We start from the raw sequence: 57,671 nt of genomic DNA, 5'->3' as shown, positions 1-57,671 counted from the left end.
TTCGTGAACGGGTGCCTCTGCGGCCACCTCGGCGATCCGCCGGTGGCCGAACGAGACCGGCAGCGCTTGGCCGTCCAGCACAAGCGCTTCCTCCCTGCGCACGTTGCGCAGCTCGTGCGGCCCGAGCAGTCCGCTCAGGCGGCCGGTTGGACGCCAGTAAGCGTCAATGCCTAGCGGGCCCGTGGCGAGCAGCACGGCCCCGGTCTCCTCGGCGATGCGGATCAGCTGATCCATCGCCGCATCGTCGAAGTTGTGCGCGCTCGGCAGCACAACCAGCTTCGCCGGGTTCTGCCGGAGATCATCCAGATGATACTCCGAGACTCCGCGGAATGGAATTTTCAGCCTATAGGCCAAGATTCGGGTCAGCTTGGTCGTCGCATCGAACGCCAGCTTCCGGTTGGAGAAATCATTGGAGTAAGGAAAGACCACTGCGGCTTCTTCCAACCTGCGGTCTTTGAACACATCCCGTATGCCTTCAATGAACTGACCGAAGTCATAGGACACATCTGCCTCCGGCTTCTCTGTCCCGTCTGCCCGGAGTGCTCCAATGTGAGACTCATTAGCGTTATCCATGTAGAAATTCGTGTTCCATATCCAATGAATGGCTCCTGCTCCCCCAGTAGACAGCGCGTACGTATATTTCCGCTCCAGCAGGCTCCGAAGCTCCTGTTCGCTTCGCTTCGCCCGTCCGTCTGGAGTCTCTACGTACATGATCCCGGTCTCCTGAACCAGGTTCGGCTTGTTTGCCGTTTTAGCGAAGATGCCATCCCACAGCAGATAATCATTCAGCCACCAGGAGTGGACCGTAGTGTAGTCCACCGCCTCCTCATAGAAGAATGGGGATGGGCGCTGGGCGCCCAGCGCCTCATCCTGCCCGACGGTCACCATATGGCCTGGGCACAGCTCCTTAATCGTACTGTACAGCTGTTTCGCCCAGCGGTTATGCATTTCCATGGAGAACAGACAGTAGTCAAGCCAGCGTGTGCCTTTCTTTGCCTTATGCATATCCTGCACATTAAAGTTAATCTCGGCACTCTCCGGAATTTGAGCTGACTGGAAGTCAGGCAGCTGCTCCGGTGTCATATTCCAGCGCTCCTGAAGCACCTCAATCCGGCCGTGCCGGTCTTGAAGCCAGTCCTGATAAGCCTTCTGCTCGAACCGGTCATGACAAGAGCTTGGCCCGTCCGAGAAGATCCGGACGGGATCGAACATCGAGGGTTCATTAATAAGATCCCAATCTACATTTGTTGTGTGCGTATGACGCGATACGATGGAGCGGATAAACCGCTTCTGCGCCTCTACGCTTTGAGGGTCAAGGTACGGATTGACCCCTTCCCAGGTTTCCGGGGTAAAGGAGAAAAAGGTGAAGGTCACCTGTAAATCATGTTTTTTCGCCGTCATAATGAACGCGTCAATCGCGCGCAGCACGTCCTCTGAGACATGCCCATCCACCTGCATCATGTTCCGGTAAGCGGTCCAGATCCCGGTCCGGATCCAATTGATGCCGGCTTTACGCATCTGCGCCATATCCTGATCCCACACCTGTGGATTCGGGAGGAAAAGGAACTTCCGCGCCACATCACTGGTCATGTAGGTCATGCCCACAACCGGCAGGGGGCGTCCGTCTTTGATGAAATAGTCCCGGCCGCTGGTTACAGGCTCACCTTCGGCAAGCAGCTCAGGTGCATGGCCCCAGAAGCCCTGCCGAAGAATCCGCACCTCTCCAGATGTGGATTCAGCCCGGCATTCCACCCGGTAGAATCCGCTCTCAATATCCATTGGGATGGGAAGCCGCACCTGGCGGAATTCCTCATCCGCGGTAAGCTGAGTATGCCCCGACCAGGTTAGAGCCGGGCTGCTCTCGTGCTGCACGGTGATGTCGAACTTCCATACTTCCGGCCCTGCTCCAGCTGAAGCCGCATCCGAATTGACCTGGATGTCATTGGCAGTTCCGGCCTCCTGGGCAAGAGATTCTTGATCCGAATTATTCGTTCTCTGATGTGCTCTGTAAGTCTCTGCCCCCCTCACTTCTTCAACAGCCTGTAGACTCCGGACAGCCTGAATCTGAAGGGCAAGCACGGCCCGTTCCCCCGGCTCGTAGGAGGCATAGTTTGGCTTAATCCACATTTCGGTGACGCCCTTGGCCGTGAAGGAAATCCATTTGGCTAACGCCTTCACGCCTCCCTGGGCCCAGAACGCATCCTCCAAAGGAACGTTGACAAACAGCCAGCGCGAACCGGCGAATCCGCCAAGTGTGTTCTCCCACAGTACGGCAGGAGCAGCGGTCTCCCGTTTGTCCTTCGTCAGACCCTTAAGCAGCGGATAAATCCGTGTGCTCATGGGTCCGGACGAGCCCATCTGATGCGGCAGATCGCTGGTCTTGGTCGTATGCGGCACCAAATTCCAAGTATTCGCTGTTGGACGGAACAGCGGCTCCAGCCCCTCAAACAAAGGAATTGTATCCAGTGACTTAAGGGATTGAACCCGTGCACTGTCAACCTGAAGTGCTTCGTGGATGTACAGCTCTTGATGGTAGGCTGTCTGTTCCGGTTCAACAACCCAAGCCCCCTGCTCTCTTCTAACCGGATGCTTGAACGGGGCACCCCCGATGCTGATCAGATTGCCGCCTCTTCTTAAATATTGGATAATTCCCGGCCAAGCCGACTTCGGGAAATACGGGGCATGCAGGTTCACCAGGCATCCGCCTTCAAGCCCGTGAAGAGCTTCAGCCAGCCCCTCCGCATGAACCAACGTGCCCAAATTCTTTAACTCCTGGATAGCTGAGTCATCTCCTTGGACAGCCTCCCCACTTCCGCTTAGGCCAGCCGGCAGACTGGCTCCGGGGAATCCCGGGTCGCAAAGAATGATGATATCTTGTCTCATAGAATCTCTTCCTTCATCGCGGTATAGACGAGCTGGGAGAACAGACTGTTGGACCAGGCGAACCATTTGCGTGTGAAAATCGTTGGATCATCCGCGTGGAAGCCCTCATGCATAAAGCCGGTATCCGCATCCGTTGCCTCCAGAGTCGCAATCATCTCCAGCTTCTCTTCCTTGCTGCTCGCCGTCAGGCCCTGCATCGACAACGCCATGTGCCAGATGTAGTCCTTAGGGGTATGCGGGCTTCCGATTCCCTTAGCCACCTTGCCCTCGAAATAGAACGGGTTCTCTTTGCTAAGCGCAAAACGTCTTGTATTCTGATAAATTTCATCCTCAGCGCCTACATATCCTAAATAAGGGATAGACATCAATCCTGGTGTGCCTGCGTCATCCATCAGGCAGTAATTCCCGAAGCCGTCAGTCTCATAAGCATAGATCGGTCCGAACTTCGGATGACGGTAAATACCGTACAGCTTGATGCCATGATCCACATCCGCTTCGAGCGCTTTAAGCTCTGCCAGGAAGCCAAGATCACGGTATACCCATTCCGCGAACTCCTGCATCTGACGCAGAGTCACCACAGCAAACATGTTCGCCGGAACATTGTAATGGAAGTCGCAGGCGTCGTCACTGGATCTAAAGCCGGACCAGATCATTCCGGTGTAGTTCACCGGCATACCCATCCCGTTGTTGCGGATGGAATCCTCTGGAATGCCGTTGTTGCGTGTAAACCGGTAAGGAGACAGCTCGAAATGGCGCTGCTCGGTTTTGAACAGATCATAGATGGTCTGCATCGCCTGTCTGAATTCCAGATCAAAGATATCGGTAATTCCAGTTTCCTTCCAGTATTTATAAGCCAGGCGCATAGAGAAGCACAGGGAGTCCAGTTCGAACTTCCGCTCCCATACCCATGGCGACATTTCCGTAATATCCACTTTGCTCCAGTGCCAGTCATTCGCCAGCTCGTTAAAAGCATTCGCGTACGGATCAATCAGGATATACTTGACGTGACGCTTGATCAGTCCGCCAATAATACGCTGGAGGTCTTTATCTTCTTTGGCAAAAGGAATATAGTGAATCACCTGCTCCACCGAATCTCTGAGCCAGGACGCCGGGATGTCCCCGGTAATGACAAAGGTCGTTCCGTCATCGAGCAGTTTAGTAGTAGTCTCCAATGTATTTGGGAAGCAGTTCTTGAACAGCTGCAGCAGCTTCGGCCGGTGCTTCAGCTTCTCTTCCGCTTCGGCCAGCACATCCTGAATAGCCTTGGGCAGAGTAAGCTCCGGCATTGCGATCTTCGGTAATCTGAATTGTTCCATATGATCTTCACTCCTTGGGGGACTGTTGTTTGACATAAATAGACTTATCCTTACTCTAATGGATGAAAGCATTTTCAAACAGACAAAAAAACTAATATGACATGGACAAATCAAAGAACCTTATGAAGCAAAAGCATGGCACATACGCAAGAGTATAATTGTAAGCTGGTCTTAAGGCGGGGTTCTGTCAATAATCGGGTTCTATTAATAATTTGGAAGGAAAGGGAAAAGTGCTATAATTTAAAATGGAACACGGTCACAGATTAGCCCTGTAATAACCATTTGAATTCATATGGAGGATGATCCTAAGAATGCAGACAAGAACTTTAGGCAAAACAGGCTTGCAAGTTTCCGCTTTAGGTTTGGGTTGTATGGGCATGTCGGACTTCTATAGTGGACGGGATGATGAAGAGTCCATTCACACGATCCACCACGCACTTGAGCAGGGGCTAACCTTTCTGGACACAGCTGATATGTACGGGGTCGGCCGAAATGAGGAGCTGGTCGGACGGGCTGTTAAAGGCCGCCGGGATCAAGTTGTTCTAGCTACCAAGTTTGGCAATGTCCGGGCGGCTGACGGGACTATGCTCGGGATTAACGGGCGGCCTGAGTATGTCAGACAAGCCTGTGAAGCCAGTCTGAAGCGGCTCGGTGTGGACCATATCGATTTATATTACCAGCACCGCGTGGACCCGAATACGCCGATTGAGGAAACTGTGGGTGCAATGGCCGATCTGGTGAAGGAAGGGAAAGTTCGCTATTTAGGATTATCCGAGGCCTCCGTGAAAACAATCCGCAAAGCGAATGCAGTTCATCCCATTACCGCGCTTCAAACCGAATATTCACTATGGAGCCGTGATGTCGAGGATGAGATCTTGCCGGTATGCCGTGAACTTGGTATTGGATTCGTGCCTTACAGCCCGCTTGGGAGAGGATTTCTTACGGGTCAAATCAAGCGTTTTGAAGATTTGTCGGAGGATGATTATCGTAGAAATTCACCTCGCTTCCAAGGCGAGAACTTTAAGAAAAATTTAGAGCTGGTGGAGCGAATCCGGGAGATTGCCACGGAGAAAGGCTGCCAGCCATCCCAGCTCGCGCTTGCCTGGCTGCTGGCCCAGGGAGACGATATTGTTCCCATCCCCGGCACCAAGCGCAGAACAAATTTGGATGAAAATATCGGTGCGCTCCGAATTGTGTTGACCGATGAGGATAAAGCAAGAATCGAAGACGTGGCCCCACGGGGAGCTGCAGCAGGCCAGCGGTATCCTGAAGCATCGATGAAAAGCTTGGATCGCTGAACCCAAGGCGAGTTAACCGTCCGAGGGGGAAAATGAGGTCGAGAAGTTCCGCCCTACTAGATACTAGCTCCAGTGTGTGCTGTCAGCTTAGAATTACCGGAGTGTTTTGGCGATTGGGATATGATTGAGCTGAATTTCAATTGGATTGTATTTACTTATAACAAGTGCCCCAGCCAGGGATAACAGCTATCCCGGGCCGGGGCACTTTAGGTGAATTCAAGAAATTAACTATCGGGCTATCGCAGTCCTTGATCCATTTAAACATTAGAGCATCTAAGCAAACCACGTCGAAAGTTCAGTCCGCACTGCCCTTCTTCCGTATGCGGTGACCCAAATGACCTTAACAGATTTGAATTAAAGGGTACTAACCGAAGGACGAATTAATACCGCTGAAGCAGGACTTCCGCTTCATCCTCATTCACCGGCTTGCTCAGAAAATAACCTTGAATCAAATCGCAGCCGCTATCTTTTAAATACGAGAGCTGCTTGTAGGATTCCACGCCTTCAGCAACGACTTCAAGACCCATCTTATGCCCGATCGCAATGATCGCTTCGGTTAAAGAACGGTTCTTGTTCTCCTCCGGCAGGTTATCGATGAATGCCTTGTCAATCTTGAGTGTGGAGATGGGTAACTGCTTCAAATAGCTGAGTGAAGAATAGCCGGTTCCGAAATCGTCCAAGGCAATCCGCACCCCAAGGGACCTGAGAATCTCCAGCTTATCGATAATCGGCTCATACGACTCCATAAAGATGGACTCCGTAATCTCCAGCTCTAAAAACTGCGGAGCAAGCCCCGTATCCTCCAGGATATCCAGTACCGTAGTGACGAACTCTTCTTGAACCAGCTGGATTACCGAAATATTCACGGATATCCGGCATTCCGGGTAGCCTTTATCATGCATCGCCTTCATGAAAGCACACGCCGTAATCAAGGCCCACTCCCCGATCGGGATGATTACCCTGCTGTCCTCAGCCACCGGAATAAACAGCCCCGGCGGCACCTTGCCCAGCTCCCGATTATGCCAGCGGAGCAGAGCCTCGAAGCCGTCAATCTGGCCGGTGACCATGTTCATCTGCGGCTGATACTGGAGGATGAATTCATCATGGTCCAGAGCATTCCGTAGATGTTTGTCAATGTTCATCCGCTCCAAAAGCGCCGATTGCATGGTTTTGTCATACATGGTACACAGGCCTTTGCCGGCTTTCTTCGACCTATACATGGCCACATCCGCATTTTTCAGCAGCTCCTCCGTATCCTGCCCATCTTCAGGGTAACAGGCTACGCCAATGCTGACCGACGCATACAGGTTGCTGGAGTTAATCCGGATCGGCTGTTTGAATTTGCGGATCACATTCTCGGCGATTCCGAGCACAGCGCTCCGGCTCTCGAGCCCCTTAAGAAAATATACAAATTCGTCCCCGCCCAGCCGGAACAAGATTCCCTCGGCTGGCAGCAGTGAGGCCAGTCTTTGACTGACCTTCCGGATCAGCTTGTCTCCGGATTTGTGCCCCAGCGTGTCATTGATGAATTTGAAGTTATCCATATCAATGAAGAATACAGCCGCTTCCCCCTCCGGGCTTCTGAAGAAACGGTCCAGCTCTTCCAGCATAAACAGCCTGTTCGGCAGACCACTTAAGGAATCATAATAGGCCAGGGTGTGAAGCTCCTCATGAACCTGCTTCATCCGGTGAATATCCGTATTTGAACCCGCCAGACGATAGACTTGGCCCTGTTCATTGAACAACGCCTTGCCCCGCCCAAGATACCAATTATAAATACCATTATCCTGCCTTAAGCGGTATTCAACTTGAAAATGCTCTGTGCGCTGTCTGATATGCCTGAGTGCGGCAGACCTTACCCTGCCCCGGTCCTCCGGATGAATCTTCTGAAACAGCAGCTGCATATTCATTTCAGGCCGGTCGGCAAATCCAAGCATTTCCTTAAGACGTTGGGATAGATACAGATGCCCTTTCTCGTAGTCCATCTCCCATATTCCGTCATTCACGGCGTCGACAATCAGCCGATAGTTTTCTTCACTAGATTTCAGCTCATTGTAGCTCTGCGTGAGCCGAAGCTCGTAATTCTTCTTCTCCGTGATATCGACCATGGAGCCTGCGAACCTCAGAATACGGCCGTCCGATTGTCTAATGGCTTTGCCCCGCACTTCAAACCAAATGTAATCCCCATTTTTCTTACGCATGCGGTACTCAGTCTTATAGAACGGGGTCAACCCCTTCAAGTGCTCATCCCTGGCCTTCACCACCTTGGGGGCATCCTCCGGATGGATCAGATCCCACCATTTGTCCTGATGTCCGCTAACCTCCCCGGGAGCATAACCCATCCGTTCATACCAGCTCTCCGAGACATAATAATGCCCAAACGGGTCGACGGTATCCCAAATCACGGCATCCGATCCCAGCGCGGCCGCTTCAAAGCGCTTCTCATTAAAGTGCAGACGGCGCAAATAATATCGCAGCACGAGGAAACCAATAGCCAAGAGCAGGACAAACGCGGCTCCGGATAATGCGGCAGGGCCAGCCCAGTCCATAATTGCCCCTCCTTTAAGCCAGTATGCTGTCTACGGAAAACCTGAGTAGATTAGCTTAGGTATTGTCCATCTTACTTACTAAAAAGTTCTAAATATAAGTATAACAAATAAACCCTAGCGGGTTTGATTTCTAAATCAGAAATGTGAAAATAAAAGAGTCACTACTCCTTGTGAAAAGAGGTTGATAAGAACCACCGGCCCCGGCTTCAGGAACGGCAGACTTCGAACAGCAAAAGACGGGCTTGTAACCCGCCCGCCTCAGTCTCATTTATTTAAGTTAAACCTGCTCAGGGAGAACAATCCGATATCATGCCGGGTTGTTCCCGTCTCGGCCAGATCGGCCAGGATCTCTCCCACCACACTCGAAAATTTGAAGCCATGTCCAGAGAAGCCTCCGGCAATCCAGACATGGGAATATCCATCATAGCGGTCGATAATGAAGTCCTCGTCCGGAGTCCGTTCGTACTTACAGACCACGCCCCGCTTTAAGGCACCTGCCGCACCGGGGATGTAAGCCTCCAGGGCTTTTCTCAAATCGCCCTCATCTTCTGGATCACTGCCGAACGGCAGATAAGGCTCTCCCGGGCTCCAGACCTTTCCCCCGTCATGGCGTCCGATTTTGAGACCAGCCCCGGCAATATTCGGGAACCCATAATAGCCTCCCTCCGGGGTGTTCAGGGTGAAGCCGGGAAATCTTCCCACGTCAAACTGTGCTCCAGCGGTCCCGAACCAGCCCACCGTCTTGCGGACAGGTGTAATTGGCAGGGTTACATAGGGCTCCAGCGTCTGAAACCATGCTCCTGCACTAAGAATAACCTTGGCTGCATGAAATATACCCATCTTATCGGTATGTACGGATACGCCTTCGCCCCGCTCTTCCAGCCTTACCACCCGGGTATTGGCCAAGAGCTCAGCCCCTGCTTCCCCGGCCGCCATGCGGTACGCCGACACACAGCGCTCGCTAAGCAGATAGCCCGCGTCCGGCTCATACAGCCCCATATAATCCTCGGGTACCGTAAAACCCGGCCAGCGCTTGTGGATTTCTACCGCATCCAGATGCTCGATCCGCAGACCGAGCCGCAGAGAATCCTCAAGCCGTTCCCTGTACGAGATCACCTGTGGGGAGCTTAGATTTATCACCCCGGAAGTGACCAGCAGGGTATCTCCGCTCTCCTCCTCCAGCTCATTCCACAGCTCGTGAGCCCGGATCGCCAGAGCTATGTAAGACGGCCCGCCGTGATAGGCATGCCGGATGAGACGAGTATCACCGTGGTGGCTCCCTTCCTTATGAGGAGGGTCAAAGGCGTCAATCAGCAGGGTGCGTATCCCCCGCCTGGCCAGATGAGCCCCGGCACTCATACCCATGGAGCCCGCGCCGACCACAATGACATCAAAGGTTGTTTTGATTCTCTTCCCCTCCCCGGCTTCCCACCTGAAGCGTGCTGAAGCGGTCTACCCCAAGCTTCGCCCACTCCGCCAGAAATTCAGCACTAAGCGGCAAGGCCCTTTCGTCCAAGTCAAAGGCCGGATGGTGCCATTCCCTGCTGCCGGATGTCCCCATAAACACAAAAAAGCCAGGTATCCGCTTCTGATAATACGCGAAATCCTCGCCCGCCGGCGAAGGCTCCACCTCCACCACAGCCAGCCCCGCATTCTCGGCGGCAGAGGTGGTCAGCTTGGCAAGCGCAGGATCGTTGTGAACGGCCGGCGGCCCCTTCACCCACCTAAGCTCTGCCGTGGTTCCGAGCGCCGCGCTAACGCCGCGCACCACTTCTTCGAACCGGGCCAGCACCCGGGTCCGCACCTCCGGGTCAAATGTCCGGATCGTCCCATCCAGAACAGCCTTATCTGGAACAACGTTCCACGCTGTACCGCTGTGGAAGCGGGTCACACTGACCACCGCGCTCTCCAGTGAGCCTACATTCCGGCTGGAGATGGTCTGAAGCGCCGTGACAATGTGCGAAGCGGCCACGATCGGGTCACGGCCATTCTCCGGCACGGCGGCATGCGTGCCCTGGCCCAGCACCTCGATCACGAAGCCATCCGCCGCAGCCATCAAAGGCCCCGGACGGATGCCCACCGTGCCGACCGGGAGGTCCGGCTTGTTATGCATGCCGAAGATGGCGCTGACTCCATCCAGCGCACCGCTTGCCAGCACCAACTCCGCCCCTTCGGCCCGCTCCTCCGCAGGCTGGAAGACAAGGCGCACGGTGCCAGCCAGTTCATCCTCCCGCTACTTAAGCAGGTAGGCGGCTCCCAGCACCGAGGCGGTATGAAAGTCATGTCCGCAGGCATGCATGCGGCCCGGGATTTTGGAGGCGTATTCCAGCCCCGTCTCCTCTTGAATCGGCAGGGCGTCTATATCTGCCCGCAGCGCAATCACAGGGCCGCCCCGCAGGCCTCCCACTTCGGCGATAACGCCGGTCTTGAGACCGTAGTCCAGGATACGGATTCCGGCCTCTTTCAGCCAGCTCCGGATAGATTCCGTTGTCTTATACTCTTCATGCGAAACTTCCGGATATTCGTGAAGCTGGCGGCGCATGGCAATAAGCTGATCTTCAAGCAGCATGGTTAGACCTCCTTGATCGTTCCTTCCGAATGTACGGCAGCTGCTTCCGTAAAAGCCTCCTTAAGCAGCTCATAGGAGCGGACCCGCTTGCTGAAGTCCTGCAGTGCCGTAATAATGATATATTCGGCCACACCGTACCGTTCTCCTACCTCAAGCAGCTTGTGCCTGACGGTTGCTTTGGAACCCTTCGTAACTTCCGCCAGCCGCTCCTCTATAGTGAAGGGCTCCCCGGCCTGCCTGCCGAATTCTTCGGCTTGCTCGAGACTGCCCACGGTCGCCTTCCCGCCGCTCTCCAGCGTCACCCGGTACAGCTTCTGTTCGCTGGCCAGACTCTCGGCCTCAGCATCTGTATCCGCCACAATGACAGGCAGCGCAATAATCGGCTGAGGCTTGCTTCCGCCTGCATAATTGAAGGACCGATGATACGCGGCAAAGGCGTCCTCAGCCACAACAGGGTCACTGTTGATGAACAAAGCGAACACATAAGGCAGCCCGAGCTCTGCGGCCAGCTCCGCGCTCTGCACACTTGCGCCAAGCAGGTGAATCCGTGCGGGCTGTCCCGGCAGAGGAGTCGCCCTCAGTCCGAAGAGCGGATGCTCCTCACTCAGCCGGTTGTACACATACCCACTGAGCTCCTTAAGCTTATCTGTGAGTGAATCCCCAGCTGCCGGATTCCCCTGCTGGAGCGCCCGCGTCGAACGCGGCAGCCCTCCGGGGGCGCGGCCGATCCCTAAATCCACCCGGCCCGGTGCCAGGGATGCCAGCACATTAAAGTTCTCGGCTACTTTATACGGGCTGTAATGCTGAAGCATAACGCCGCCTGAACCGATACGGATTCGACTCGTCTTGGCAAGCAAGTAGGCGATGAGCACCTCTGGCGAGGAACCCGCTACCTTGTCCCCATCATGGTGCTCAGACACCCAGAACCTCTCATAACCCAGCCGTTCGGCGGCTTGGGCAAGTTCCACAGTATGCGAGAACGCCTCCTCCGGTGTCTCGCCTTCAAACACCGGGCTTTGATCCAATATACTCAGCCTGATCCCCAATGCTTCTCCCCCGCTTTCCTTCAAGTTAGATGTCATAAGTAAGCTCCGGCGTAATCCGACTGAGAAATTGCCGGGTCCGCTCCTCCTTGGGAGACCGGAAAATTTCATTTGGCTTCCCTTCCTCCACAACGACCCCGCCGTCCATAAAGACCACGTGACTGGATACGTCCCTGGCGAAGCCCATCTCATGAGTCACCACAATCATGGTGATCCCCTCAGCAGCGATCCTGCGGATCACCGACAACACCTCCCCAACGAGTTCCGGGTCCAGTGCCGATGTCGGCTCATCGAACAGGATCACCTCAGGTTCAAGCGCAAGCGCCCTGGCTATGCCAACCCGCTGCTGCTGGCCGCCCGACAGCTGGCTTGGATACATATCCAGCTTATCGCCAAGCCCTACCTTTTCCAGCACCTGTACGCTCTTCTCCCTCGCCTCCACCTTTCCAAATCCCTGTACAATGACAAGCCCTTCCATGACATTCTCAAGGACGGTCTTGTGCTTGAACAGGTTGTAATGCTGGAACACCATGGCGGTCTTCCTGCGGAGTGTCTGGATATCCTGCTTGCCGGGGCGCTTGCAGTCCACCTGATAACCGGAGATTTCGACTTCTCCGCTGTCCGGTTTCTCCAGAAAATTCAGACAGCGAAGCAGGGTCGTTTTGCCGGAGCCGCTTGGCCCCAGAATAACAACTACCTCCCCTTGCTCCACGGATAAATCAATTCCTTTCAGCACTTCCTGCTTGCCGAATTTCTTCGTAATATTACGGACTCTTATCATGCGACACCGCCTCGGTTGAACGTATTGATCTTCCTTTCAATTCGGGCCGTTACCCGTTCAATAATTACGGTTAATCCCCAGAACATTAGAGCCGCCGCAATATAAGCCTCGAAAAACTTCCAATTCGTCGAAGCGATAATATTCGCCCTAGCATTAATCTCCGTAATGGAGACGGTAAAAGCGAGGGTAGTACCATGCAGCATGCCGATCACCTCGCTGGACAGATTAAGCAGACTGACCGCCAGCGCCTGCGGCAGAATAATCCGGCGGAACGTCTGAATCGGCGTCATGCCGACCGAATAAGCCGCCTCCACCTGCCCGCGGTCCACCGCCTGGATTCCAGAGCGGATCACCTCGGACATATAAGCTCCGGCTGTGAGCGAGAAGGCAATAAAGACAAAATATACAATTGGAATGGATGCCGCTGTGAAATCAAAGCCGAACTTTCTGGCCAAGGCATCAATCAGAATCGGCAGCCCGTAATATATCAAAAACAGATGCATCAGCATCGGTGTGCCTCGGATGACCGTCACATAGGCCGAAGCCAGCTGCCGGAGCACGGGCACCCGGTGAATCCGAACCAGCGCTACGGGCAGCGCAATGATGAAGCCGCCAATCAGCGAGACGGCTGTAATAAGCAGCGTCAAGGGCAGTGCCTTGAACAGGTCCAGAAATGCCGTCAGGATAAACTGCGGGTCGAGTTGAATAAGCCCTCACCTTCCTTTCCTGTCTGCCTAATGCTCCGAAAGAGCTTGAAGCTGGTTCTGGCCCTATAATGGTTCTCATGTCTGTGAAGCCGCCGCTCCGCCAAGAGGAACAGTTGCTCCAGGATCATGGCGATCACAAAATAGATCAGCGACAGGGCGATATAGGTTTCAAAAAAATGCATCGTTGTACTTCCCAGCGTCTGCGCCTTGCCGCTGATATCCATGGTCCCCAGCGTATAAGCCAGCGAGGTCTCCTTCAGATTCGCCAGTACCTTATTGGCGAAATTAGGTACAGAGACAGCCAGAGCCTGCGGCAGCAGAATCCGCCGGAAGGCCTGAACCTTGGTCATGCCTACGGAATAAGCGGCCTCCATCTGTCCGCGATCCACCGCAGCTACCGCGCCCCGGATAATCTCGCAGATGTATGCTCCGCTGTTCAGCGCATACGTCAATATAACAAAGGCAAGAACCGGCACTCTTGTCACGTCAATAGAGACCAGCTTTAGAATCTCAGGAACTCCGTAATAGATCAGGAACAGCAGAATTAGCACCGGAGTTCCCCGGAAGAAGGAGACGCAGAGTGCGGCCAGGTGCTTAAGCACCGGAACATTATACATGCGGGGCAGAGCCCACAGAAATCCCACAATCAGTCCGAACCCCACCGACCCTGCGACAATTAACAAGGTGATTTGCACATAGGCAAGCAGCTTGGGAATAAAATCAAATACATACGCGATATCAAACGTGTTATCCACGCGACTGATGGCCCCCTTCTTGTCCCCCCTTGCGTTCAGGTAGACTTAGTCAGCTTTCAGCTCCTACTTGCTTTTCGTAAAATCCTCACCCAGCCACTGCACACTCAGCTTGGAGAGAGTTCCGTCCGCTTTAACCTCCTTAATCGCCTGATCCAGCTTATCCGAGAGCTCCTGCTCATCTTTACGCAGAACAAACAGCACATCAGACTGAGTCAGCGCTTCTCCGACAGTCTTGAGCTTGTCGCCATTTGGCATGTACTTGAGCGCAAAGTCGGTGCTGACCGTGCCCGCCACCCGGCCGGTCAGAATCTGGTTGGTTCTGTCATTGGACGGTGCATTTGTATAGACAATATCAATCGCATTATCATGCTCCTTGTTGTACTCCTGAAGAATATAGGCTTCGTTGCTCGTCGCGGATGTCAGAATCTTCTTGCCTTTGAGGTCATCAATGGACTTGATGTCCGTATTGGTCTTCGGTACAACCACCTTGTTGAGGAAGATGCTGTACGGCTCTTTGTTGAACAAATATTTAGCTTCACGCTCCGGATTCTTCTCCATTTGGTGTGCAACGAAGTCAATCTTTCCGGTCTCCAGACTCAGCAGCAGGCTGGAAAACTCCATCGTCTTGAATTCAAACTCATACTCCGGAAGCCGCTTATCCAATTCTTTGACCAACTCCACATCGTATCCGGTCAGCTTTCCGTTCGCATCGATGAAGCACACATTGGGGAACTGGGTTCCTGTTCCTACAATGATCTTCTTGACGTTGCCGCCCTGCGCATTCGCCGTTGCCCCTTTGGAGGCTTCCTTCGTGTCCCCACGGCTGCAGGCTGCCAGCATCCCCGCCAACAATCCAACCACTAGTAACAAACCAACTTTTCTTCTCATAACCTCACCCTCCTAATGTAAGCTCATCTTTAATCTGATAATTCCTATTAAGTTAATAAGATTTATGTTGAGGATTACTTTACACACGTCTTTTACGATCGTCAATCCTTGGAGTAATAGGGTTTTTCTATATGGATATAGAAGAAATAAAACCGCTGAGTGCAGCGGTTTGTTGCCCATCAAAAAATCCCCTCCGGATTAGACCGGAAGGGATCTTGATTAGCAGCCAGCACGAATTCTTAATAAGCCGCTTGATTAAATTTTACGCTTGGGCTGACAACGGGCCAGGCAGACCTGTTACTTGTGCAGATCCGCGACCGTCTCTTGCCAGCGGGCAATGACCGCAGCAGGGTCATGCAGAGCGATCTGAACCCCGCCCAGAATATCCGCATACTGGGCGGTATCCGCGCGGCTGGAGACAACGCGGGCCTCGAAGCGCTGCCGCGGATGCTTGGCGTCCGCCAGCGCTTCAAGTGGACTTAGCGCAAGCCTGCTGTACATGGCCGTTCCGGCATAGAAGACGCACAGCGTGGCCTTGCCGGAACGCAGGATGTTGCCGGTTGTGACCGTACCGGACCACAATCCAAGCCTTAGCGTGTCTGGCGAGAGGGCCACAATCTCGCCAACGCTGATCATGGCCACATGCGGCCAGCCATCCTCTGTAACCGTCAGCAGCATCATGGCCTCCTGCTGCTTCGCAGCCAGATTGCTGCCATCCAGCAGCTCGTAGAGCTGGGGTGGAATTCTGTTTTTGATATTCATCGCATCTCCCCCTTAGCCTTAAGATATGCCTTAATTGTTCTCATCCATGAAAGGCTTATTCACAAAATAATACATGAAGCCCATCAGCAGTACGCCCCCCACCAGATTGCCCAGCGTGACCGGAATCAGGTTGTTCACCACACCCGCAAACGATATGGTCCCCGGATGGTTCAGAACCAGCGCAATGGCAAACGTACACATGTTGGCGATGCTATGCTCATAACCGGAAATGAAAAAGCAGAACACAAACAGCACCATCGCAAACATTTTCGCCCCGTCACTGTTCAAGGACATCGGTATGAAAAAAGCCAGGCAGACCAGCCAGTTACACAAAATGGCCCGGAAGAACAGCTCCATCGTAGGAGCATGCATTTTATGGTCAACCACGCTTAGAAGAAAACCATTCACCGAAGAACTGTCGAACAAGCCGGTCAGGTAGATGAGTAGCGCGAAGGCGCAAGCTCCAAGAATGTTGCCCAGGTAGCTCGAACCCCAAAGTTTAAGCACCTGAGACCACCTTAACCTTTTGCGCAGAGCCCCGTATGTATAATAAAAGGTGTTGCCGGTGAACAAATCACCGCCCCCGTAGGCAATCAGAATAATCGCCGCCGGGAATGTAATGGCCGCCATCGGATAAGTAAGCGGGGATTTCTCCATGTAAAAGAAATTGCCTGTCTTGAAAGCGACGATGACTCCGAAGCCGATAAACATGCTGGCGAGCATCGCTCTTGCAATATACCTGATCCAGCTTTGCTTAAATATTTTGTACTTCTTAAGTGCCAATTCCTCCACTTTTAATAGTGATTCCGTCTCCACGATTCGTCCCCTTCCTAATGCTGAATGGATAATTTTAGCCCATTTACCCGTTTCCCGTACTATAACACAAGTATTTCATTTTGAAACCGGGTCCATTCGGGAAAAAATTCACGTTTAGATATTGATTTTTGAGAATGATCATGCATAATATTAATTAAAGGATCTCATGATAATGATTCTCATTATTAAAGAGAACGCCGAGCATCTCATTCTCGAATTATTTTCACACAAAGGGGTTAAGTCCATGAGAACAGCCGCAGCGCAGAACAGTCAACGTATTGATGAGTACCTGGACCTTCTTAATCTCGCAACCAGCCTGGGAGATCAGAAGTGGCAGAAGGAAATCATCCGCAAGCTCTCTTACATGTACGAAGCCAAGAAAGAACAATAGAACTGTTGTTATCTCCTTGAAGGCGTCATGCTTAATAGGAATAAAATAAGCGGGGGCCGTCTTTTGGACGGCCTCCGATTTTTTAAGTAAAGTCATTCTCTACTCTATACATAGTAAATTAATAGGCCCATAAAAAAGTCGTGCAGGAACCGCTTAGTCATCATTCCCTTCATGCCGTTCCCGGAGCCTCCGGAACATGTCCTCAATCCGCCGCAGCTCATCTTCCGAGGTAATCGGCCGAAGAATGGAGAACCCCATATTCGGATCGAGGGTTGTAACGTTCTCCAGACTGTACAGCTTGTATTTCCTCCTCTTTGGAGGAATCACCATATAGGCGGTATGCGCCGCTACCGGAATAAGGCCGCTCTTCCGCAATTGGCTCTTCGTACGCAGATCCGCAGGCACTCTGTCTGCAGGATAAGTTCTCATGGCAACCCACCCCCGCTTAAATTTTTTAAAATCCCCCTTAAGGCAGATCATCCAGGCCTAGTACGAGGCCCAGCGTCACTTTATGAGTTAATTACTTTTGAATACGCATCTACGATTAGGAGTAACCATAATACCCCAAATTCAGTGGCTGCATAATCATCCTTAGTCTAGTCCTCTAAATATAAAAACTGCAAGAAAGTCCTCTCTCTGAGATAGGCCCTTCTTGCAGGTCTGTATCGTATTGTACTTAACTCAGTTTACTTCTGACTTATAAGTCTTCTGCAAGCCTCCTCAGCTGCTCAACCATTTGTCAAAAAAGTCCGCGTAACCCGCCTTCATCACACGGCTTGAAAACTTCTCAAACGCATAGCTGCGGTTCTCGTTCGAAACCTTGTAAGGGACGGCTGAGGCCATGTTCACCAGTTCAAACCAGTTCATCTCATTGCCGGCAAACGCATGGGTCGAGCTGATATGCCCATAACAAGGATGCTCCGGCTTAACCACAATTTTGCCCATGGCCATAGCTTCTGTCAGCGGCATGGCAAACGTATCGAACTTGGAGCTGCTCCAATATACCTTGCTTGTATTCATCAATTGAAATACCTCATCCTGAGATAAGGCAAACCTGAGCTTAATATTGGAGGGAATATCATATTTCTTCATGCTTTCCCGGTAGCGCTCCCCGCCAAATACCATAAACACTTCCTTGTCGGGATTCCGGCGCGCATATTCCAGCACAAGATCCGGGCGGCGGTTCTCCTCATCCCGGCCGATCCACATAATCCGGTTGTCCACGACCTGGGCGGGATCAAAGTGCTTATTAGCAATTTCCTCGTTGAATCCAATCGGAATTACCGTTACATCCGTAATACCGAAGTTCCGGTCCATCTCACGCTTTAGAAATTCCGTCTGCACAATAGCCTTGTCCACAATAGAGTAGAAAGGCTTCATCATTTCATAGCCGGTGAGAGCCGGGTCCGGGAAGCTGTGCGGAAACAATACACTGTTCTTCAAGAACATGTTCAGAAAAGTAAAACCCGACACCGTGTAGATCACATGCTCAATCCCCTGCCCGTAGATCTGGTCCAGTACTACGTCATAGTTGACCAGGTCCCCCTTCTCATGCTCATATCCAGGGAGCCAGTCATGACCGCTTACGTGCCGCTCAGGAGAGATAAACACAATCTCCACCCCGAGCTCATGGCCAATACTCCGCAATCGTTCGGCAAATACCCGCGGCCCCTGTGCCTCCGAAAATTGGATTTTGCGCATCACCAATCCTACCTTTTTCATTCACCCACCACCTTATCTGTATAGTTGCTAGGGTATCCAATTGTCTCTGCCTCCCGCCGGTACAGACACTCCACGCACTTGGCTAAGCTCTTCACAGTCTCATGCCACTGCGCTTTGAGCAGGGGGACTGGCCAAATCGCCTTTCCCCGCTTCAGATCTGAACGGATCAGAAGCAGCATCCAGACCGAGAAGACCGCCGCGAACAAGCAGTATTCCTTCCTCAGCTTTCCTCTATCCCACGCTTTACCATGGCGGGACGACTCAGACGCGTAAGCGTTCAGCGCCTGCTCCCGAAGTATTGGGGTCATTTGCTTCGGAAATAGCGGATGCGACATATCCAGCACGTGATACAGGTCCCAATATGGCGTATTCAAATGCGCATGCTCCCAATCCAGAATGAACAGCTTGTCCCCTGCCAAAGCATAATTGCCCAGATGAAGGTCCCCGTGGCACAGCACCTGTGAGGCTTGGAAACCAGGGGTGGCAGCTGTCTGTAACAGCTCTGTCATCTCCTCTGTCAGACAAATGCCCGCAAGGCCAAGCTCAGTAAGCAGTTCGCTTACTTCTTCCTGTCTCTCCCGAAGCTCCTCCACAATCGATTCAATCCTTGGCTTCTGTCCCGCAAACGGCAGGTCGGCAGGCCAAGCCGTCTGTGGAAAAGCGTGCCATAAGGCCATCTCCTTAACAACCTTGAGCATCGTATCCGCATCAAACTCATGACTAAGTGGTCCCAGATCCTCGAATATAGACCACCCCTGCCCTTCCTGCCGCGGTCCTGATCTGGCCAGCAATCTCGGATAAATAGCCGGAAGCCTAGGCAGAATATGTTTGTAGACCCAGCTCTCCCTGCCATCTTGGCCTGGATGCGTTAGCGGTTTAAAGATATAGCTCCGGTCAGGAGCTGTGTAGAAGCGTTCCACCAAATTGCCGTTCATCCCTTGATAAAGCGTCTCGCGCTTATGAATATAACGGCTGTCCAAACGACCGTCCGATGTTATGAAATCCCTCAGATTATCCATGGCTCCCTCATTCAATTGAAATTAATGATTCGAATGTCAGCTGTGTGTAAAAAATCCGTTAACTTGCTGTTAATTCACTATTATCTCAAAGCCTTCCGCGCTTGTACACCAGGGCCGGTTCAAGATTCTTCAGGATGAGCTTCGGGTATATGAACTCATAAGTAATCCTTAAATCTGCGGGGTTCGCCAAAGCTTAGGAAGCCTGGACAAATTACATATCTTAGAGGAGGTTGCAGCTATGAATTTGAAAGGGAAAGGCTGTCTAATACCGCTCATTGGGATCGCTGCGATTGTGGTGATTATCGTGATCTTTATGATCAGTAACTACAATAAATATGTGAGCGCAGAGGAGAATGTGGATCAGAAATGGAGCCGGATTGAGACAGATCTGCAGCGGCGCTATGACCTGATTCCCAACCTTGTGAACACGGTCAAGGGTTTTGCCCAGCATGAGAAGGAGGTCATCAAGCAGGTGACCGATGCAAGGGCCGAGCTTGGAGGCGCCCGGACGGCGGACGAAAAGGCCGCAGCTAATGACCAGCTGCAGGGCGCTCTGGGACGGCTGCTGGTCGTGGTCGAGAACTACCCGAACCTGAAGTCGGACGTCCACTTCACGCAGTTGATGGACGAGCTGGCAGGCACTGAGAACCGGATTGCCGTAGCTCGCGGAGATTATAATGACGCTGTCGCGGAATATAACAAGATGATCAAGCGATTCCCGGGTCGTCTGGTTGCCGGAATAATGGGCTTTGACGCCAAGCAGTATTTCCAGACCACCACGGAATCCCGCACCAATCCGCAGGTCGATTTCGGGACCGATGGGTCCACCTCGCTGCGCTTCGGCAATCCTCGCCATGCAGATGACCTGGCTACCGCGGCGGGTATGCGGGCATGAACGGGCCAGTGAAGCGGCCGGGGGCACGGCAGGGTAGCCTGCCGGGAGAAACGCCATGGCGGGCGGGTCCGTGGTTAGCGAGCTGGAGGTGGACGCGGCGGAATAGTCCCGTCCCGGCTGGCTTGAACCAGCCGGAGGTGCGCCAGACGCGAGCCGTCTCACAGCAGACCAGCCTAAGCCAGGTTGGGCTGCAGCAAGCAGGCCTGGGGCAGGCGAACTCGGAGCTGGTCGGACTACGAACGGCAGAGTCGTGGCAGGTCGACAAGGGCCAGCCCCACCAGGCACGCATCAGCCGGAAGCAGGCTGCACTGGCGGTCTTGCGGCAGGCGGGGCTGCGGGCGGCAGAGTCGCGGCAGGTCGACAAGGACCGGCCCAGCGTCAGCTCTGGCGGCGGCTCTGGAAGCCGCCACCTCTCAAAGCCGCGCCGCTTGCTCCGCTGGCCTGCCGCGCTGACAACTGCTCTGCTCGTCCTCCTGCTGCTCGGAAGCGCGGCGGCCGCTGCTGCGAACCTGGACATTCCTGAGCCGTCAGGCGATATCTATGTCCAGGACTTCGAGGGTTTGCTCGCCGCCGATCAGAAGGCGGAGCTCAGCAGACTGGGCCGGGCGCTCGAAGGCGCCACCAAGGCCCAGGTCGCCGTACTCACCGTACCTGACTTCGGCGGAGCCGATATTGAGCAGTACGGGAATCAGGCTTTCCGGAAGTATGCTCTCGGGAACAAAGAGCTGAACAACGGGGTTATGCTGCTGCTCTCGATGGGAGAGAGACAGGCCCGGATCGAGGTCGGTTACGGCCTGGAAGGCGCGATTCCCGATGGTAAAGCGGGGCGGATTCTGGACAGCACGACCATCCCTTACCTGAAAGAGAACAAACCCGATCAGGCCATCATCCAGACTTATAAGGCCCTCTACAATGAGGTGGCCGCCGAATACGGAGTCCAGGATAAACTGAACCCGGAAGCCGTGGTGCTGCCCGAATCTGGAGCAGCGGCGGGGCAAGACGGCGAAGGCGGATTCTCGATTCTCTGGATGATCGGAATTGCCGTGCTGATTGCGCTGGACTTTATCTTTTTCCGGGGGGCGATTACGCTGACCCTCCTCTCCATGCTGGGCCGGGGAGGCGGCGGCTGGGGACGCGGCGGCGGAGATGGAGGCGGCTTCCGGGGCGGAGGTGGTGGTTCATCCGGTGGGGGCGGAACGAGCCGGAGATTCTGACTCCACCCATTGTATAAGCAGCGCCAACCTCATGGATAACACAAAAAGAAACAGCCTGTGTCAGATACTCAGATCAGGCTGTTTCTTTTTATGCTTCTGAAGAGCTCTTGAACACTCTTAATCAACACTTCCAACAACCCTAGGCGCTCATTACAAACACATTATTATACCGGGCTAGCCTCTGGGAGCCCACAAGATGATCGAAGCCCCGATCATACATATTGCCGCACCAAGCCAGTCGTAGATATCCGGACTTCTGCGGTCAACGACCCACCCCCACAGGAGGGCCAAAACAATAAATAACCCTCCATATGCGGCATACACGCGGCCGAAGGAAGGAAACCGTTGAAAGGTCGGAATGATCCCATACACAACTAGAATTAAGGCGCCGACCAGCCCGTACCAGCCGGGCTTCGATTCGCGAATCCACAGCCAAATCAGGTAGCCCCCGCCTATTTCGGCCAGGCCTGCAAGAATGAAAACAACCAGAGATATCAGCATGCCAAGACGATTGCTCCCTCCTCTATCGCAGTTAGTTGACTCAACTATACTCCCATTTCTATCTTATGAAAATAACCAGCCCGCCTGGTCGGTGCAAAGCCGGGCATACCACCTACCAGCTTGTTCAATTCTTGGCGAATCTGCTCCCTCCCGCCGGCTTGCGATACTCCCTGTTTCGACAGAAGCGCCAATCTTACCTGAAAGAAACAGCTGCGGGCACAGGGGGAAAAGCTATCCATCTGACTTAATAAGACCGTTTTATTAAGAAAGAAATCCTCTTTCCACAAGCAAATCCTCCGTGACCTTCCACAGCTTGCGCTGCATTGAGGCGTCTCCCCCGGGCGGCACGGGTTCAATTGATTTTCCGGTTCCAACGTTAAAGTACCCGCCTGTCATGTTCTGATATTCGGGCTCCATAATCAAGCGGATGATAATATCGGCTCCTCTTCGCGGATCTCCAAGACGAAGAACCTTAAGCAGTCGTTCTAATAAAGGGGCGAACCAGAGCTCTCGTCCAAGTCCGGTAACGTTAAATCCCGGATTAAGCGCATTTGCGCTGATTCCCGTACCCTTCCATCGTCGTGACAGCTCAGCAGTGAACATAATATTCAACAATTTGGTTTTTCCATAAATGGAGGACGAGCCGCGAGCAGAAAAAGGGGTTGTATCCGTTAAATCCCCAGGGAGCTGTAAAACTCCGTGACGGCGTGAAGCTTCGGAGGCAACATTGACAACTCTGGCCTTGCCTGCATTCTGTAGAGACGGTTTTAGCATATGGGATAACAGCCATGGTGCTAAATAATTGACAGCCATCATTTCAGGAAACCCCTCGGGTGTTGTACGGGGCTCAAAAGCATGGATTCCGGCATTGTTCAGCAGCACATCAATTTTAGGGTAAGCGGCGGTTATTTCACTCCCAACCCGTTTAACATCCTTCAGCAGAGATAAATCCCCATAGAAGAAATCAACTTTTGCAGATGGAGATCTCATCTCAATCTGTTTTCTTGTGGCTTCAGCGCGCGCTTTCTTCCTGGCCGTCAAGACAAGGTCAAACCCACGGCCTGCCAATTCAAGCGCGACAAGCTGTCCAAGACCACTAGTGGCCCCTGTTATGACAACCGTTGCTTTATTAGGCATCGTCATTTCTCCTTCATGTGATACAATTTTTTTGAAGCAGCTAATCCAAACAACAGAAGAGCTTGAGTATTTAATTGATATATGTCCACTATATTAATTTAATTGATATATGTCAATTAAATTTGAGCTGTTTTTTTTGATCTAGAGAAAGGTGATTGAGGGTGAACTATAAAGAGTTGAAGGATATACCACGGGGAGATCTGGAGTTGGAGTTGGGCGAGCAGCTTAACGCGCTCATTAGTGCCTTACATGCCTTGAATGTCAGAGCCGCAGCGAACTTTGACTCCTCCTTACAACCTGCTGCCTTCCATATTGTTCGATGGCTGTATTCTTATGGCCCAACGAATGCGGCAGCCTTAGCGGAATCAACGGCAATGGACCGAAGCTCGGTCAGCCGCCTTGTCAAACAGCTCCAGTCTTTGGGTTATGTGAACAGAGAGGCCTCTCCAAATGATGGACGTGGAATTGTGATATCCCTTACCGAGCTTGGACAACAAAAAATAACAGATGCGCTTAAGGAGAAAGAATCTGTTTTCTATGAGCGGATTTCGGAATGGAAGAATGCGGAGCTTTATGATTTCATCCAAATGCTCAAACAATTTAATGGACTCAATCGTCATTAAGGATGGAATCGTATGTGCCTGCGGGAGGCAGCTGATCACAAGAATCGGCTGTCTCTTTGCTAAGCTAACGGGCAGGTTTCTTCTGTTCATTCGATACTATTAGCCTGAGCGGCTAGTTTTTTTGAGAACATATGTTCCACAAGGCATTCTAAATAAGTTATACTAGTTAACGGAGTTTAAGAAAACATGGTTATCTGCCATGCTGCACGAAATTCACAGAATGGGGTGAAAGTTATGTCAAAATCAACAAACCCTCCACAGATTAAGCTTGAACCTTGGTCAGATGCCGACCTTGGCTTACTGCGGCTGCTCAATGCTCCCGAGATGACGGAACACCTCGGGGGGCCGGAGACCGAAGAAAAGATTTTAGCCCGTCATAAGCGTTATCTTGAGATTGAAGGTCGGGGGACTGGTCGCATGTATGCCATTGTCATGCTTCCGGAGCGTAAACCGGTTGGCAGTATCGGCTATTGGAACAGAGTATGGCAGGATGAGCATGTGTACGAAATCGGCTGGGGTGTGCTGCCGCCATATCAGGGCAAAGGCATAGCAACCATGGCTGTTGCGGCTGCAGTTGCTCTTGCAAGGAAGGAGCAAAAGGTCAGATATGTTCATGCCTTCCCTTCGATTGACAACCCGGCGTCCAACGCGGTATGTAACAAGCTTGGCTTCTCGTTCCTCGCGGAATGTGACTTCGAATACCCGCCAGGAAGCCTGATGCGATGCAATGACTGGAGGCTGGACCTTCATTCTGCAACGTAGCTGATCCGAAGACAATGTAATACAGAACTATCGAGAATGCCGAAACTTCTGCTTCCCGATCTCCTTCCAGGAATAGCAGAATAGTCAGGCTTTCTTTCTCAGGCCCCCCCGGTATTAATACTTAGATGAAGACTATTGGATATTCAATATGTCCATCATGAATGTCCGTCATGAACGGAGATAAAAAGAGAGGGTCTTGGCTTAAACCCAAGGCCCTCCTTACGTGTACTTACTTCCGTATTGCTTCATAAACAAATGGCTGATCTCCATTGGTCGGCGCTTGACCGTATTGGAAATCGGCTGATACCACCACGTCTGAGAATCCAATACTCTCCAGAACAAGTTTAAACTCTTCCACACCGTACCAGCGTAATGCAAAACGTTGTAATTCAGTTTGAATAAGTCTGCAGAACTTGCCGTTAAAAAAGTACGGACCTTAGCACAAGCTCCCGTACTTCCGATGTTTCATTTGACAATACGGCAATTAGAACTGTATAGTACTAATATGAAATCAACAACCAAACTATCCAACCGCGACGTTGCCCTGCGCACAGCTGGCGAGCTGTTCCTTAGTAAAGGCTACCTGCTTACCAGTATGGATGATATTGTGAGTGTCAGCGGGGTATCCAAGACCAACATTTATTATTATTTCAAAAGCAAAGAGGAGCTTCTGTCCGCGATTCTCAGCGGTATGATTCAGGAGTACGGCGACCTCATTGAGAAGGCAGCCGCAGACACAAGCTTAACCGTACTTGAACGTCTGCAATTGATGCTGGAAGCGCTGATGGCGCAAAACGGCAATTGTCTGGCCGGATGCCCGTTTCTGACGCTCTACGCACAGACACCGCCGGATGCCCGGGACATTCGGGCACAGATTAGCGGCTTCTTTAGGGGGCTGCGCGGTCTGTTGGAGCAGCTGTTAACCAAAGGCGTCTCAAACGGGGAATTTAGAAGAAATTTGAATATCAAGGCTACCGCAGCCATGGTGCTGTCCTTGATCGAGGGAGGGTTGTTCCTCACCCATGCCGGTGACGACCATACCATCCTGGATGAGGCTGTCTCTACTTTAGCAGATTTGCTAAAGTAATTTTTTTAATCATTTTTAGTACTATATAGTACTAAAAATGAAATTTGTATTGGGGGAATTAGATTGGCTTCGATATTTATTACTGGTGGTACAGGATTCATCGGCAGGCATATCCTACGAAATCTGGCTCAGCAGGGTCACGAGCTGCGATTGCTTGTAAGGTCGCAAGAGCGGTTTAAGGAGGTGCTCAGGCAGTTGGGAATTGCGCCCTCCCCGGCAGAGCGCATTCATCCCGTCGTGGGTGATCTGGCTCTGCCTGATCTCGGACTTGAAGCCGCCAGATGGCAAGAGCTGGTCCGGGAGACCGAGGTCCTTATTCACGCTGGAGGGCCTATGGATATCCAGCTTGGTGAACAGGCGGCACGCGACGTATTTCTGCAGGGCACCCGGGAGGTGCTGAACCTGGCTCGTGAGGCCCACACCCACCATGGGCTGCACCAGTTCATCCACATCGTCGGTTTCAAGAGCCCGATTCGCGGGAATTCCTTGGACAATCCGGATGAGGCCCGAAGGGAGCTTGCGAAGGAGCCTCCCTATGAGCAGATGAAGATGCTCGCAGACCTTGAGGTGCGGCTGGAAGCCAGGGAGGCTTGTTTTCCACTGTCCGTGGTACACCCCAGCGTTGTCATCGGGGATTCGGTAACCGGCAGCACGGAACAGACCGGTGGGCTTGGAATTCTTGTGCATTCTGTGAGCCGTGGACTTTTGCGCCTTGTTCCAGGCAATGCACGGCATTGGCTTCCCCTAGTCCATGTGGACCATCTTGGTGCCTTCGTCGCCGCGCTCGCCGCTGAGAAGGATATATCTGCCGCAGAAAAAACTTACTACCTGCTCGATAATCGTAAGTCAAGCCCTTCCATCAAGGGTTTGGTGGGACAGATCTCCAAGGAACTGCTAGCTCCTCGGCCCATCGGCTCGCTTCCTCTTCCCCTGCTGCATAAGCTGCTTGGAGGAAGAGGAGGCCTCGGGAAGAAGCTCGGCATTCCACCCGAGTCGCTCTCCTTCATTGTGGACCTTGACTATCCAGCAGATCCCGTAAACGTGATCTGTGAGCGCCATGATTTAACGACTTCCGTTAATTTTTCGATACTGCCTCACACCATTGCCGATCTGGATTTCCGCCTCGCCCACATTACCGAAGGCCAGTATACAAACAAGGCTGCTGGCTATCGCCGCGGACGGCGGGGTTCCTTGGCCACGCTGGAGAAATCCGGCAGCGGTGACCCCGTGCTTTTTCTGCACGGAACGTTCAGCACAGCCGACTGCTTGATTCCACTGGCTGAACATTGGGACGGCGTTCCGGTATGGCTGGCCGACCTGCCGGGCTTCGGACGGTCCCCCTATCATCACCAAGATGACGTGATCAACGGCTATGTGGATGCAGTAACCCAAACCATTATGTCCCAGGCGGCTCCTGTAACGCTGGTAGGCCACTCCTTGGGAGGACTAATCGCAGCCAAGATGTTGGAGCGGATTCCCGAGCGCCTGAATGCCGTATACCTGCTTCAGCCCGCACTCCATCCTGCTGGACGCTTGCTTCAGTATCCGGCGCTTACGCGGGCAATGCTGAGAACACTGACGGGCGAACGTCTGAGCCGCCAACTAATCAGCCGGACCTGCTTCGAATCCGAGGATCAAATTCCGGAAGGATATATCTCTCATACCCTGGATGAGCTGCGTTCCACAAGGGTCCGGGCAGTTACAGCCAAGGTTATAGCCAGCCTTACAGAAGCCAAGACTTTTGATCTGCACCCGGAAGCTTGGCCCAAAGATAAAGTATCTATTATCTGGGGAGATAAGGACCGGATCTACCACCTGCCTGACCGCTTCCGCCAGTTGAAAGCACATACGCTTCCCCTTGGGCATCATTTCCCATTGTCACACCCCGGTGAGACGGCCGCATTAATGCAGGCCCCTTGTCCGGAAAATGAAGAACCCGCTCTAAGGGGCTAGAGAGCTGAAAAAAGAAGCTGTGTGTTGTGGGTGTGTGTACGATCATCCTCCATCCAACGCCCCTGTCAATTTGGTCTGCCGTCCGGCAGCCCTGAAGCAGGGGTTTCCTTTGTATTTTTGGGTCCCCGGCTGCCCTTGGTTGTTCTTGGTTGTTCTTGGTTGTTCTTGGTTGTTCTTGGTTGTTCTTGGTTGTCCTTGGTTGTTCTTGGTTGTCCTTGGTTGTTCTTTGTTGTTCTTGGTTGTCCTTGGTTGTTCTTACTTAACCTTACTTGTCCTTACCTGTCTTACCCGTCCTTACCTTTCCTTACTTATCCCTGTCTGTGTCCTCGTTTGGCCCTGTCTGTGTCCCCGTTTGGCCTTCTCTTCCCCTCTCTTCTCCTCTATTCCCCTGCTATCGGCGGCTCGTAATTCCACCCAATCCATCCTATACTGTTAAAGAGCACATTTTGCGGGATATACCGGCAAAAGCCCGCATGAAAGGAAGTGCATTATGTCACTTCAGGAAGTTACAGAACAAGAATTGCTTGAATCACTTCAAGACAACAGCAGCGCTAAAGCGGTCTACTTTTATACAGGATTATGCGGCACCTGCCAATTGGGCGAACGGATGCTTGAGATTGCCTTGGTGGCAGCTCCCTCGATCCGGGTGTATAAAATAAACATCAACTATGCCCCGCTCCTTAGAGATAAGTGGAAAATATCCAGTGTTCCCGCGCTTGTGCTGCTTGAGCACGGCGCCCCTGTACAAACTGAATATGCGATGCGTTCCGTCGATCATTTATATACCTTGCTGACTAAGCATTTCAGCAGCCCGAAGTAACAAAGAATTACGGAAAGGAAATAAACATGAATTTTCAGTTGACCCAGCGGATTATCAAATTGTTGTGCGGCCCACTCTCCTATGAGCAGGGTGAAGCTTACTATCTGGACAACCGGGTTACCTTCCGCAAGTATGATGATGACCTCGGCAGCTTCGAGGCAGTCGTCCGTGGACATGAGAACTACGACGTTCACATCGAGATTGACAGCAACAGTGATGTGGAAGCCAAGTGCACCTGCCCCGCATACTACTCCAGCTTCCAGTACTGCAAGCATATCGCAGCCGCCCTGCTGCACATCCGTCAAATTGAGAGCGGCGGAGAGTCTCAGATCCGCTCAAGCAATTCAGAGACAAGTGTGCAGCACCAATTTGGGGCCGCAAGACAGCGCGTGTTCCACTTCGAGGGCATGGAGAGAAGCTGGAGTACCCGGGCAAGTTCCGAGCCGGACACCCAATTGGCCGGCGAGCTGCTCGGGCTGTTCCGAGACAAGCCCCGGCGGCCTAGCGGGACACGAAATCTGTTCGATACAAGAGAGCAGCTTCAGGTGGAGTTCATCTGCAGACCTTTTTCGTACAGCTACAATAAAATGATGCTTGGTCTTGAGATCAAGGTTGGCACCGGCAAAAGGCTCTATATCGTCCAGAAAATCCGCGATTTCCTTGGCCGGATTGAACGCAGAGAGTCGATGATGTTCACCAAGCATTTCAGTTATGTGCCCGAGCTCCACAGCTTTAAGCCAGAGGACGATGCAGTGATCCGTCAGCTGATCCAGATTCACCAGCATGAGCAAATCTACCGGGATACTCTAAACAGCAGCGGCACTTATGGAGGTAAATCCGGAGGAGAACGTCTCCTTCCTGTTCCCCCCTCCTTCTGGGAACCACTGCTTCCACATCTTGCCTTGGTCCCTACAATTAAATTCATGCAAAATGACCGGACATATGATGGACTGAGCCTGTCGGCTGAAGCAGTGCCTATCCGGTTCGAATTCGATAAATCACCGGATGATGGCTATCAATTGGACATACAGGGCCTGGATGAACTAACTATATTGGACGCTTATGAACTTGTCCTGACGGAAGGCAGGCTGCTGAAGCTGCCGGCGGCCCAGTGCAAGCGGCTAATTGAGCTGAAGAACATGCTGGATAGTTCACGTGATCCACAAATTCGGATCTCGCCCCAGCAGATGGAGCCTTTTATGGAGAGGGTCGTTCCGGGGCTGATGAAGCTGGGTGAGGTCCACATTGCTGAGGCGGTGTCCGGCCAGATCCTGAGGACTCCGCTTAAAGCCAAGCTGTTCCTTGACCGGGTCAGGGACAAGCTGTTGGCAAGTCTGGAATTCCATTATGGGAACATTATGATTAATCCCGTGGATGACGGCAGCACCCAAAGGGCAGAGGGCCGGATTCTAATGCGCGATGGCGAACAGGAGAGGCGAATTCTTGAGCTGATGGAGATGAGCGCTTTTGCAAGGAGTGAGAGCGGTTATTTCATGGAGGATGAGGACGGGGAGTATGAATTTCTTCAGCATATTATGCCCCAGCTTGAGAAGCTTGCGGAAATCTATGCCACTTCAGCAGTCAAGGTTAGAATTATTCAGCCGAGTGCTCCGCCCAGAATCCGTGCCGATCTTGATGAACGGACGGACTGGCTGGAGTTCTCCTTCGACATGGGTGGAATTCCTGAATCGGAAATCCGCAACCTGTTGAAATCGCTTGGAGAAAAGCGCCGATATTACAAAATGCCAAATGGGTCCCTGCTGCCCTTAGAGTCAGAGGAATTCCAGGAAATCGTCCGGCTGATCAATGAGGTCGGCATCCGGCTTGGTGATCTTGAAGGGACTCAGGTTCGCGTCCCTGTGGCCCGGGGACTGTATCTTCTCGATGCGCAGGAGCAGAATCGCTCACTCGTCCTCGGCAGATCCTTCCGGAAACTGCTGGACAACATGAGAAATCCGGACAATCTGGAGTTCGACCTACCGGAACGCCTGGAATCCGTACTACGGGATTATCAGAAATACGGTTACCAGTGGATGAAGACATTAGCCCACTACCGGTTTGGCGGAGTTCTGGCCGATGATATGGGCCTCGGGAAGACGCTTCAGGCCATCGCCTTCATTGTTTCCATTCTTCACGAAGCTGAGCATTTAGATCTGCCGGTTCTGGTCGTGGCTCCCGCTGCCCTAGTGTACAACTGGCGCAATGAGCTTAAGAAATTCGCTCCAGAAGTGCATGCCCTTATCGCGGACGGTACCCGAACCGAGCGCGGCAGGCTGCTCCGGAGCGCCTCTGGGGCCGACGTGGTCATCACCTCCTATCCCCTGCTTCGCCAGGACAAAGACCTGTATGCCTCAAGGCCGTTTCACACCTTGATCATGGATGAGGCCCAAGCCTTCAAGAATCACGGCACCTTAACGGCGCAAGCGGTAAGAATGCTGCAGGCCAAATACCGTTTTGCCCTGACAGGAACCCCGATTGAAAATGGTCTGGAAGAACTGTGGTCGATCTTCAGCTCCGTATTCCCGGGACTGTTCCCGAACCGTCAGGACTTCAGGGAACTGCCCCGCGAGACGATTGCTAGAAGGGTACGTCCATTCCTGCTCCGGCGCCTGAAGACCGATGTTCTTCGGGAGCTTCCAGAGAAGATCGAGACCGTTCAGGCCTCAGAGCTTCTGCCGGAACAGAAGAAGCTGTATGCCGCTTATCTGGCCGAGCTTCAGCAGGAGACCTTGAAGCACTTGAAGGACAAGGATCTGCAGAAGCACCGGATCAAAATTCTGGCCGGCCTGACCCGGCTCCGCCAGCTCTGCTGCCATCCGGCCCTGTTCGTGGAGGGTTATACCGGAAGCTCGGCCAAATTCGAGCAGCTGCTGGAGATTATCGAGGAGTGCCGGAGCGCCGGCAAGCGGATGCTGATCTTCTCGCAATTTACTCAGATGCTGGGCATGATCCGCAAGGAGCTTGGATATCAGGGTGTGCCCCACTTTTATCTGGATGGCCAGACTCCCGGCAAGGAACGGGTGGAGCTGTGCGCCCGCTTTAATGAGGGCGAAGGCGATCTGTTCCTCATCTCCCTCAAAGCCGGGGGAACCGGCCTTAATCTGACCGGAGCTGACACCGTGATCCTATATGATCTATGGTGGAATCCCGCTGTGGAGCAGCAGGCGGCCGACCGGGCGCACCGGATCGGGCAGAAGAATGTCGTGCAGGTTGTCCGGCTGGTGACCGAAGGAACGGTCGAGACAAAGATGTTCGAGCTTCAGCAAAAGAAAAAAGACCTCATCGATGAGGTCATCCAGCCTGGGCAGGAATCCCTGTCCTCCCTGACGGAGCAGGACATTCGGGAGATTTTGGACATTTAGCTGTTCGCTCTCCGTGATGCCAGGCGCATATTTAGTTAGATAGCAGCAGCCCATAACTGAGTCAGCTCCTCCTCCCGATTAATTCAGAGGGGGAGCTGTTTGCTATGTCTGTGCTTTTGTGGAGACAGCTCTCCCAGCTTAGCATTCTCTGCCACAAAGCCCCCTGCCTTTGATTACATTGTTTGCATTGTTTGCATTGTTTGGTTGTTTACTTGTTTGCATTGTTTGCTTGTTTTGCATTGATTGCATTGTTTACTCTGTTCGCTTTGTTTGCTCTGTTTGCTACCACGTTCTGCATATAGCCCCGTCCGCCTCTAGGCAGTGCAGTCTAACATGCGAAGGATTAGCCAACTTTTGATACACAACAATGGCTGGCCAAAGGCCGAACCATTGAGCGCACCCGAAGGTATAGTATTTTACTTTTTTAGCAGCCGCTGCAGCTTGGCATCCAGAATAGCCTGATTATCGAGAATATCAGTGAGCATCTCATAGATAACCTGGTTGGACACCTCTTCGGCTCTAAGGCCCTGCACCCGCTTGGCTTGGCGGAGCTGAATCTCCGCTGCTTTGACCCTGATCGGGTCTGCAGGAATATGGAAATGGTTCTTCTGGCTCGGCTTCTTGCCAGGGATGGATGGCTTGGCAGCAGACTCTGAGCTTCCGGTATGCTCACTTGAAATCGATGCAGCCGTCTGCTCCGTCCGTTCAGTCTGTTCAGGCTTGAGCTGCTGCTCCTTTTTACTTGACATCAAGTATCACCACCTTCAGTTCAGCATCACGGTCAAGCCCAAGTGTCCTTACCTTGAACTCCCCAGGCTCTTCACTGCTGATCGTAATTTCGGCTGTTCCCTTAACAGACTGTACCTGCTGCCGGATTCCAGCCACCTCAATCGAAATGGGCTCTTGGTAATCCCGGTGAACTTCCCCATTCCAGTCATGGATTGTAATATGAACAGTCAGATCTTCTGTGCCGTCCGCCGGGATGGACTCCTTATCCGCCTTCAGTTCAGCCAAATAACCCGTGAATTCTCCCTTCACATAACGGGTGAACAGCAGATTCTCATTCCCGTAAAGCTTCTCGTCAATCGGAACCAGGAATTCGGACTGAACTTCGCCGGACAGTGCGCTGAGCCCCTCTACCCTTCCCTTCGAATCAATCTGGGCATAATAATTAGGCAAATTCAATCACCTCCCACGAGTAGAAGTTGTAGGCATACTCGAAGCTTAAGCTGGAATGCACACCAATCTTGTTCGAGTCGATAATTCGTGCATTAAGATCCGTCACCGTGTATTCTAACCGGTTGCTTCCCAGCTCAGTCCGGGACTGGAATCCAGTAAAATGCACATTAATAAAAGCTTTACTGACATCAACAGGATCTATAATAATTTCCCTGTAATTAGTATCATCAGGTATGCTTCGGTCCCTGCGTAAAAATCCAGTACCTCGCTGTACTTTTTTGATTCCCACACCTCTCCACCCCGATCCATCGTTAAATTGAAGGTTTCCCTTATCTGATCTTAAGGAGATGCCGTTCACCTTCTCCGCCTGTGGACTATCCCCGGATAGTCTGGACTGCACTGAGGCGTTCAAGTAAATGGTCTTGTTCCCGTTACGCTGGGCCAGCACCAGCCGGTCCTTGCTATCGTAGCTGCGCAGCCCTTCCTTCCACTGTCCTACCGATGGCTGGACGGTAATGGCATGCTCATAAGGAATATCCACATAGAGGTACCCCCAATCCGGAATCGCATAGGTGCCCGCCTTGACGCGGAAATAAGTCCCCGCCGGCCCGTTCATGACGATAATCTCCTTCTCCAGCGTGAGCACTCCGCTTCCGTTGTCGATTACGTTTCCCTCCGCTATAATGCTCAGTCCCTGCAGGCGGGCATTCACGCCCCAAGGCCGAATATCTTCGAGCGCGTCTTCTCCAGCGCTGCCATGAAATCTGCTGTAGACGGACAGGCAGGACAGCACCGTCCTCGCCGAGCTTCCATGCGCGGTGACCGTCAGCTTCACATAGGTTGCGTCCATCGCTTTAGTGAACGGGATGAAGCTGAACGGCTCATACATTCCTCCGCTGAATGTATAGACCTGTGTCCATGTATTCCCGTCCGCGCTGACTTCGATATTAAAGCCCTTAGGCAGGGTGCTTATATCCGAGCCGACCCAAGAGCCGAAGGACATGCCCTCCACCTGGTTGTGCAGCTTCCCCAGTGAGATGGTAATAGACTGGGGCAGAGCGGCCTCTTTGGGGATCGACCACAGGTGATTGTCCCCCTTGCTCCCCCACTGAAAGGTATAAGGCGTCGTGGGCACCCCACTAAGCTCCCCTCCGGTGATCGTCACGGATTTGTACTTGGCTATATTAGAGCTCAGTCCTCCCGAACGCAGATGCTGGCGTTCAATGGAGTTCTTCGCGATTTTGTCACTTAGGATTGCACCCGCAGCTACCTTGTCACTGGTAACCGCCCCGGCGGCCAGCCCCTCCTTGCCGATCTGGGGCGCGTCGCCCGGCTTACCGGTATGGCGATGGCCCTTGGTATCGCTGAACAGGGCATCCGTGGCTTCAATATTCTCATTTTGTGCAATGCGTCTAACTGTATCTGTTGCCTCAAACGTCTTAAGTCCACTTGGCAGTTTACCCATCATTTCACACTCCCTTCTTAGGCTTCCAGACCTCCAATTGGTTCCAGTTCTTGTTCATCGCCTCAAGCTGCTCCCAAGTCAGCTTGGCTTCATCCAGCTCTTCCCACCGGAGATAGGTGAATTGATAATTAATTCCCAAATGAGCGGGTACGATCTCCCGGACCGCCGCTTTCACATCGTCCAGATTGGCCGGAATTCCTCTTGTGCCGATGAACGTAATGACAACTTCATATTTTTCAAAATTCTCCTGCACATCAATCTGCCCGTTCTCAAATGAATCGACCACAGACTTGATTACAGGCACGGTAACCGTACCGGAACCGCGCAGCTTCGACTTAATTAATGAACGCCGCTGATCCTCAGGCTTGCTCTCCAACACAGGAATTCCACAGATGGCCTCCCATCTGGACAATCCCCATGTCGCGGTCTCCACAAAGAACTGGTTAAGCAGATCCCGTACCTTCTTGTGGTACTCCATGATCTCATCCGACTCCTGCACAAGCAGATGCTGGACGATCTTGGAATCGGCATAATACTTGGGCAGGTAATCCTGCATATCCTGCTTAATCTCCCTCGGCATCTCACGTAACAATGAATTTCACCGCCCCGGGCACAGCCACATGGTCATCCTCAATTTGCAGATTGCCTTCCACTCCGTTTAGGGTCAGACTATCAAAGTCAATCACAGACTCGATATTCAAAAGCAGTCCCAGCACACGCTTGTGGCGTATGATAGACTCCCGGAAGGCCAAGTCCGCCAAGTATTCGGTCAGCTCCTTCGCAAACCTTATCTTGACCTCCTCAAGCGACGCGCCGCTCAGCAAGGTAAGACTGGCGGCAACCTCAATTTTGACTTCTTCCGCCGGACTTACGGTAACCTTGGCCCCTACCGGCCTGCGTTCCTCAACCGCAACCCGAACCTTCTCCACAATATCAGGAATCGGTGCCCGCTTATCATCCGACAGCAGGGCAAGCTTTACGGTCCCATTGCCTTTCCACACCGGAAACACCCTTACATCGCCAACTCCTGGCACCTCAAGTGCCCACTGTCTGTAGTGCCAGACATTTCCACTGGTAGCGGGTCTCCGCACCCGATCCAGATACCGGCCCAGCAGCGACTCATCGGACTCCAGATCTGCCCCGTTCACAAAGGCTTCCTTATTCGTCACCTCAACAATTCCGCTCAGATTACCAAGTACAAGCTTAATCTGACGGGCAGCCACATTGCCCCGGCTTCCGCCGAGAACCGCCTCCGCAGGGACCTGCAGCTTGCCAGACTTCATTGTACCGGCCTTTGTCGTCACGAACAGAACCGCTTGCTCTTCATCTGTAGAAACGGCCGTTCCCGCAGGAATCACAATATTATCATCCCCGCTGAACTCCAGAGTCCCTTGTGCTTTGACACTTGGTCTCCGGGTAAGCCCAAGCTCCGCAGCCCTTCGTTCAAGATACTCTGAAGGCTGCTGCGGACTGGCGAAGCCGAAACGGAGAACATTATCCAATTCTATGTAAGCGTGAGCCATCTCGATGGCTGCCGGTGAGAGCAGATCATAGGTGATTGCTCCCTGGCGCTTATCAATATCGTCCGGAATCTGGGCGAGCATCCGATCCAGAATTACATCCTTGGTTTCTTTCTCATACACGGCTAGATTGTCACCTCCTGTTCAATGATTCCATCACGGGTCTGCACCTGAAAGGATACATACAGCTCATCCGCCTTGCGGACGATCTGGAAGCGGCTTACCGCCTCAATCCGCTCATCATAAATCAAGGCTTCTGTAATCACCCTGGTAATTTCGCTCTTCAGCAGTTCTTGGGATATGTCCTGTCCCAGCAGACTATCGAGCTCGCAGCCGTATTGGCCGTTATAGATGAGATAGCGGTAACGGGCCGTGATAATCGCCTTGCGGATGAATTGTCTTAATGCTTCCATGCCGTCAATCATATGCCCGGTGAATTCTCCGGAATCGAAATCCAGGGCATAGGTCCGTGAAGACCGCGGCTCCGGTTGAACAAGAACAAACCGCTCCTCTTGCTTTCTTAGCGGAGACAATGCCATCAGTACATCACCACCCGGTCCAAAATAATATAGGTCTGCCCCTGCTGAATTCCTGCAACCACCACCCGGTCGTCCTTCTTGAGTTCGTCTATGAATTCAAGCTCCGCTCCCTCCACCGTCTGATCCGCATCCTTCAATTCGAGACTGGTGAAGGACAAGAGATGATCATGCGGACCCGGCGGCATCTGAGCCATCGTAACGCCCACCTTCAGACCTGTAGGCGGAGCTGGCAGGGGCGGACTGCTTGCGGAGAGCTTCATGCCTCCACTGCTCTTCAAATTGACCGTCCGCTTGTGCTTCGTCAGTGACTGTGCAACGATCAGGTCATCCTTTTCCAATTCCACGTTCATATGATCCACTTTAATCCTGAGTTCAGGAGGAGCATTTGTGACTGTTGCCAGCTCAATGGAGACGTCCGAGTTATATCCGATCGCCCGGATTAACTGAACAAGCTGACTTGCTCCTGAACCTTCAATTCTCTCCATGGGCTAGACCTCCTTAGACTCCTTGTATTCCATCTTCGGCAGCTCGTCGGTGGCCGACAGCGTCAGCGACATTTTGTGGACCCCGCCCTCAAAAGAGTGGTCGTCGGAGGACACATAGTACCCACCCAGAATCCCTGTCATCGACTCCTTAACGTACACCGCAGAGCCGGATACCACCTCATCAATGCCCAGGCATTCAACATGGGCCTCATCGTCAATGGTGCCCATATCCTCCAGAAGCTGCTTGGCCCGCTGCTCCATCTGGGATTTCGTCATGCTCTGGTCCGGCTTCTCCAGATGCTGCATGATGCCGAAGCGCTGAATCAGCCCGGCATCCATCGCACTTGCTGTCAGCTCCTTCTTCTTGCTGTCGCCACCAACCACCTTGATCTGGGTCTTCATTTCCTCAATCGATTGGGAGTAGCTGACACCCAGAATGTTAACCCCGTTCTCAAGCACCCACTTTACCTCCTGCTCCTTGCGGGGGAGAAGATGAAGCTTGCCTTTGCGGGAAGTCAGATAGAACTGCTCCCCTGTCTGTTTGCGGGTCTCGTTAATTGCCATGATCATCATTTCGAACAAGGTTTTGTCCCGAAACACCAGCTTTGGAATGACAAATCCGGTATCCTTAATCTCCCCTGTGTCTATCGAGAAATCACCACACAGCTTATTCACCACGGCAGACGCTGTCATCCCGCGAAAAATCCGGGTGTCCTTGTTCTTCGTCAAATAAATGTTCTCGTCATACGCCGTCAGTGACATCTGCCCCTGCGCATCAATCTGGTCGGAGAAAATAACACCCCGGAACAGCTCCTTCTTCTCATTCAAAATCAGCCTCAGCTCGTTTCCCTTCTGGGGCCTTTGAAGACGGCTGCGCATATCCGCGGTATTGGACATCTCCACCACCAGCTTCCGGGAAGCCTGCTTATTGTCCCCAGACCACTTAACCGACTTCACAATCGGATCGAGAAACGTCTGTACCCCGCCTTCGATATAAGCGACACTCCAGCTCATGAAGGAATCACCAGCTTCTGTCCGGGATAGATCGAATTCGGATTCTTCCCAATGGTCTGCCGGTTCAGATTGTAGATCTCATTCCAGCGGTCACCCTTTCCAAGTGTACGCTGAGAGATTTTCCACAGCGTATCCCCCGGTATAACCACATAAGCCTTCGGCGGGACGCGCGAGTCAGGTCTCACGTCCCGATCAACAACAACCGCTGCACCATGATCCGTATTCTCAATCTGGCGGAACTGAACCTCCTCATACTGCTTCAGCTCCAGATCGTAATACACATCCCCCGGGCTCCCCGCCCGCTCACTATACTGGAACGACCGGATCGTCACCTGCTTCTTGATCTCCGCTCCCGTGATGCTCAGCCGGATGGGACGGCGTGCCGCTATCCAGCCTTCGATCAGCTCTACCGTTTTCCAGGGGGCTTGTAAATCTTCGTATTCGCAGTAGCCGGGATGATAATCGCGTGGGAAGAAAGAGGAGAAGGAGTACACCTTCAATTCCGGGTCTCCGATGACCGTATATTCACCTAACTGGGTCACCTTCACATCCTCGTATCCATGCGAGCTCTTCACCGAGATCTGCTCCGGATTCACAGGCAGCCATAGCCGCTCCTCCATATCCAGCGTGGACAGCCAAAATTCTAGAGACGCCATCAGGCCATCAGCCCTCCTGCACTTTTAATTTCACGGGCAAGGGCTCTGGCAATGGCATCAATATCCGAGTCCTGCCGGACGTTAAATGTGTTGCCCGTGATGGAGATGGCCCCACCACCTGCCCCGGAGGCAGCCGAGTACTCCCGGTTCTCACTAGCCGTCATAATGCGCTCACCTTTATGAAGCCGAGCTTGCATACCGTCATAAGGGACATAGTCGAGACCGTGGTAATTGCTCTGGAGCGGCGCGCTGCCTGAGGTCGCTTGCCCTGCGACACCCTGCTTGACATTCATGGTGGCCGTCACGCTTTTGTCTTCCCCAAAGAATTTGCCAAAGAACGAGGATACTGCTGTAGATACGGACTCCACCAGATTCAGAATTCCCTGCATGTGATATTTGAACAGATACGCCAGACCCGCAATCGCTACGCCGACCAGTGCTATTACAGCGATAATTGGCAGGAACGGGGCAACCGCAGCCCAGCCCGCCACCGCCGACGCCCATAAGGCTGGTGCCAACAGGCCGAGGATCACAGCAGCCATGCCAGTAATAGCCGGCACCAAGATATCCGCCTGATTCGTAATGAACTCAATCACGCTGACCATCGCTTCCCCGAATGGCATCAGCGCCTCGCCAAGCGGGGCCAGCGCCAGGGTAATCCGGTTCTGCAGCGTGGCGAACCGGTCGCCGAAGCTCTCCACCGAGCTGGCGTGCTTCTGAATGCCGCCGTCTGACGCGTTCATGGCATCCATGATGCCCTTGAACTCCACCTGGCCTCCGCGCAATGCAGTCACCAAGTCTCCGCTAACCGAGGCGCCAAAGGTTTCCGTGGCAATCCGGGCGGCTTCCGTCTCTGTAGCTGCGGTGCGTATTTTATCCGCTACTGCCGAGATGCCGCCTGCAGGCAGCCCCTTCTTCAGGGCATCCTCGATCGGGGTAAGCCCCTGGCTTTGCCATTTGGCCATAAGTACCATGGATTGGTCGAAGCCCACCCCCATCTGCTTCAGCGGCTCACTGGACTTACCCATTTTCTTCATCAGATCCCCCATGGAGGTGTCACCGGCCCGGCTCGCCGCAAAAAACTTCTCCATCATCATCTTGCTGTCATCCGTCGCAATGCCCCATACACTCATCGCTTTGGCCGCCGACTCTGCAGCGGCTGCGCTGTCTGTTCCGGTAAGCCGCGACGCATCCAGAAGCGTCTTGGTCATGCCCTCCAGCTTCTTGCCGGTCAATCCGGCATCCCGGTTCAGAATGCCCATCGCCTTGCCTACCTCGGTCAGGCTCTGCGGAACCTGGCCGCCTACCGTTTTAAATGAGCCCACCAGAGCATCCATATCCATCGACGCAGCACCTGAAGATGAACGCAGCACACCAAAGGCCTCGCTGTACTTCTTGGCAGCTTCAATTGATTGGTCCTTGACCAGTGTGAACAGGCTGCTTGCCGTTCCGGTTACGGCGGAGAAGGCACCTTTATTCTTCTCTGCCATAACATGGAACGGATCATTACCAAGAGGCTTGCGCAGTTTCTGATATCCACGCTTCAGGGCACCCGGCGGATTATCGAACTTCGTCTTAATCCGGTCGCGAATGCTCAGCGGCTCCTTCTTGCTAAACCGGCCCTTGATCCGCTCCATCAGCCCCTTCTTCTCCGGGGCTACCGCCGGAGCCGCAGACTGGGCCGCAGCTGCAGCTTGCGCTGCCTTGGCCGCGGCGCTGGCTTTCTCCCGCGCCTCCTGCATGGCCTGCAGCCGCTCCAGCTTGCGCTTAGCCTTGCGGCCCTTCCCCGATGCAGCCGCGGCGATCGCCGCCTTCATCGAAGCCGCTTCAATCGCTTCGGCCTGTTCCGCTGCCGCCCTGGCTGCCTTCGCCGCCTCTTGCTTCGCGGCTTCGGCCCGGATGGCATAGGCCTTCTTAACGGCCTGCTTCCCGCCGCGGACCATCTCTATTTGCATGGCGGCGGCCAGAGCGGGGCCTTTCGCTGCCTTCTGCCAGCCCTCACTGATCTTGCTGTACACGCCCGGCTTTGAAAGATTGTTTGTCATTTCCGTGATCTTCGCAAGCAGCGTTCTCAGCTTCTCCGCACTAGATAAATTATTGCTCAAGCATCTTCACCTCCCGCCAATCCGGCTTATCCGCCTCTTCTGCGGGCGGCCAGCCGCTCTTCCCTCTTCTGCGCTTTCTCTTCCTCCTCCAGCTGAAGCAGCATCGACGCGTACATGAAGCGTTTGACCCCTTCTTCCTTGTTGTACACTTCATCCGGCGGAATATGATGCCGCTGGAAGATCAAATGCAAGAGGAAGGCTTCGCCGCCCGCCTTGATCAGTTTTTTATTTCATCGTCGTCGCTGTCGAAGCCGCTGATCTCCAGAATCTCTGTGGACAGCTTCGCAACTTCGCCCGCCAGCAGAAGGCCCAAAATCGCCTCAGTCGGAGTGCCGTACTTGTCGATGAGCTCCTTGGCCGACCAGTCTGGAATCAGACAGGCTTTCTGGATCACCAGCGCGCCGAACTGCTCTTCATCCAGCACCTTCTCCCGCTTCTGTCCTTTGCCTGTATAATGGGTGCACTGCTCCTGAATCCGGTTGATCGTCTTTCCATCAAGCGCCTGAATTTGAAAATCCACACCAAGCCGCTTCATGTGAACATCCTTTTGCGGCTTGCTATCAATACTTAGCAGGGCATGAAGCACGCTGCTCTGTCTGTTTTCTGCAAGAGCCATAATTACATCTCCTCTATATAGATTATTTGTTCCTAGGCGGGGCCAGATCAGGTGAGGTGCCTCAACACACCAAGAAGGCGGATCGGCACCTCTCCTGTAGAGCCGCACCCGGGGTGTCTGCTAAGCCCGGCTGCCGGTTAAGCCAGCCTATTCCGGATGAATAACATCCAACAGTTCATAACCGGTGAAGTTGAACGGAAGCTCCTCTTCCACCAGCGAGCCCACTTCGAAGTGAACGAGCGGGATTTTGTCGAACATAACCCCTTTAAGACGGACACGATAAGCCCCATAAGACTCCGGGTCCTCCAGCTTCAGAATCAATTCAGTAATAAACGTTCCCTTAGAGTCATCGGCAACCTGGCCGATCAGCTCCACAAACTCTGACGTCACCTTGTAACCGGAGATCGTTCCGGTTCCGTTTAGACCCGTAACCTTGTGTGCGGTCCAGCGGGTACCCGAACGTTTAATTTCCTCCTTTGTGATTTCCACATTCGCCTCGGCTGTTTTGATATTGGTCAGCCACTGCCCGTTGTGATACACGTATCCATAAGTTCCATTAATTACACGGGTTGCATCCAGCAAAATAAATCCCTCCTAAATAGTGTTCTGAATATGATCAAATCCTGATTTCCGGCTATATAAAATGAACTTATGAAGGTTGCCCTTATGCGGCGCTGCGATGCCGAGTGTTCTTACGACCGCTGTTGTCTCCGAAATGCTTGAACTAGATATCCACTAGGGCATTTCGGAGACAAAGGCGGACGCTCCGCTTCTTCAGAATCACTCGGCCTCTCCGCTGAGATCGGTTAATTCTAAAGTTCATTTATATAGACTGCTCCTGGTCCTATTCCTGTCTCCTGCTCCTCTTCCTGCTCCTAAACCTTCACCGTCAGGAAAATCCGTTCCATGCTGTCAATCTCTGTAAAGCTGATTAGCAGGAATACGCTATCCCCTTCCGATTTGCGGTCCGGGTCAAGTCCCACCACGATATCGGTAAGCACATTGTTCAGCTCAAGACGCTCCAGATAAGCCTTGACGGCAGCAATTAGGGCAGCCTGACCGTCCGCATTGTTATCCAGCTTGCCTATGTAGGAGTCCGCAGCCGTCTTAGGAATATCAGTTGCTACCGCCTGCCGTGCGCGGATGGCGCGAATTTTCTTCTTGCTGGTAACGAGCCCCTGCTCTACCTTTACCTTTTCCCCGTCATGAACAAGCACCAGTGAGCCTTTCTTAAGAGCTGTGGTCACTTCACTGTTCTTCAGCCGCTTGACCACATCCGTGGCGCGTACTGGAGTATACGTGATCGACTTATTAATTCCTGTACCGGCAATTAAGCCCGCAATATACGGTGCATATTGGGAAGAGCTGTACAGCTCGCCGTTGATGCTGGCGCCAGTAATCAAATTCACCACATAATCATCAGCAAGCCGGTCTGTCCGGGCGTTCCCAAGCTCTGGATTCAGATCATCTGCTGCGGTTCCACCAAAGATGGTGAGGAAGTGTTTACCTTCCCCCCGATTGCGGATGCACCAGTTGCGAGTGTTGTCCTGCTCCTCCGCCGAGAGCTCTCCCGGGAATACAAATACATTAAAGTTGCGGGATTCAAACGCATCTCTCAGCGCAAGATACACCTCTGCATCGCTCTTGGCCTTGGCTGGTGCGGCGGGCACTGTGTAGACCAGCACCTCTTTGGCTCCACCTTGCAGAATAAGACGAATAGGAGCCACATTGGCGATCCCAAACTTCTCTACCGCCTCAACCTCTTTCTCAATCGTATAAAACTTGCCTGCTTCAGCCGTGCCATATTGGAACAGCGGCAGCGCAACGGTGCCTCTGGCCCCTCCCTTGATCTGGGCCGCAGCGGCCTCCACGAAATTAATATAAAGACCCGGCCGGACTGGCAGAGTAATCGGATCCCATGTTCCACCCATATTAATGACCACCTTTCAAATTGTTGTGCATTCTGACTTCCACACGCTTCAACTTCGTAAATGTCTCCACAGCCACCGGCTCCCGGTACTGGATTTGAAGCACCGCGCTGCAGCGGACAAGGCCGTTCTCCTGCTCTTCCGCGCTGTCATAAGTGAAAGATTCCGCCTTAATTGCTTTCCCTGCTGAACCAGCAGCGGGAATAGACACCTGCTCGTTCATCACGTACCGGCTTAACGTGTCCATGCCAACTACCGCTTGCCGTGCGTTCTCCCCATAATGAACGACCGTATACTGTCGCTGTACCCAGGTCTGGGACAAGCTCTCGCCCCGGCGGATATCCTGCTTCAGCATGATGACGAACTGGCCTTTTTTCCGCTCGGCAGGCACAGGCTCCTGATAGGAGTGAACCACCGCATCCGGGAATTTGGCTTTAATAACCTCCGCAATACCGGTAATCTCTTCGGCAAGTGACATGATCTTTCATCCCCTTCGTTTACTTATCCCTGTTAGCCACCCTGATTAACTCAGGCGGCCTAGGCTTAGGCTCCCCCCCTTTCAACCTTCATGCCACCGCGGCTGCCGCAGCTGCAATACGAATTATAGAGCCGGCTCAAGCGATCCGGGGAGGATGAACTTTTTTCACCAAGGGTGAAAACATTTCACCCTATCGCAAGACCCAGAGGATTGATATACTGAATGTACTTGTAAGTATCTGGTAGAGAACGGCTGGGAGGATTGTGGAGTGAGTGTAATCCGGATTATGCTTGTGGATGACGACCCATTCTGGAGGGAGAATATCAGTGCCGACTTGGCAGACGAGCCCGACATTGAGGTTGCGGCGATAGCCGCAACAAAAAAAGAAGCCATCGAAATGGCTTCCAGGCTGGATATTGACATTATCCTGATGGATATTAATTTGAGCGAGAATAATCTGGATGGCCTCGAGGCCGTGGAGCAAATTCTGCGGATGCCTGGCAAGGACCAGGTGAAGATCATCATGCTTACGTCAATTACCGATGCCGAGGTTGTCATGAAGTCCTTCAGACTCGGCGCACTGAACTATATTAACAAATCCAGTCTGCAGGATATGCTGCACGCTATACGTGAAGCCCACCTCGGACGCGCGGCGATCCATTCGGATGCTGCCCGCATTATGCGCAGTGAGGTTCAGCTCATGGAGCTGACGTCCTCGGAACGCGAGGTGTTCGACCTCCGCCGGAGCGGGCTGAGCAAGCGCCAGATCTCGGAACAGCTGCACAAATCAACGAATACGATCAAATCGCAATTGCGCAGCATCAAGAATAAGCTGACTCACTTTAAGATGGATGCGGATGATCCAGATGGCTAGCATCCCGGGAGTGTCTTACTTCTCTGGCCAAAGGTCTGTATTTGAATCCGGGGAAGTGCAGCGATAGTGTAACTCCAGGTCCGTATTCATTAACGCTCGCGAGCATTTTGCCCCCGTGTTTGGACATCACACTGGAACAGTAGGATAGGCCCAAACCGTAGTTAAGCGCATTCTTTTTGGTGGTAAAGAAGGGTTCAAAGATCTTGCTCAAGTGCTCTTTAGGAATACCCGCACCATTGTCCCTAACCTCAATCCTAAATTCCCTCCTTCCCGCAACCGTTCTAAGGACTATTTCCCCTCCGCTCTCCGGAAGGGCATCCAGAGAATTACGGATCAGATTAGAGAGGGTCTCCCGGATATGAACCGCATCACATACCAAGGTTCCTTCCGCTTCAATCCGGGCTGACAATTGAACCGGCCTGTTCTCCGTTAACGTCTTGGCCGAATCAAGCACCGACTCCATCAGCTGCCCGATATCATGTGCTTCCTCATCCAGAACTACATCCTCGGCCTTCTCTTTGATCCGGTTCACCATATGAAGCAGATGTCTGGTTAACGTATGTACCTGTTCAATCGTGCCCGCTGCCCGGGAGGACTGTCCTGACCGGATAAGCGAGCTGCATTTCTCCGCCAAATAGTCAATCTTCTGTATCTCATTCTTGATCGAGTGATTGAGTATGGATACCCCCATCGTCAGGGTCCGTATCGAGTGATCCAGCCGCTGGCGTTCAATCCTTAGCTTAATGCCAAGAAAGCCGTTGCGGATCGAGTAAGTGAGAATCAACCCGACTGTCCCCAGAATAGCTATGAAATTCGCCTGCCACATCCCATTGCTCTCTAGATGAAAAGACCACATACCCAGCTTTAGGTTATCAAAATTCACATAGTCCGAAGTAAAGGCCCACACCATTACGGTAGGGAATATAAGCATGGCCCGCTTCAGACTCCGCCTACGCTCGGGGTTCGTTTCCAAGAAATAAGCCGCATAATATCCAATGCAGCCCAGCAGGACATACATGCCATCCCACCATCTGAACCAGGCTAGATTGAAGGCGTTCCAAGGCTCGGTGGCAAGATGGTTGAAGATCATGATGAAGGGACCGGGGAGCAGCACGAGGGAGCAGATGAGTTTGATCCGGTAAGACAAACCTTCATTCAACCAGAGACCGCCCATGAAGAATACATAGGGAACCAGATAAAAATAAATATGCATGGCTACCACTGTCGACCCATACAGAATCACATTGAGGACGGGATGCAGCCATGCCGCGCCCTGAATGAAGGGCATAATCGACAGATGCATGGAAAAGGCAAAGCTCGCCGATCCCCCTAGCAGGACCGTGAGCCCGACCCAGACATTGCTCCTTGTTCGGGACGCAAGAATAATGATACCCAGCGTCCACAACGACAGAAACATAAGAATATAAATAATCCTCATCCGGCTTCCCCCAAGCCCCTTCCATCTATACTCATTAATTACCTTATCATACATTAAATCCCTTATTCAGTCAGCCACAAATTAGCCTGTAATGAAAGTTACCCTATTCGGGGCGCTGCGATGCCGAGTGTTCTTACGACCGCTGTTGTCTCCGAAATGCTTGAACTAGATATCCACTGGGGCATTTCGAAGACAAAGGCGGACGCTCCGCTTCTTCAGAATCACTCGGCCTCTCCGCTGAGATCGGTTAAGTCTAAAGTTCATTCTATATAGTGCGCAATTTTAAGAGTATTAATATATAAGTATATGAGGTTATTCAAAGGGTACTAGCGGATGAACTATTCATAGGTACGCCAAGACGCTTTCAATACTACGAAACGTGCTTGAAAGCGTCTTTGGGATATGAGGTCTGATGTTATCTAAATTATGTAGTTACAGGTAGGAGAAGTGATTAGAAATATAGTACATAGTACAAAAGTAATAAAGCATAAAATAAAGTTGTTAGAACACCACAGATTTTTCCTGCCATAGCTAATCCATTGTCCGCGCCATATCCAGCATTATTGTTTCTAAGTACTGAATTAGCAACGACCACTGCAACCATTCCTAATAGCAAACCGAAAAATGGGATGACTAGAGAGAGTATGCCCAGCACAAGCGATATAACTGATTTTGGGTTATATCCCCTTTTAATGAACTGATCCATAAAAGGCAGCACTTCTAAATCTCATAAAATATCACAGTCTGTTATGTTACATATAATATACACACTTTCTCAGCAAAATCCAAAATATAACAAATAAATCCCAAAACTTTCGACTAATTTAAGTCAAGCCCCGCAATGACTTGATCAAACATTCCCCCCGCCAAAAAAGTGGAATGGGTGGCTTTGTACTGAGGTAAGGATATCCCCTTCTCTTGAGGACAATTTCCAAAAGGACTGTGTCAGCGGCTGTTCTGTTCCTATTAGTATGCCGCTTTCTTAGTTAACACCACACAGGTGTATATCCGTTAGTTCCTTCCCCCTTAAATTATAGAACCAATTACTTCATATAACCCTTCTCCCCATAAGGCTGAAGTTCGTTCATCCACTTCTCTTTCATTTTCTTAAGCGTGTCCTTCATATCCAGCCGGACGCCCTCTTTCTCCTTCACAGTCTCAAGCACCTCGATCACGAAGTTCTCCTTACCCATCTCCGTCCATTCCTTCTGAAGCTCTTTGCACATATGAGAACCCATATTTAAGGAAAACTCCTGACCGTTGACTGTCTTCAAATTGGGCGTGCTGTCCAAGTAGATTTTGCCGTTCTTCTTGTTCCTGATTTGGTATACTCCCGCTTCGATCTTGATTTCCTTGGCGAGCATCTTGAGCTCTTGCTTACGATCCATTCCATTCTCCCCCTGTTCCGAGGCCGGACCGGCGAGCCAATACTCGCTTCCATCCGGCAATCTGTTCATAAACCCATACTCAATCAAATAACGGCGCAGCTTCGCATAGTCCTCAAAAGCCGTCTCCAGAATCCCGTTGACTTCCTTCTCACTGTATCTTCTCCCCGGCTCGAACCGCTTGGACAGCTCGTTAAGAATAATCAGCTTCTGCTTCTCACGCATGGAGAAGCTCTTCAAAGGGCCATCCGTACCCTGTGGGAAATATTTGTCCAGCACCTTGTCCCGTTCGGTCTCCGTAATCCGGTATCGGTCATCCTTGCTGCTGCCGGTCTGAATCTTAAGCGGGGCGGGAGCATGCTTATCCCTTGTCCGCAGCAGCTCCATCACCGCGAGGAATACTTTGGCCTGCCGTTCCTTCTCCTTAAGCACGAAACGGTGATTGCGAACGGTGGAGGTGCTGCCAATGCCGAGTTCCTGCTGCACTTCCTTGTCACTCTTCCCCTGATAGAACAGCTTCAGCAGGTTGCTCTGAATCCCGGATAAGCCCGTGTAGCTCTTGTCCAAGCCAATCAGATATTCAAAGGGGGAGCCATGCTTCTTCCTGATATGTACGCGGACATATTTCTCCGACTCATAGAGAACATCATCCTCCGGATAAATAATTCCCTTCTCAAAGCAGCGTCCGCAGCAGATACATACGAAATGGTCCTCCTTCTCCATGTAACCCCGCTCCAGCTCCGCCAAGGTAGCATTCCAGATCAATTCCGAATCAACCACGAACATCAACTCATTTCGTTTGTTTATTAATAGGCATTTTATTATCTTGTCTAATTTATGTCAATCTATGTTGCAGCATTACTGCCTATCCAGGCAAAAAGGCCGCGCCTGTTGATGACCAGGCGCGGCCTTAATAAATTCTCTCTATCTCAATTCATCAGCTGTTCAAATACCAGCAGCCGCTTAAGCACCACGGAAGCCTCTGCCCGGGTGGACGGTGCACCCGGTCTAAACAGTCCTCCGCTGCCTTGAAGCAGCCCGGCCTTTGCAGCGGAATCCACAGAAGAAACCGCCCAGGCAGATACGGAGCCCTTGTCCTTGAATACGTTGATTCCATTCCCGCCAGCCGGAGCCTGTTTATTGAGCAGGTTCATAGCCGAGCTCAGCATCGCCGCCATTTCTTCACGGGTTACCGCCGCGTTCGGCTGGAACAAACCGCCCCCTGTGCCTTTAATCAGCCCTGACTGGTATGCCGCTTCAATCGGAGCGGTGTACCAGACGCCGGTCTTCACGTCGCGGAAGCTTGAACTCATTCTATCCAGCGGCAGTCCCAGAGACCGGACCAGCAATGCGGCGAATTCGGCACGGGTAATCCGCTGGTTCGGGGCGAATTTCTCTGCGGTAGTCCCTTTGACCAGCAATTTCGAAGCCAGCAGTTCAATGTCACTGCGTGCCCAGTGTCCGGTCAGATCGTTGAAGGATTTCCCGCTTGATACTATCCCATATAGACTTGCATGGGTTGTTAGAATCCGTACAGAATACCCCTCACTGTTCTTCATCAGAACAGCTGGCACAAACACAAGCTGTCCGTCCGCATCCAGTGTTACGGCAGACCATCGCTGCACATTTGTTCCCGCTGGCAGATCAATCGTACGGGAGGCATACTCACGTCCGAAGTCCTGCAGGACAAATTTCTGCACCTCGTTCGTCAACGCTACCTCGTATTCAACCGGGCGGATCAGGTTCCCTGCAGCCGCTCGGGAGACTGCCGCGTTCCATAGCGAGCTCTGGGAAGCATCGGCCTGGCTAATCGTCACTTCCACCCGCCAGCCGGCTCCAGAGCTGCCAGTCCGTTCCTTAACTGCACTCTGGTTAAGAACCGATAACGGCAGGTCGAAGCTTCCGACAGGAGTAATCAGCTCGGCTACAGCCCCAGCCAGCCCCGCCGCCTGATGGAGCACATCCGCCGGATAGGTGATCTTCCAGGTGTCCGCGCTATCGTTCAGACGGACCTGCCAGACAGCGGCCCCGGAAGACATCCGGCTGACCGCGCGGCTTGCCGTATCTGCACTCACATCCACCACTGCCTGCTGGTGCCCATTCACCTGGCTGGTCTTCACTTCACCAGTGGCCGGCACGTATTCGAAGCCTGCTGCGGTACTGTTAAACGTGCCTGTTCCCTCAGGGGAATCTGGGGTCTCAGGTACTGCCGGAGGGGTCGGCGCAGGAACACCGCCGCCACCACCTGCTCCGCCAGAGCTGCTGCCCCCTCCCCCTGAGGCGCCACCTCCACCGGCTGAGCCGCTGCCTGGGCTGCCGCTGTCAGTCCCCCCGGTGCTTCCACCGTAGGAGCCGCCCGGGCTGCTGCCGCCTGAAGTGTCTCCTGAAGTGCCTCCTGAGCCGCTGCCTCCTGAAGATCCGTCTCCGCTGCCGGAGCTGCCAGAGCTGCCACCACCGGAAGATCCGCCAGAGGAGCCGCTACCATTATCCGGGGCCGTCCCCCCTGTGGAACCTCCCCCAGAGGAGTTCCCCGGAGCCTGAACCGGATCATTAAAGTCCAGAAGGAAGGTCCCCGCTGTTAGATCTTTATCAACACCGGCAATATATCCGGCCTTAATCTTAATCGTAACGACCGCATCATCAGCATTCGTATGGCTTGCGGCTGTGCCGGTGAACCGGATCAAGAGCAGCTGGTCACTGCTGCGCATGACCTCATAGCCAAGTCCTGCCGGCAGCCCCTCCAGCACCACTCCCCCGGTCATATCCTGCACAAAGGTTCCGTGGTCCACATATACGGACTCCGTCTTGGACACGGTCCCCTCATTGGTCAGGTCCTCTTCAATCACAGGCTGAAGAACCGACAGCACAGGTGCGCCCGTGTAGGAAGGTACGGTGTGAACCGGCACTCCGGTTACAACAGCTTGGGCATTGCCGGCTGAATCCTTGGCGATCAGATAGATCATATAGTTCTGATCCGGCAGCAGCTTGTCCATATACAGAGCGGATTCAACGCCTCCCGCAATAGTTACCGGGGTCATCTCCTGCAGCTTCTGTACCGTTGGTTTCGCCTCTCCCTCCGCTACTGGCAGGGCGTAAACAGCAGCATTCTCATCCGTCTTAACCAGCAGCCGGACGGAGGTATCCGTGACCACGTCCACCTTCGGATAACCGGGTGCAAATACAGGCGGAGCCGTATCCGAAGGCTGCACCTGCTCCTTGGTCGTAAAGACAACCCGCTCTGGCAGGCTGTTCACATTCCCTGTTGTATCCACAGCCGCAAGATAGACCGCATAAGCTGTATTCGGCTTGAGATCACCGAAGGTAAGTGTGACCTCTGTATTCGCGGAAGCATCCGCCGACCCGGACTGCCTTATCTCCTGTACCGTTGGAGCGGCGCCAGAAGCCGGCTGCACCTTGGCGTACACCTTCGCGGCCTCATCGACTTTCACCAGCACCTGGGCCGATATGTCTGCTACCACACCCGCCTTCGGATAACCTGCTACGAAAGCAGGAGCCGCCGTGTCGGCGGTCTGAATTCCCACGGCATTCCACGCTCCGGTCACAGCCTGAATAATTTGTTGTCGCAAAGCCTGGTACTCAGGGTGAGCCTTCACATAATTCTGTGCGGCACTCTCATATCCGTTGGCCGCATCCCGGAAATCCGAGTTGCTCACCAAATAATTGGTCAGCACATCGTAAGCCATGGAAGCCACCGCATCCTTAGCCCCAGCGGTACCCAGATGAGGCTCCAAATTGGCTACCATCAAGTAGCCTGCATGATTCGGAATACCGCTGTTGGTATGAACACCGCCATTATCATGGCTGTCATCATTCGGAAGCACCACGTAATTCTTCATATTCCCCGGCTGCGGAGACAGCAGGGCGGTATCAGATGGGTTCTTCAAGCTGCGCAGTGCCCGGCCGTCTGATCTAAGGTCTTCGCCAATCAGCCACCACTTCGTATCCTGCTTGTCCACATCGGATTCAATTAAGGCGCCCATCAGATCCGAGAAGGATTCATTCAATGCTCCAGATTGGTTCTGGTAGGCCAAGTTCGCAGTCTGCTCCGTCACTCCGTGAGTCATTTCGTGGGCGACTACATCAAGACCGCAGGACAGGCAGTCAAAGCCGCCCCGGGATGATCCGCTGCCATCGCCGTACAGCATATAACCACCGAACCAGGCCGCGTTATCCCAGCGCCCCCCGTAGTTCGAGCTGCTCCACAGATCAGGAATGTGAACGACGGAAGTAATGGAGCCTCCCGCTCCATTAATGCTGTCCCTTCCGAACTTGTTCAAATAATAATCATAAACCTTGCCTGCGTTATAATGGGCATCCACCGCCTGCCGATCCGAGAAGGAAGTACCGGAACTTACTACATTGTTGTAGTAAATCCCGCCTTGAGCATCGGTCCCACTGTATGCAGTCGTGAAGATCCCCCGGTCCGTATCGGTATACCGCTGCCACATGATTTTGGTAATATCCGACAATTGGTACTTACCACTCTGTGGATCTTTATAAATATTCAATGATTTCGTGTCCAGATTGTACCCTACACCTGATCCCGCCGCCTCATTGGCCGGATTCATGCTTCTTGCCTGATAGGTGGTGCTGTACCCGTTAATGACTTCCCCGGTGTTGGCATCCACATATCCGGTCCACTTGCCCGGATGGGGGATAAGGTACATCAAGTTCACCTCATAAACGAGGCGATAGACCTCATTCACCGGGTAAATCATCAGCTTGGCTGAGGGCCCGGAGATATTCAGCATCATCTGCCCGGAAGCAGACGAGCCGGTTCCCCAGCTGATGGATGTCCCCTCCTTGTCCTCAACCCAGCCTTTCATCGCGGCAATAGCCTGCCCGGAGCTGATGGCAGCCGTCAGATCGTCCGGCATTACCTCGTTCTCCGATTCTGTTCGGCTGGCCACCTCCTCAACCTGCTGATTCTCATCCAGATGGACGCGAACATACTTGCCATACACTGGAATGCCCTGAACCTGCTGCTGATACAGGAAATGGGTCATCTGTGCTTTATCCTTTTTCTTGCTAAGAAGCCGCAAGTTGCGCTGCGGGTCCGACAGCTGAGTAAGCTCCTTGTTCTCGTCCAGGAAGCTCATAACTGAGCTGTCGCTGCCAAGACGAGGCGAAGTGATATCTTTATAAATACGGGACTTATCGTCAACAGCAGAATTTTGCCTGTTACTTCCATCCTCCGCCGGATTTTGCAGAGAGTAGGCCTCTGCCTGGGCTGAGACCCGGACAACCCCTATCCCCCATGCCCCGTTCGTAATACAGACTACAGAGAGCATGGCCACCAACATTTTGCGGATTCTATTGCTGCTCAACCGCCCTACCTCCCCTATTTCCTGTTGATAGATTAATAGACGATAAGTTGAGTTCAACTTATATTGCTATAGCAGACTAAAGTGCCTATCAATGGTTATATCGGGTGTTTAACCATATTTTTGTAGAAACATCGACAATAAACTTCATAATTCGACATCATCAAAAAAATATAAAGCCCGAGCCTGGATGAACAGCATTCCTAAGACGCAGCGCCTTGCAGACTAGCTTCCGGCGCTTACGTCTCGTACCATTCATTAACCTATCTCGGGCTTGTTCTATCTCTACTATACTACATTAAAATCTATTATTTGTAGATCACACTTCCAGCTTCCTTAAACTCCTTGGACTTCAATTCCATCCCTTCCTGAATCGCTGCTTCGCTGTCCAGTCCATTCTCCCTCGCATACTGGCGGATATCCTGGGTGATCCGCATGCTGCAGAATTTCGGACCACACATGGAGCAGAAATGCGCCGTCTTGGCCCCTTCAGCGGGGAGCGTCTCATCGTGGTACTCCATCGCCCGCTCCGGATCAAGCGACAGATGGAACTGATCTCTCCACCGGAATTCAAATCGTGCTTTGGATAGCGCATTATCTCTGTCTTGAGCTCCCGGATGGCCTTTGGCCAGGTCGGCGGCATGGGCAGCGATTTTGTACGTGATTACGCCTTCCCGCACATCCTCCTTATTAGGCAGTCCCAGATGCTCCTTTGGCGTGACATAACAGAGCATCGCGGTGCCGAACCATCCGATCATGGCTGCGCCGATGGCCGAAGTAATATGATCATAACCCGGGGCAATATCTGTGGTCAGCGGTCCAAGCGTATAGAAAGGGGCCTCGTCACAGATTTCCAGCTGCTTATCCATGTTCTCCTTAATCTGATGCATCGGCACATGCCCTGGCCCCTCGATCATGACCTGCACGTCATGCTTCCAGGCGATTTGGGTCAGCTCGCCAAGCGTCTCCAGCTCCGCGAACTGGGCTTCATCATTCGCATCCGCGATACATCCCGGACGCAAGCCGTCCCCAAGGGAGAATGCGATATCATAGGCTTTCATAATTTCGCAGATTTCCTCGAAGTGGGTATACAGGAAGTTCTCCTCATGATGGGCCAGACACCACGCCGCCATAATAGAACCGCCACGGGAGACAATGCCTGTCAGCCGTTTGGCAGTAAGCGGAACATAGCGAAGAAGCACACCCGCATGAATGGTGAAATAGTCCACGCCCTGTTCGGCCTGCTCAATCAAGGTATCCCGGTACACCTCCCAAGAGAGGTCTTCCGCCTTGCCGTTCACCTTCTCCAGCGCCTGGTAGATCGGTACTGTGCCGATCGGAACAGGAGAATTACGGACAATCCACTCGCGGGTAGTATGAATGTTCTTGCCGGTGGACAGATCCATGATCGTATCCGCCCCCCACCTGGTCGCCCAGGTCATCTTCTCCACTTCCTCCTTTATAGAAGAACCCACCGCGGAGTTCCCGATGTTCGCATTGATCTTCACCAGGAAATTACGCCCGATAATCATCGGCTCACTCTCCGGGTGATTGATATTGCTTGGAATGATGGCGCGGCCGCGAGCGACCTCGTCCCGGACAAATTCTGCGGAGACATTCTCGCGGATGGCGATATACTGCATCTCCGGGGTGATGATCCCTTGGCGGGCGTAATGCATCTGGGTGACGTTGCGTCCCGGCTTTGCCCGCAGCGGACGTTGTCCGTTTGAAGGGAACTGCTGCATATTGGCTCTTGGATCATTTTCCAGATAACCGTTGTCCTCCGGCTTGATCTGCCGTCCTTCATACTCCTCCACATCACCACGTTCCAGAATCCAGGAGCGGCGTCCCTGCGGCAGCCCCTTCGTAATGTCCGTTACCGCATCGGTATCGGAATAAGGGCCGCTCGTGTCATACACACGGACTGGTGCATTCTCATGACTTCCATAGCTGTCCGAAGTTGGACTAAGGGCAATCTCCCGCATCGGCACACGGATGTCTGGGCGCGGTCCCTCAATATATACCTTGCGGCTGCCCGGAAGGGAAGAAGTTTGAATCTGCATCGTTTCTTTACTCATAACAAAAAAAGCCTCCTCTTTGTGTATCCGAGAAAGGCCAAGCGAGTGTATGGACAAAACAAGACCGGTCTTATTTCACACTTGGAAGCACCGGATGGCTGCTGCATCCTGCCCCATTACAGAGCCGGAATATACGCGCATCGTACCGGTACAATCATGTGTTTATAAAATAAATGGTCTCTTGAAGCGGACAGCTTCGTCCATTTCAATTCCTCCGCTGGCATTACCCAGATCAGGTATAACGGTCGATAGTGGAATTCCTATCCTCTCAGCCCAAACCTTGAGCTCCCGCTTGATATGCAGTTGTCGGTACCATCTTAACCCAATTATGATAGATTTACAACGATAGAGTCTGGAGTGCTTCAAACTGGGATGGTTGAGGGTCTGTATTGCTTCAAGCTACGGTGACTGAGAGATTCCGTGTTGCTGCCAAGCCAAGATAACTGGAAGTCAATACTGCTGCAAACTAAGGTTACTGAGAGTCCGATGCTGCTGCAATCCCGCCTTCAACTCTCTATCTGGCCATTTTCCCAGCTAGCTTCCCGCCTCTCTTCCCAGCCCTCTTCTATTGTATGTTTGGAAGAATAGAGGTATGCTTTTAAGCTGAATAAAAAGATAAAGGTGAATGACATGGGTGAATCCATTTACAATACACTTCCCGCGGGTGCGGCCCGCCGGAACATACCGGAAGCCCGGATCGCCGCCGAGCGGACCAGCCGTGACATCGTCGGTCCAGGAGAACCCGATGCGGCTTATTTCCGCACGCTTGAAGCAAACGGTATTCTGCTGAATCCACCGCAAATTTCTGCTGTCCGGCACTTTCAAGGGCCGCTGCTTACGCTGGCCGGAGCCGGATCAGGCAAGACCTCCGTTCTTATCTGCCGGACGGGCTATTTGCTCTCGGTAAGAAGAGTCGACCCAAGGGAGATCCTGCTCCTGACCTTCTCCAGCAAGGCTGCGGCGGAGATGAGAGACCGTATCGCGGTTCTTCCGGGCATCCACCCCCACGATATCCGGCTGCTTCAGGCCAGAACCTTCCACTCCTTCTTCCTTCAATTGATCCGCAGACAGGGAAATGAACTGGAAATCTGGAACGAAATGCGCAGACAGCATATTTTATTAAAACAGATTATGCGGGAGATGGGACTGCAGGACGCCTATCAGCCGGAGACGCTGTTATCCGTCCTCTCCTCCTACAAAACGAGTCTAACCGACATTCAGGATATACCTGAAGACAGTGTCACCGAACGGGAGATCAAACGGATTCTCCTCCAATATGAACAGTGGAAGCTGGATCACGAGAAAATGGATTTCGATGATGTCCTGATCCTGGCTTATCGCATGCTCAAGAATAATCCCGCTCTGCTAAAGACACTGCAGGACCGGTTCCGCTATATCATGGTAGATGAGTTCCAGGATACGAACCACCTTCAATATGAGCTGGTAAAAATGATTGCCGCCCCGCAGAACCATCTCATGGTGGTGGGAGACGACGACCAGACGATCTACTCCTTCAACGGGGCGCGCAGCGAGTATATTTTAAAATTTGAACAGACGTATCCTTCCGCCAAGGTGATTACCTTGGATATTAATTACCGCTCGGGAGCGCGGATCGTTGGTCTCGGCAATGAAGTAATCCGGCATAACAAACTGCGCCGCAGCAAAACTCTGCGAGCCGCCAAATCCGGCGCAGGCAGCCCGGTGTACACCCGCCCGCTGTCGAGTGACGAGGAAGCCCGCCATGCGCTCGACCGGATTGAACATGAGGTTCTCACTGGAAAACGGTCCTACGGCGACTACGCCATCCTCTACAGATCATCCAGCAACAATCGGGCTATCCTGGAGCAGCTGATGATCCGGGAGATCCCGTACATTGAATACGGGGATGGCCAGCTGCTCTATGAGAACGCCCTGGTTCTTCCGCTGGTGGACCATCTAAGGCTGGGGCTGAACCGCAGGGACTTTACAGCCATGGAAAGTGTGCTGCCTACGCTCTACATCAATCGGGAGCGCGGCATGTCCCATATTGTGCAGCAGGAATCCCAGCGGGCCAAGAAAGGGCCGCTTGTTCATCTGCTAACCCTATCCGGCTTGAAGGACTTTCAGCTCGCCAAAATCAAAGACAGGCTTCAACTGATCCGAAGCTTGTCCTCCATGCGTCCTGCAGCTGCTATCGCAATGATGCGCGAGAAATTCTACAACGCCTATGTGGAAGCGGATGAGCGCAAGCTGCTGACCCAGCACAAGGAAATGATCAAGGAAATGCTGGACGAGTTGGAGGCTTCGGCAGAACGGTTCGACACGGTGGCAAGCTTCCTTGGCTTTATTAGCGATGTGATTCAGAAAAGCCGGGAGCGGAGCGCCGACAAATCCCAGGAGCAGGGAGACCGCGTGGCCCTGATGACCATTCATCGCTCCAAGGGACTCGAATTCCCGGTCGTTATGCTGATCGGAGCCATCGAAGGCAGTCTCCCGCACAGCTCGGCCATCGAGGCCGACCGGATGAACGATACCGCCTATCCTGAGGCGGGCGGAGCGGGCAAAAGCGCAGCAGCCCTTGAAGAGGAGCGGCGGCTCGCTTACGTCGCGATCACCCGCGCCAAGGAGGAGCTGATCATAAGCTCCCCCGCGAAGTACCGCGGCAAGAAAGCGGCCGTCTCCCGCTTTCTGCTCTCGGCCTTCGGCGGCGACGCAGCCGAAGGCGCCTTGGCGG

General features: G+C 52.8%; 48 protein-coding genes, 2 pseudogenes and 1 riboswitch (1 of these 51 running past the window's edge). Of the genes and pseudogenes, 12 read left to right on the top strand and 38 right to left on the bottom strand.

The genetic code is table 11. The annotated features are described in order from the left end of the window. Both BN6628_RS02095 and BN6628_RS02090 read right to left on the bottom strand, forming a co-directional pair. On the bottom strand, window positions 1-2,883 hold the 5' portion of the coding sequence (locus BN6628_RS02095; RefSeq protein ID WP_082926750.1) for an alpha-amylase family protein. The gene continues 414 nt to the left of window position 1, outside the view; the window shows 2,883 of its 3,297 coding nt (coding positions 1-2,883); its start codon is at window positions 2,881-2,883; the stop codon falls past the left edge of the window. Then, window positions 2,880-4,199: a glycoside hydrolase family 125 protein gene (locus tag BN6628_RS02090; protein ID WP_068613568.1), complete on the bottom strand. Its 1,320-nt coding sequence runs from the start codon at window positions 4,197-4,199 to the stop codon at window positions 2,880-2,882. Before BN6628_RS02090 ends, BN6628_RS02095 begins: the two co-directional genes overlap by 4 nt. A 311-nt stretch (window positions 4,200-4,510) precedes the next feature. On the opposite strand from BN6628_RS02090, the gene BN6628_RS02085 reads away from it, so the two are divergent. Further along, a complete protein-coding gene (locus tag BN6628_RS02085) occupies window positions 4,511-5,497 on the top strand; it encodes an aldo/keto reductase (RefSeq protein WP_068613565.1) in 987 nt (328 codons plus the stop codon). A 380-nt stretch (window positions 5,498-5,877) separates the two neighbouring features. On the opposite strand, the gene BN6628_RS02080 is transcribed toward BN6628_RS02085, so the two are convergent. The 10 genes and pseudogenes from BN6628_RS02080 to BN6628_RS02035 all read right to left on the bottom strand — a co-directional run bounded on the left by BN6628_RS02080 (window position 5,878) and on the right by BN6628_RS02035 (window position 16,367). Beyond that, window positions 5,878-8,046: a sensor domain-containing protein gene (locus BN6628_RS02080; RefSeq protein WP_068613562.1), complete on the bottom strand. Its 2,169-nt coding sequence runs from the start codon at window positions 8,044-8,046 to the stop codon at window positions 5,878-5,880. 264 nt (window positions 8,047-8,310) lie between these two features. After that, on the bottom strand, window positions 8,311-9,429 hold the full coding sequence (gene solA / locus BN6628_RS02075; RefSeq protein ID WP_262363140.1) for an N-methyl-L-tryptophan oxidase: 1,119 nt from the start codon (window positions 9,427-9,429) through the stop codon (window positions 8,311-8,313). Between the two features lie 7 nt (window positions 9,430-9,436). Continuing rightward, a pseudogene (locus BN6628_RS02070) lies at window positions 9,437-10,615 on the bottom strand (amidohydrolase). 2 nt (window positions 10,616-10,617) lie between these two features. Next, window positions 10,618-11,661: an LLM class flavin-dependent oxidoreductase gene (locus BN6628_RS02065; protein ID WP_068621860.1), complete on the bottom strand. Its 1,044-nt coding sequence runs from the start codon at window positions 11,659-11,661 to the stop codon at window positions 10,618-10,620. A gap of 25 nt (window positions 11,662-11,686) precedes the next feature. Next, window positions 11,687-12,439 (bottom strand): amino acid ABC transporter ATP-binding protein, encoded by a 753-nt coding sequence (locus BN6628_RS02060; protein WP_068613559.1) that lies wholly within the window; start codon window positions 12,437-12,439, stop codon window positions 11,687-11,689. Next, window positions 12,436-13,146: an amino acid ABC transporter permease gene (locus BN6628_RS02055; protein WP_068613557.1), complete on the bottom strand. Its 711-nt coding sequence runs from the start codon at window positions 13,144-13,146 to the stop codon at window positions 12,436-12,438. The genes BN6628_RS02060 and BN6628_RS02055 overlap by 4 nt, the downstream gene beginning before the upstream one ends. Next, complete coding sequence (locus BN6628_RS02050) at window positions 13,119-13,901, bottom strand: amino acid ABC transporter permease (RefSeq protein ID WP_068613554.1); 783 nt, start codon at window positions 13,899-13,901, stop codon at window positions 13,119-13,121. Before BN6628_RS02050 ends, BN6628_RS02055 begins: the two co-directional genes overlap by 28 nt. A 63-nt stretch (window positions 13,902-13,964) precedes the next feature. Beyond that, window positions 13,965-14,789 (bottom strand): transporter substrate-binding domain-containing protein, encoded by an 825-nt coding sequence (locus BN6628_RS02045; protein ID WP_068613551.1) that lies wholly within the window; start codon window positions 14,787-14,789, stop codon window positions 13,965-13,967. A gap of 297 nt (window positions 14,790-15,086) precedes the next feature. Next, the gene (locus BN6628_RS02040) at window positions 15,087-15,551 is read right to left on the bottom strand and encodes a pyridoxamine 5'-phosphate oxidase family protein (RefSeq protein ID WP_068613549.1); all 465 of its coding nucleotides are present in this window, start codon (window positions 15,549-15,551) and stop codon (window positions 15,087-15,089) included. A 30-nt stretch (window positions 15,552-15,581) separates the two neighbouring features. Beyond that, on the bottom strand, window positions 15,582-16,367 hold the full coding sequence (locus BN6628_RS02035) for a formate/nitrite transporter family protein (RefSeq protein ID WP_068613546.1): 786 nt from the start codon (window positions 16,365-16,367) through the stop codon (window positions 15,582-15,584). Between the two features lie 244 nt (window positions 16,368-16,611). Here BN6628_RS02035 and BN6628_RS26365 point away from each other — a divergent pair, with 244 nt between their 5' ends. Next, on the top strand, window positions 16,612-16,758 hold the full coding sequence (locus tag BN6628_RS26365) for a hypothetical protein (RefSeq protein ID WP_187386100.1): 147 nt from the start codon (window positions 16,612-16,614) through the stop codon (window positions 16,756-16,758). Window positions 16,759-16,911: 153 nt separating this feature from the next. Here the strand turns inward: BN6628_RS26365 and BN6628_RS02025 are convergent, their stop codons facing one another. The 3 genes from BN6628_RS02025 to BN6628_RS02015 form a co-directional block, all read right to left on the bottom strand. After that, a complete protein-coding gene (locus BN6628_RS02025; RefSeq protein ID WP_068613541.1) occupies window positions 16,912-17,187 on the bottom strand; it encodes a hypothetical protein in 276 nt (91 codons plus the stop codon). A 291-nt stretch (window positions 17,188-17,478) separates the two neighbouring features. Continuing rightward, on the bottom strand, window positions 17,479-18,480 hold the full coding sequence (locus tag BN6628_RS02020; protein WP_068613537.1) for a glycosyltransferase: 1,002 nt from the start codon (window positions 18,478-18,480) through the stop codon (window positions 17,479-17,481). Next, window positions 18,477-19,499, bottom strand: coding sequence for a phosphotransferase (locus BN6628_RS02015; RefSeq protein ID WP_068613533.1), 1,023 nt, complete (start codon window positions 19,497-19,499; stop codon window positions 18,477-18,479). Before BN6628_RS02015 ends, BN6628_RS02020 begins: the two co-directional genes overlap by 4 nt. Window positions 19,500-19,737: 238 nt before the next feature. Here BN6628_RS02015 and BN6628_RS02010 point away from each other — a divergent pair, with 238 nt between their 5' ends. After that, the gene (locus BN6628_RS02010) at window positions 19,738-20,394 is read left to right on the top strand and encodes a LemA family protein (protein ID WP_068613530.1); all 657 of its coding nucleotides are present in this window, start codon (window positions 19,738-19,740) and stop codon (window positions 20,392-20,394) included. Further along, entirely contained in the window at window positions 20,391-21,608 is a 1,218-nt protein-coding gene (locus BN6628_RS26885; RefSeq protein WP_082926749.1) for a TPM domain-containing protein, read from the top strand. Before BN6628_RS02010 ends, BN6628_RS26885 begins: the two co-directional genes overlap by 4 nt. A 174-nt stretch (window positions 21,609-21,782) precedes the next feature. On the opposite strand, the gene BN6628_RS02000 is transcribed toward BN6628_RS26885, so the two are convergent. Both BN6628_RS02000 and BN6628_RS01990 read right to left on the bottom strand, forming a co-directional pair. Beyond that, window positions 21,783-22,109: a YnfA family protein gene (locus tag BN6628_RS02000; protein WP_068613527.1), complete on the bottom strand. Its 327-nt coding sequence runs from the start codon at window positions 22,107-22,109 to the stop codon at window positions 21,783-21,785. 261 nt (window positions 22,110-22,370) lie between these two features. Then, window positions 22,371-23,246 (bottom strand): SDR family NAD(P)-dependent oxidoreductase, encoded by an 876-nt coding sequence (locus BN6628_RS01990; protein WP_068613521.1) that lies wholly within the window; start codon window positions 23,244-23,246, stop codon window positions 22,371-22,373. A gap of 161 nt (window positions 23,247-23,407) precedes the next feature. Between BN6628_RS01990 and BN6628_RS01985 the strand changes: the two genes are divergently transcribed. Then, window positions 23,408-23,869: a MarR family winged helix-turn-helix transcriptional regulator gene (locus BN6628_RS01985; protein ID WP_068613519.1), complete on the top strand. Its 462-nt coding sequence runs from the start codon at window positions 23,408-23,410 to the stop codon at window positions 23,867-23,869. Between the two features lie 234 nt (window positions 23,870-24,103). After that, on the top strand, window positions 24,104-24,631 hold the full coding sequence (locus BN6628_RS01980; protein ID WP_068621856.1) for a GNAT family N-acetyltransferase: 528 nt from the start codon (window positions 24,104-24,106) through the stop codon (window positions 24,629-24,631). Window positions 24,632-24,860: 229 nt separating this feature from the next. Here BN6628_RS01980 and BN6628_RS26505 read toward each other — a convergent pair. Further along, window positions 24,861-25,037: pseudogene (locus BN6628_RS26505) on the bottom strand (class I SAM-dependent methyltransferase); the annotation flags it as partial. Between the two features lie 99 nt (window positions 25,038-25,136). On the opposite strand from BN6628_RS26505, the gene BN6628_RS01975 reads away from it, so the two are divergent. The 4 genes from BN6628_RS01975 to BN6628_RS01960 all read left to right on the top strand — a co-directional run bounded on the left by BN6628_RS01975 (window position 25,137) and on the right by BN6628_RS01960 (window position 31,853). After that, a complete protein-coding gene (locus tag BN6628_RS01975; RefSeq protein ID WP_068613514.1) occupies window positions 25,137-25,718 on the top strand; it encodes a TetR/AcrR family transcriptional regulator in 582 nt (193 codons plus the stop codon). A 63-nt stretch (window positions 25,719-25,781) separates the two neighbouring features. Continuing rightward, window positions 25,782-27,671, top strand: a complete 1,890-nt coding sequence (locus BN6628_RS01970) for an alpha/beta fold hydrolase (protein ID WP_068613511.1) — start codon at window positions 25,782-25,784, stop codon at window positions 27,669-27,671. Window positions 27,672-28,161: 490 nt separating this feature from the next. After that, window positions 28,162-28,491 (top strand): thioredoxin family protein, encoded by a 330-nt coding sequence (locus BN6628_RS01965; protein WP_068613507.1) that lies wholly within the window; start codon window positions 28,162-28,164, stop codon window positions 28,489-28,491. Between the two features lie 26 nt (window positions 28,492-28,517). After that, complete coding sequence (locus tag BN6628_RS01960; protein WP_068613505.1) at window positions 28,518-31,853, top strand: DEAD/DEAH box helicase; 3,336 nt, start codon at window positions 28,518-28,520, stop codon at window positions 31,851-31,853. Between the two features lie 416 nt (window positions 31,854-32,269). On the opposite strand, the gene BN6628_RS01955 is transcribed toward BN6628_RS01960, so the two are convergent. From BN6628_RS01955 to BN6628_RS01885, 15 genes are all read right to left on the bottom strand, one after another. Beyond that, window positions 32,270-32,602: a hypothetical protein gene (locus BN6628_RS01955; RefSeq protein WP_068613503.1), complete on the bottom strand. Its 333-nt coding sequence runs from the start codon at window positions 32,600-32,602 to the stop codon at window positions 32,270-32,272. Continuing rightward, window positions 32,592-33,032 (bottom strand): hypothetical protein, encoded by a 441-nt coding sequence (locus BN6628_RS01950; RefSeq protein ID WP_068613500.1) that lies wholly within the window; start codon window positions 33,030-33,032, stop codon window positions 32,592-32,594. Before BN6628_RS01950 ends, BN6628_RS01955 begins: the two co-directional genes overlap by 11 nt. After that, window positions 33,025-34,500, bottom strand: a complete 1,476-nt coding sequence (locus tag BN6628_RS01945; RefSeq protein WP_068613496.1) for a discoidin domain-containing protein — start codon at window positions 34,498-34,500, stop codon at window positions 33,025-33,027. The genes BN6628_RS01950 and BN6628_RS01945 overlap by 8 nt, the downstream gene beginning before the upstream one ends. 1 nt (window position 34,501) lies before the next feature. Further along, complete coding sequence (locus BN6628_RS01940; RefSeq protein ID WP_235847555.1) at window positions 34,502-35,089, bottom strand: YmfQ family protein; 588 nt, start codon at window positions 35,087-35,089, stop codon at window positions 34,502-34,504. After that, complete coding sequence (locus BN6628_RS01935) at window positions 35,079-36,140, bottom strand: baseplate J/gp47 family protein (RefSeq protein ID WP_235847554.1); 1,062 nt, start codon at window positions 36,138-36,140, stop codon at window positions 35,079-35,081. The genes BN6628_RS01940 and BN6628_RS01935 overlap by 11 nt, the downstream gene beginning before the upstream one ends. Before the next feature lie 2 nt (window positions 36,141-36,142). Further along, the gene (locus tag BN6628_RS01930) at window positions 36,143-36,556 is read right to left on the bottom strand and encodes a DUF2634 domain-containing protein (protein ID WP_068613492.1); all 414 of its coding nucleotides are present in this window, start codon (window positions 36,554-36,556) and stop codon (window positions 36,143-36,145) included. Further along, window positions 36,556-37,041 carry a DUF2577 family protein gene (locus BN6628_RS01925; RefSeq protein ID WP_068613490.1) on the bottom strand — a complete coding sequence of 162 codons (486 nt, stop codon included), beginning with the start codon at window positions 37,039-37,041 and terminating at the stop codon, window positions 36,556-36,558. Before BN6628_RS01925 ends, BN6628_RS01930 begins: the two co-directional genes overlap by 1 nt. A gap of 3 nt (window positions 37,042-37,044) precedes the next feature. Further along, window positions 37,045-38,055, bottom strand: a complete 1,011-nt coding sequence (locus tag BN6628_RS01920; protein ID WP_068613487.1) for an XkdQ/YqbQ family protein — start codon at window positions 38,053-38,055, stop codon at window positions 37,045-37,047. Continuing rightward, the gene (locus BN6628_RS01915; RefSeq protein ID WP_068613483.1) at window positions 38,052-38,711 is read right to left on the bottom strand and encodes a LysM peptidoglycan-binding domain-containing protein; all 660 of its coding nucleotides are present in this window, start codon (window positions 38,709-38,711) and stop codon (window positions 38,052-38,054) included. The genes BN6628_RS01920 and BN6628_RS01915 overlap by 4 nt, the downstream gene beginning before the upstream one ends. Beyond that, window positions 38,711-40,816, bottom strand: a complete 2,106-nt coding sequence (locus BN6628_RS01910) for a phage tail tape measure protein (protein WP_068613480.1) — start codon at window positions 40,814-40,816, stop codon at window positions 38,711-38,713. Before BN6628_RS01910 ends, BN6628_RS01915 begins: the two co-directional genes overlap by 1 nt. Window positions 40,817-40,842: 26 nt before the next feature. Continuing rightward, window positions 40,843-41,007, bottom strand: coding sequence for a hypothetical protein (locus BN6628_RS01905; RefSeq protein WP_204249253.1), 165 nt, complete (start codon window positions 41,005-41,007; stop codon window positions 40,843-40,845). Window positions 41,008-41,033: 26 nt separating this feature from the next. After that, a complete protein-coding gene (locus BN6628_RS01900) occupies window positions 41,034-41,432 on the bottom strand; it encodes a phage tail assembly chaperone (RefSeq protein WP_068613475.1) in 399 nt (132 codons plus the stop codon). Window positions 41,433-41,579: 147 nt separating this feature from the next. Then, on the bottom strand, window positions 41,580-42,014 hold the full coding sequence (locus BN6628_RS01895) for a phage tail tube protein (RefSeq protein WP_316245785.1): 435 nt from the start codon (window positions 42,012-42,014) through the stop codon (window positions 41,580-41,582). 293 nt (window positions 42,015-42,307) lie between these two features. Next, window positions 42,308-43,363 (bottom strand): phage tail sheath subtilisin-like domain-containing protein, encoded by a 1,056-nt coding sequence (locus BN6628_RS01890; protein ID WP_068613469.1) that lies wholly within the window; start codon window positions 43,361-43,363, stop codon window positions 42,308-42,310. Window position 43,364: 1 nt separating this feature from the next. Continuing rightward, window positions 43,365-43,838 carry a hypothetical protein gene (locus tag BN6628_RS01885; RefSeq protein ID WP_068613466.1) on the bottom strand — a complete coding sequence of 158 codons (474 nt, stop codon included), beginning with the start codon at window positions 43,836-43,838 and terminating at the stop codon, window positions 43,365-43,367. 268 nt (window positions 43,839-44,106) lie between these two features. Between BN6628_RS01885 and BN6628_RS01880 the strand changes: the two genes are divergently transcribed. Further along, on the top strand, window positions 44,107-44,712 hold the full coding sequence (locus BN6628_RS01880; protein ID WP_068613463.1) for a response regulator transcription factor: 606 nt from the start codon (window positions 44,107-44,109) through the stop codon (window positions 44,710-44,712). Here the strand turns inward: BN6628_RS01880 and BN6628_RS01875 are convergent. The 5 genes from BN6628_RS01875 to thiC form a co-directional block, all read right to left on the bottom strand. Further along, window positions 44,681-46,150: a sensor histidine kinase gene (locus BN6628_RS01875; protein ID WP_157692450.1), complete on the bottom strand. Its 1,470-nt coding sequence runs from the start codon at window positions 46,148-46,150 to the stop codon at window positions 44,681-44,683. The genes BN6628_RS01880 and BN6628_RS01875 overlap by 32 nt on opposite strands. 451 nt (window positions 46,151-46,601) lie before the next feature. After that, on the bottom strand, window positions 46,602-46,856 hold the full coding sequence (locus BN6628_RS01870; RefSeq protein WP_068613458.1) for a hypothetical protein: 255 nt from the start codon (window positions 46,854-46,856) through the stop codon (window positions 46,602-46,604). A 337-nt stretch (window positions 46,857-47,193) separates the two neighbouring features. Beyond that, window positions 47,194-48,315: a DUF2087 domain-containing protein gene (locus BN6628_RS01865; RefSeq protein WP_392397622.1), complete on the bottom strand. Its 1,122-nt coding sequence runs from the start codon at window positions 48,313-48,315 to the stop codon at window positions 47,194-47,196. Between the two features lie 149 nt (window positions 48,316-48,464). Next, complete coding sequence (locus BN6628_RS01860) at window positions 48,465-52,883, bottom strand: M4 family metallopeptidase (RefSeq protein ID WP_068613451.1); 4,419 nt, start codon at window positions 52,881-52,883, stop codon at window positions 48,465-48,467. A 305-nt stretch (window positions 52,884-53,188) separates the two neighbouring features. Further along, window positions 53,189-54,958: a phosphomethylpyrimidine synthase ThiC gene (gene thiC, locus BN6628_RS01855; RefSeq protein ID WP_068613448.1), complete on the bottom strand. Its 1,770-nt coding sequence runs from the start codon at window positions 54,956-54,958 to the stop codon at window positions 53,189-53,191. Between the two features lie 192 nt (window positions 54,959-55,150). After that, a riboswitch (TPP riboswitch) is annotated at window positions 55,151-55,260 on the bottom strand. Window positions 55,261-55,588: 328 nt separating this feature from the next. On the opposite strand from thiC, the gene BN6628_RS01850 reads away from it, so the two are divergent. Continuing rightward, window positions 55,589-57,671 (top strand): ATP-dependent helicase (locus tag BN6628_RS01850; protein ID WP_068613445.1); only part of this gene is annotated, 2,083 nt, incomplete at its 3' end.

Source organism: Paenibacillus tuaregi (assembly GCF_900086655.1).
In the GTDB taxonomy this organism is placed as follows: domain Bacteria; phylum Bacillota; class Bacilli; order Paenibacillales; family Paenibacillaceae; genus Fontibacillus; species Fontibacillus tuaregi.
This window is presented reverse-complemented; position numbering and strand designations above follow the sequence as displayed.

Bases quoted from the DNA above. Each gene is read 5' to 3' on its own strand.
- BN6628_RS26365 (WP_187386100.1), top strand. From the start codon at position 16,612: ATGAGAACAGCCGCAGCGCAGAACAGTCAACGTATTGATGAGTACCTG.
- BN6628_RS01975 (WP_068613514.1), top strand. From the start codon at position 25,137: ATGAAATCAACAACCAAACTATCCAACCGCGACGTTGCCCTGCGCACA.
- BN6628_RS02060 (WP_068613559.1), bottom strand. From the start codon at position 12,439: ATGATAAGAGTCCGTAATATTACGAAGAAATTCGGCAAGCAGGAAGTG.
- BN6628_RS01875 (WP_157692450.1), bottom strand. From the start codon at position 46,150: ATGAGGATTATTTATATTCTTATGTTTCTGTCGTTGTGGACGCTGGGT.
- BN6628_RS01915 (WP_068613483.1), bottom strand. From the start codon at position 38,711: ATGGCGTCTCTAGAATTTTGGCTGTCCACGCTGGATATGGAGGAGCGG.
- BN6628_RS02045 (WP_068613551.1), bottom strand. From the start codon at position 14,789: ATGAGAAGAAAAGTTGGTTTGTTACTAGTGGTTGGATTGTTGGCGGGG.
- BN6628_RS01960 (WP_068613505.1), top strand. From the start codon at position 28,518: ATGAATTTTCAGTTGACCCAGCGGATTATCAAATTGTTGTGCGGCCCA.
- BN6628_RS26885 (WP_082926749.1), top strand. From the start codon at position 20,391: ATGAACGGGCCAGTGAAGCGGCCGGGGGCACGGCAGGGTAGCCTGCCG.
- BN6628_RS01890 (WP_068613469.1), bottom strand. From the start codon at position 43,363: ATGGGTGGAACATGGGATCCGATTACTCTGCCAGTCCGGCCGGGTCTT.
- BN6628_RS02080 (WP_068613562.1), bottom strand. From the start codon at position 8,046: ATGGACTGGGCTGGCCCTGCCGCATTATCCGGAGCCGCGTTTGTCCTG.
- BN6628_RS01930 (WP_068613492.1), bottom strand. From the start codon at position 36,556: ATGGCATTGTCTCCGCTAAGAAAGCAAGAGGAGCGGTTTGTTCTTGTT.
- BN6628_RS02015 (WP_068613533.1), bottom strand. From the start codon at position 19,499: ATGGATAATCTGAGGGATTTCATAACATCGGACGGTCGTTTGGACAGC.
- BN6628_RS02085 (WP_068613565.1), top strand. From the start codon at position 4,511: ATGCAGACAAGAACTTTAGGCAAAACAGGCTTGCAAGTTTCCGCTTTA.
- BN6628_RS02020 (WP_068613537.1), bottom strand. From the start codon at position 18,480: ATGAAAAAGGTAGGATTGGTGATGCGCAAAATCCAATTTTCGGAGGCA.
- BN6628_RS02000 (WP_068613527.1), bottom strand. From the start codon at position 22,109: ATGCTGATATCTCTGGTTGTTTTCATTCTTGCAGGCCTGGCCGAAATA.
- BN6628_RS01955 (WP_068613503.1), bottom strand. From the start codon at position 32,602: ATGTCAAGTAAAAAGGAGCAGCAGCTCAAGCCTGAACAGACTGAACGG.
- BN6628_RS02025 (WP_068613541.1), bottom strand. From the start codon at position 17,187: ATGAGAACTTATCCTGCAGACAGAGTGCCTGCGGATCTGCGTACGAAG.
- BN6628_RS01990 (WP_068613521.1), bottom strand. From the start codon at position 23,246: ATGCCTAATAAAGCAACGGTTGTCATAACAGGGGCCACTAGTGGTCTT.
- BN6628_RS01920 (WP_068613487.1), bottom strand. From the start codon at position 38,055: ATGAGCTGGAGTGTCGCTTATATCGAAGGCGGGGTACAGACGTTTCTC.
- BN6628_RS02010 (WP_068613530.1), top strand. From the start codon at position 19,738: ATGAATTTGAAAGGGAAAGGCTGTCTAATACCGCTCATTGGGATCGCT.
- thiC (WP_068613448.1), bottom strand. From the start codon at position 54,958: ATGAGTAAAGAAACGATGCAGATTCAAACTTCTTCCCTTCCGGGCAGC.
- BN6628_RS01980 (WP_068621856.1), top strand. From the start codon at position 24,104: ATGTCAAAATCAACAAACCCTCCACAGATTAAGCTTGAACCTTGGTCA.
- BN6628_RS01900 (WP_068613475.1), bottom strand. From the start codon at position 41,432: ATGGCTCTTGCAGAAAACAGACAGAGCAGCGTGCTTCATGCCCTGCTA.
- BN6628_RS01885 (WP_068613466.1), bottom strand. From the start codon at position 43,838: ATGTCACTTGCCGAAGAGATTACCGGTATTGCGGAGGTTATTAAAGCC.
- BN6628_RS02090 (WP_068613568.1), bottom strand. From the start codon at position 4,199: ATGGAACAATTCAGATTACCGAAGATCGCAATGCCGGAGCTTACTCTG.
- BN6628_RS02040 (WP_068613549.1), bottom strand. From the start codon at position 15,551: ATGAATATCAAAAACAGAATTCCACCCCAGCTCTACGAGCTGCTGGAT.
- BN6628_RS01870 (WP_068613458.1), bottom strand. From the start codon at position 46,856: ATGGATCAGTTCATTAAAAGGGGATATAACCCAAAATCAGTTATATCG.
- BN6628_RS01965 (WP_068613507.1), top strand. From the start codon at position 28,162: ATGTCACTTCAGGAAGTTACAGAACAAGAATTGCTTGAATCACTTCAA.
- BN6628_RS01945 (WP_068613496.1), bottom strand. From the start codon at position 34,500: ATGATGGGTAAACTGCCAAGTGGACTTAAGACGTTTGAGGCAACAGAT.
- BN6628_RS01925 (WP_068613490.1), bottom strand. From the start codon at position 37,041: ATGGAGAGAATTGAAGGTTCAGGAGCAAGTCAGCTTGTTCAGTTAATC.